The organism is Neorhizobium fuzhouense, from assembly GCF_042611105.1.
GTDB classification, from domain to species: Bacteria; Pseudomonadota; Alphaproteobacteria; order Rhizobiales; family Rhizobiaceae; genus Neorhizobium; species Neorhizobium galegae_A.
Window position 1 is genome coordinate 171,379 of sequence record NZ_JBHFFP010000011.1, and the last position, 44,293, is coordinate 215,671.

Sequence of the window (44,293 nt, forward strand, 5' to 3'; positions counted from 1 at the left end):
CTGGTTCCTGGCGGCGATCGGAGCGGAAATAGCCTGCTTTTGCATCTGGATGACGGTGCTTTCACATGTGGACCTGGCCAAGGCCTTTCCGCTGTCGGCCGTCAGCTATGTCCTTATCATGGCCACCGCCTGGTTTGCCTTTGGGGAACCGATACAGCCCCTTCAAGGGATGGGCAGCCTGCTCATCCTTGCCGGCACCTGGCTTATTGCAACGGCAAGCCGCCCTTCGGCCTGAACCGTTTTACGACAAGGCTTCAGAAGCGAACCGCAAAAGCCTTGGAGATGGAAATGCCGAAGACATTCTGGTTGCGGCTGCCGAAGGACGCGGTGATGGGACTGTCGGCAGCATCGCCCGTCAGCCGATCGAAGCGGTTGTAGAACTCGACGGTCATATCCGGCGTCACGGCATAGGAGGCCGAGACGACGAAGCCCACGGATTGCAGCCCGCCTTCTGCCTGAAAGGACGGCAGGACGCCATTGGCCGCCGATTCCGCATCGGTCACCCCGAAATACTTGCGCATATAGGTCCGGTTGCCGAACGTGGCGCGCGGGCCTGCCGAAAGCAACCATTTGTCATTCAGCGGCTGGAACCAGTCGGCGCCCAGAGCAACCACCAGTCCGGTATCATTGTTGAGCGCCTGCCGGAGTTCGCTGCGCACCCGCAACCGATCCGCAATCAGCCAGCCCTGCGCAAAGAGACCGCCATCCACGCCCCAGTTGAGGGTACGCAGCCCCCTGAGGCGGCTGTCATCGCTGCTGGAGCGGCTATCGCGAAAGCCAAGGACCGGGCCGATCTCGATGCCCGCAATATCGAAAAGACCGTAATCGATATTGTCGTCGGCCGCGGAATTTTCAGCCGGTTCGCCAAAGCGGCGGATATCGAAGGAGGGCATGACGCTTGCGCCATAATGGGCAGCGCCTGGAAATTTCGGCCCGAGTTCACCGCTCGCGCCGAGCGTGACAATCCACCCGCCCTGATCCTGATCAGTCTCGTTCGCGGCATCCGACGCATCTGTCGCGCCGGACGCACGATCCAAAGGAGCGGCAAGGACGGAGAAGGGCGACATCAGGGTCAAGAGGGCCAGGATGGCGCAAGGCGTAGTCCTGATCATTGCGAAACTCTTGACGCTGAACCTTCAAAAACCTTGTCTCATCCTGCGTCCAAGGTCAAGGCAGCACGCGCCGCCCTCCCGCCGACCTGACGCAGACCCGGGGCCTTCCATCCAATCCTGCCGCAGAGCCGCGCGCGTGGGCGGACGCGGTTATCGCTCCGTGACCCGGATCGCGCCGGCCTCTGCAAGGCTGCGAGTCACGGTGTCCAGCGCGCGTTCGGCAATGTCGGCAGAGACTTCGATTTCTCCGGAAAGCGGCGCATCGTCGCGCGGCCCGTTCTGATGGGACGCATCCCCGCCCGAGGGCCTCGATCCCGTCGTATTGTCGGCGCCCACCGCCTGGACGAAGATGTCCGGCCTTGCAATACCGTGCTGCTGCACCAGGTGCTCGACCGCCAGGTCCGCCTGCGCCCGCGTCTGGAATGTCGCCGTAACCGTCAGCGTCGTATCGTCTGCCATCGCCTCGTCTCCTCAATCGTTTGCGTATGGGACGAAACGCGCGACCGACATAAGGGTTTCCGGGAGACTGGGGAGACCCATGTGCATCGTTCCTCACGGCACCGGTCGGAGCACATGGTGCTGGCGACGTCGCCGACGGAAAGCTCGCCTGCGGATCTGCGGCACCCAGCGTTCGGTTGAACGAATGGGGCGGTACCGACGGTCCGGTGAAGCTTTTCTCCTGTATTGCCTGTGACGGGAAGCAGGCTATTCTCAACTATTGATCGATGGGTGGCGACACGGCCAGGTTGGGTGGTCCGGAGGAGGCTAGGCGTGGAAGACGAGGTCCGTTTCGGCCCCTTCCTCTTGCACACAGGGAGGCGCGCCCTGTTGCGGGATGGCAGTTCCGTGGCTCTCGGCAGCAGAGCCATGGATATTCTCGCCTGCCTTGCACTGAACGCCGGAAAGCTTCTGACCAACGCGGAAATCATCCGTTACGCCTGGCCGGATACGTTTGTCGACGAGACCAATCTTCGCGTCCACATATCCGCCATCCGCCGGGCGCTCGGGGATACGAAGCGCGAGTCGGTCTATATCTCCAATGTGCCCGGCCGCGGCTACATCTTCATTGCGGATGTGACGACGAAGAAGAATGGTGCGCCCGAGATGCGCCGACCGGCTGCAGCGCATGCTGCGCCCTTCGAGCGCCATCCCGGCGCCAAGATCTTCGGACGGTCTGAAATTGTCGGAACGCTCTATGACCAGTTGAACCAGTCCCGTCTTCTGACGATTGTCGGGCCGGGTGGCATTGGCAAATCGACCGTGGCGCGTGCCGTGCTTGCGCAGCTCGATACGGAAGTTGTCTGGGTCGATCTGGCGGAGCTGAGCTCCGGCGAACTCATTTCGACCGAGGTGGCCTCGAAGCTCGATATCCTGTCGCGGACCGATGATATCGATGGTGAGATCGCTGCTGCGCTGATGAGCCGCGAGATCGTGATCGTCCTCGACAGCTGTGAGCATGTCGTCGAGGAGGCGGCGATCTTCGTGGAATCGATTCTGTCGCGAACGTCTTCGCCGCGGTTTCTCACGACCAGCCGCGAGCCACTTCGTGCCGAAGGAGAATGGGTGCACCGCCTGACCCCGCTCGACCTGCCGCACGCAGGTACGACGATGGCCGATGCGATGAACTCACCCGCCGTACAACTCTTTGTGGAGCGTGCTGCGGCCTGCCGCGGTGGCTATATCCTCAGCGAAACGGATCTCCCCGACGTCGTGGAGCTTTGCCGGCAGCTTGACGGGATCGCACTCGCAATCGAACTGGCAGCGGCACGAATGGACACGATGTCGGCAAAAGCGCTGTCATTGTCGTTGAAGGATAGTTTCCGGGCTCTCAGCCGCGGACGGCGGACGGCGCTGCTGCGTCACCAGACGCTTCGCACCACGCTCGACTGGAGCTACTACGTCCTGACGCCAGAGGAGCAAGCGGCGCTGCAGCAGCTGTCGATCTTCAGGGGTTGGTTCACGGCGGACGCCGCGTCGGCCGTTCTCGACGAACCCGAAGAGGCGGTGGAAAACCTCGTCGCGAAATCGCTGGTCGTTGCCGAACCTCTATCCGAGAACACGCGCTATCGTCTTCTTGATACGACGCGCTTTTACGCCACCGAGAAGCTTCTGGAGAGCGGGCAGTACCGGACTGTGATGGCACGACTGGCGGAGTATCTTTCCGAACTGCTCGAGGCCAGCGAACAGGAGCTTTACACGGCCTTCACCAATAATTGGCCTGAAGAACTCAGCCAACATGTTGCGAGCTTGCGGCTTGCGCTTGAATGGGCCTTCGAGGCGGGCGGCGACGAGATGCTGGGCGTGAAGCTGACCGTTGCTGCCCTGCCTCTGTTTTTCCGGCTTTCGCTGCTCGACGAGTGCTTCGCCTCGGTCACCAAGGCGATCGCTTACCTCGACGCCAATCCGGATCTCGACGAGCGGCGGCGCATGAAGCTGTACACGGCGCTGGGGTGGCCGCAGATGCGATCAACCGATGCGCCGGAGGAAGGCGTCAACGCCTGGGCTGCGGCATTGCGAATTGCCGAGCGTCTCGACGATGTCGATTACCAGCTTCGGGCAATCTGGGCGATGTGGGTCGACGCGATCAACCGGGCGGCCCCCAGTGCCGGGCTGGAGATGGCGCACAAATTCGGCTCTGTTGCCGCTCGATCGACCGATCCCGTCGACGAGGTCGTCGCGCGCCGCATCCTGGGGGCCACCCTGCATTGGTTGGGCCGCCACGAGGAATCCCGGATCCTCCTTGAACAGATGATCCTCCAGTATGACGCCTTGCCCTCCGCGCACACGACGCGGTTTCAGTTCGACCAGCGGATCACGGCCAGAATTATCCTTGCCCGTGATATCTGGATGCTCGGCGATGGCGCGCGCGCTTTGACTGAGGCGCAATCGTGCATCGAGCATGCAATCTTGCTCGGGCATGAGCTGTCATTGGCGAATGTCCTTGCTGAAGCGGCATGCCCGCTTGCCCTTTTGGAAGGGCGGCTGGATCTTGCGCGGGATTACATCGCACTCCTCAAGGAACACACGAAATCGCTGTCCCTCGACGTGTGGAATTCCTATGCGAAATGCTTCGAGGCCGAGATCAAGCTTCGGGAGGGGCAAGCCGATCATTGTCTTGCCGAACTCCGGTTGAGCATGTCCGTTCTCGACAAGGCGGGGTTCAACTTGTTCAGAACCTATTTCCAGTCGATTGAAGCGGAAGCCCTCTCCAGAAAAGGGCGTTTTGCCGAAGCAGCCTGCATCATCGAGACAGCGCTCGCACACTGCGATTCCTCCGGCGAACGATGGTGCAAACCGGAACTGCTCCGGATGAAGGGGCAGTTGGCCTATGAGGAAAATGGGCCGGACAGGCTGACGATCGCCGAGCGGTGGATCACGATGGCCTGCGAAGAGGCACGTTCTCAGGGCGCCGTCGCCTGGGAGGTGCGTGCCCTGGCCAGCCTCTCCCGCATGCACGAAGACAGCGGGCCGAATGCCGGCGCCATGGCCGTCTAAACAATCCGTTCGGCATCGGCTCTACGGGTCTCTGTGGGATAGCTGCGCTTTCGCCAATCGGCGCATTTACATTGATTTACAACGCCTCACTGGTTCACGGCACCACGGCCCCATACTCTTTTCGCAACAGAGGCAGAGACTATGGCGACCGTTCCACTGTGTGTGCTGATCGTCCTCGACGGGGAAGAGCATCCAGACCTACCCGACAGGGAACTCGCGATGAGTGTCGCGGCAGTCTATCTGAAGCTCAAGGGATCGGATGCGGACGCGGTGTTCACCTGTCATGGGGGCGGATTTCCGCCTGTGGCATGCTCCATGCGAAAATTCTCCGATGAGGGGATCATCGGACGCTTTCTCGATGATTATCTTGCAAGAAGCGATATCGCCGACGCGCTCGCCCTTGAGCAGATTGTCGTCGATGACTTCGAGGCTGCGGTCTTCTTTCCGACGAACCCGCCCGATCTTGGACCCGCCGCGGCGTTGAAGCAGGCCTTTCTGGATCAAGGCCGGACAGTTGTGCTTCCCGCGGGCTGGCAGGCCGAACAGACGACAAAGGGAAAAATCGTCGTTCGCAGTTCAGCCACCGACTTGGATTGGCTGGAGCATTTGCTGCGCTAAGGCCAGACGGCTTCCCGGACTTGACGAGCATCCAACCGGTCCGCCGGGTGCAGAGCGCCGGCGGACTTTTGCCTTCTCAAACCTGATGGAGACAGGTCGATGACCAATTTTCCGCCCCTTTCGATCAACCGAAGAGAGTTGCTTTCCCTCAGCGCCGGTGCGGCGCTCGCAAGCCTTGCAGGCCCACCTGCATTTGCGGCAAAACCCCACCGCTTTGTTCATGGAGACTTCGACATCTCCGTGCTGAGCGACGGGTTCCTGACGCTCTCCGCAGACATTCTGCTGCCGGACGCATCACCGGAGGTGCGCGCTCCCATCTTGGCCTCCATGGGTGGCGACCTCAGTGGAGCACAGGTCCGCGCCAATGTCCCGCTCATCCGCCACGGGAATGATCTGGTCCTCATCGATACCGGGGCCGGCGGCAACTTTCAGGCCAGTGCCGGCCGTCTCGCGGACAATTTAAAAGAGATCGGCATAGAGCCGACGTCCATCACGAAGATCGTCTTCACCCATGCTCATCCCGACCATTCCGGTGCAACCACCCTGGCCGACGGACACCTTCTCTACCCGAATGCGCAGTATTATGTGGGAGAGGCCGAATGGGACTTCTGGACCGACAAGAATTTCGAAACCCGGCGGCCCGCCGCCCTTCATGAATTCGCCAAGGGGGCGCAGCGAGACCTGCTTGCCGTGGAAGACCGCATCACCCGCGTCAGGCACGGCGACGAAATCCTGCCCGGCATGTCCGTCATCAACACCCCCGGCCATACGCCCGGCCACATATCATTGGAGCTTGCGGGCCGCGACAACCTCGTCATCACCGGTGACGCCTGCACCAGCGAAGTGATCTTCTTTCAGCATCCGGAATGGCATTTCGGCTTCGACACCGATGCCGATCTTGCCCTTAAGAACCGCCGCACGCTTCTTGATCGCGCCGCACATGAAAAGCTGAAGCTTCTCGGCTACCATTGGAGCTACCCCGGTGTGGGTTACGCGGAACGCGCCGGAGGCGCCTATCGGTTCGTGGCGGGCTGATACACGCATGATGAAGATCTCCAAGGACCCGGTCGAAAGCCGGGTCCTTTTCTTTATGAGCCAGCCTGTTCTTTGAAGATCATCTTGGCCTGAACTTCGATTATCACCGATTTACGACCCTTTACTCGCAGTCTGCGGCTCCTTCCGCCAGATTTCATCTCGTACAACAGAGGCATTTCAGCAGCCGAGGCGACGAGCATGAACGCCACCGCAATCGCACAGCTTTCGATCACTGCAACCCGGCGGGATCTGCTTCTTGGAGGAAGCGCGGCCCTCGCTGCCGCGGCTCTCCCGAAGACGGCTCCGGCCGCCGCCACCGCAAACGCAACCGAACAGGGGAACTTCATCATGTCTTACATCACGACCCATGACGGAACCGAAATCTTCTACAAGGACTGGGGCCCGCGCGATGCGCAGCCGGTCGTCTTTCATCACGGCTGGCCGCTCTCGGCCGACGACTGGGACAACCAGATGATGTTCTTTCTCGATAAGGGCTTTCGGGTCATCGCCCATGATCGGCGCGGGCATGGCCGCTCGACCCAGACGGACACGGGCAACGAGATGGACACCTATGCCGCAGACGTTGCGGCTTTGGCGGAGAAGCTCGACCTGAAGCGGGCCATCCATGTCGGTCATTCCACCGGTGGCGGCGAAGTCGTGCATTATGTCGCCCGCGCCAAGCCGGGCCGCGTCTCCAAGGCCGTCATCATCGGTGCGGTGCCGCCGATCATGGTGAAGTCGGAAAAGAACCCGGGTGGGCTTCCGATCGAAGTCTTCGACGGCTTCCGCGCCGCACTGATCGCCAACCGCGCCCAGTTCTTCCGCGACGTGCCCGCAGGTCCGTTCTACGGTTTCAATCGCCCGGGTGCCCAGGTCTCCGAAGGGGTCATCCAGAATTGGTGGCGCCAGGGAATGATGGGGGGAGCCAAGGCGCATTATGATTGCATCAAGGCCTTCTCGGAAACCGACTTCACCGAGGATCTCAAGAAGATCGATCTTCCGGTGCTGGTCATGCACGGCGACGACGATCAGATCGTCCCCTATTCCGACTCGGCGCCGCTGTCGGCAAAGCTGCTCAAGAACGGCACGCTCAAGACCTATTCGGGCCTGCCGCACGGCATGTGCACGACCCATCCGGACGTGATCAACGCCGATCTCCTGTCCTTCTTCAAAACGTCGGCCTGAGCGTCTCCCACAACAGCTTTGCAAGGATAGATCCGATGACGAAAACCATCATGCTCATCCACGGGGCCTGGCTGAACGCCAGAAGCTGGGACGGTTTCAAGGCCCGGTACGAGGCCCAAGGCTATACCGTGGTCGCGCCGAACTGGCCTTACGATGACGGCGAACCGGCCGCTCTGCGCGCCAATCCGCACCCCATGCTCAAGACGGTCGGCGTGCAGGGCATCGTCGACCATTTCGAGGCCGAGATCCGCAAGCTGCCGGAGCCGCCGATCCTGATCGGCCATTCGGCAGGCGGGGTCTGGACGCAGATCTTGCTGGACCGCGGCCTCGGCGCTGCCGGCGTCGCCATCGATCCAGCTCCGACGACGGGCGTTGGGCTCGGCGCCCACGCGATCGTCTCCGCCTTGCCGGTCCTCTGTGCATGGGGAAGCTGGAAGCGGACCATGCACATGTCGCGCGCTTTCTTCGGCAAGCGCTTTGCCAACACGCTGCCGAAGGACAAGGTGGACGATTACTATGACCGCTACATCGTGCCGACCGCAGGCAAGGTGTACTGGGACGGCATTCTGAGTTCGGTCGGCAAGATCCGGTGGGACAATCCCGATCGGGCCCCACTCCTCCTGACCGGGGGAGGCCTCGACCTCATCGCCGACGCCAGCATGACACGGGCAATCTTTGACAAGCAGAAGCGCGCGCGGTCCGTCACGGCGCTCAAGATCTTTGACGACCGCTCACACTTCACATGCATTGACGTCGGCTGGGAGCAGGTCGCCGATTTTGCCCTGGACTGGGCGGTGCGACACGTACGCTCCGTCCCCACGAGTTTGCCCGGAAATCCTATCGGAAACGCCGCCTGAACCCTGAGGTGGCCCCAACCAATCCCAAGTTTCCCAGATCAAGGAGATGATCATGACAAAGCCAATCGCCATCGTCACCGGAGCGTCCTCCGGTATCGGTTCCGTCTACGCTGACCGGCTTGCCGCTCGGGGTTACGACCTCGTTCTGGTCGCCCGGGACCTCGAAAGACTTCGCCGCTCGGCAAATGACCTCACCGGCAAATATGCCATCGCGGCCACGCCGCTCGCCCTCGATTTGAGCCAGCAGAGCGACCTCGACCTCCTGCTGACACGTCTCCGCACGGACAGGCTTGTCGAACTCCTCGTCAACAGCGCCGGCATCGGGCCGAGCAGCGGCGTCTTGAGCTCCGACGAGGGCACGCTCGATCGCATGGTCCATCTCAACGTCAATGTCCTGCATGCCCTCACCGTTGCCGCTGCGAAGACATTTGCCGCAAAGGGCGCCGGCGCGATCATCAACATCGCCTCCGTCGTCGCACTGATGCCGGAGCGCTTCAACGGGAGCTATGCGGCGGGAAAATCATTCGTGCTCTCGCTGACCCAGGCACTCAATGTCGAGCTGGAACCCAAAGGGGTCCGTATCCAGGCGGTCCTGCCCGGTTTCACCAGAACCGAAATCTTCGAACGGGCCGGCTATGACAGCTCCGCCATTCCCGCAAGCATGATGATGGATGCGGGCCAGATGGTCGATGCGGCACTGACCGGCTTCGATGCGGGTGAGACCGTCACCATCCCGTCTCTTGGCAACGAGGGGCTCTGGAAGGCGCTGGACGATGCAAGGCATCAGCTCGGCCCGCACCTCTCATTGGACAGGCCCGCCGCGCGCTATCTGAGCACGCTGCCGCATTAACTCTGATTTTGGAGGCTCACTGTAAGGCGTCCCGCAATCGGCGGGACGTCAGCCTTTCTCCTAAGCGACCGATCGATTGCAGACGCGCAAAAATAAACCATCGTATAATTCCGAAGTTTGTCGGGATGGCGCATGCTGGTCGTCAGCGCACGTGGATAGGATAGCTCCGTGACAGACATCTCGATTGCCATCGTCGATGACGACAGATCTCTGCGCAATGCATTGGTCGCCCTGCTCCAGGCGTCGGATTATCTTGCCACCGGTTTCGAGAACGCCGAAGCCTTCTTGAGATCGACCGAGGTGGACACGGTCGATTGCCTGGTCACCGACATCCATATGCCGGGAATGAACGGCCTTGAGCTCAAGCAGGCCATGGCCGTGCGACGAAGCTCGCTGCCCGTCATCATGATGACGGCATTGCAAGAGCGATCCACGATCCGCGACGCCCTTGCGGCTGACCCGATCTGTCTCCTGTCGAAACCCTTCGAGAGCGAGCGGCTGCTCGAATGTCTCGATCAGGTTTTCGCCGAGCGTTGACGGAGGAACAGGGGATGCGGACCAACACGCTGATGACGTCGGTGACCGGGTCTTCCCATCTGCGGACGCTCGCCTCCGTGCTGGACACCTTGCCGGACTCCGTGATCATCTTTGACCTCCAGGGCCCAATCCAGTTTTTCAACAAGGCAGCGCTTTCGCTTTACGGGCATTCAATCTCGGCCATGGAGGGGCGCAATGTTGACGATCTCCTGCTGACGCGGCATCCCCACGGCCTCAACACGATCAAACGACTGCTTCTGGACGCCGGCCAGTGGTCCGGCGAAGTTTACAGACGTTCGGCGACCGGGGCGGAATTGAAGATCGGTGTCGACTGGACACTGCAATTTGACGATGCCGACCACAGCTTTCCTGCCTTTGTTGTCGAACGAAGCCGTGACCTCAGCCGCATCGAGGAGATCGCCGAACAGGTTCGCATCGCGTCACACCGATACGAGAATATATTCCAGGCCATGGCCGCCTCGTTCTGGGAGCTGGATTTCTCCGGTGTCCGCCGCATGATCGGGGAACTGATGCAGGCGGGCGTCACCGACTTCGCGGAGCATTTCCATAAAGATGAGGCGTGGCTCGAATTGGCGCTACGCAATACGATCGTGCTCGATGTCAATGACAAGACCGTGGAGATGTTCGGCGCGGAGAGCCGCCAGGCCATGATCGGCGGCAACGTGGAATCGGCCTGGCCCAAGGAGAGCAGGCACGTGTTTGCGGATGCTCTCCTTCATGCCGTCCGACGGGAGCCGCGCCTGTCCGCGGAGACGATCCTGACGCGCGTCGACGGGACACCGTTCAACGCGCTTTTTACCGTGTGCTGGCCGCCCGGTCATGAAGGCAAAGGTTCGGTGCTGGTCGGCGTGATCGATATCTCCGACCGCAAGCGCTCGGAGGCCCGGCTCATCGCAAGCGAGGCCCGTTACCGCGAGCTTTTCCAGGCCATGAGCATGGGCCTGGTGCATTTGGACACCCGGCGGCTCTGGCAGATCTTCAATCGCCTCAAGCAGGAAGGGGTTCTGGACCTGCGCGCGCATCTTGAAACCCATCCGCACATCATCGATGAGGCGATGGAGGCGACCGTCATTGCCGAGGTCAACAGCGCGGCAGTGACGCTCTATGGCGCAAGATCGGCAAGCGACCTCGTTGGGACGACGGTCAAGGCCCTCTGGTCGCCGAAGGGAATGCGGACCTTCCTGCGAGCGCTGGAAGCCGGCTATTATCTCCAACCGGGTTTCGAGGAAGAGACGGAGCAGCTGCGTCTGGATGGGACGCCGATTGCCGTTCACTTGTCGTTCAATCCGTCCCCGGCGCTCCGAGCCGAAGGGCGCCTCCTGATCGGCATGATCGATATCAGCGAGCGCGTGGCGGCTGAAGCTGCGTTGGCGGAGTTGAAGCAGTCCTTCGCACACCACACGCGACTTGCCCTTCTCGGCGAAATGACGGCATCCATATCCCACGAGATCAATCAGCCGCTCAGCGCGATCATGACCTACGGGGCTGCCGGGCGCCGCATGCTGGAACGTCCCACCATAGACCGGGACAAGCTCCGCACGATCCAGGACAATATCATCTCGGATGCACGCCGGGCAGCCGACGTGATCATCCGGACCCGAAACATGGCAACGGGCAGGCAGGCTGACACGTCGGTCAGGCCGATTGCCCTGCTGATCGAGGAATCATTGAAGTTCGTGGAGCACGATCTGAAGACCAACTCGGTTCGCCTGGAAAAGACCTTGGCTGACGGTGGCGCAGAGGTGTCGGTTGATCCGGTACAGTTTCAGCAGGTGATCGTGAACCTGTGTGTGAACGCAATCCAGGAAATGCAGAAGGTTCCGCATGCTCGCCGTGCCCTGATCGTGCAGACCCGCCCGGATGGAGATCAGGTCATGGTCGGGATCGAAGACAGAGGCTTGGGCGTGCCCGCCGAGAACATGCCGCGTCTGTTCGACACATTCTTTACAACCAAGACGACCGGCCTCGGCATGGGACTTGCGATCTGCAGACAGATCGTCGACGCCCATGGCGGCACGCTGACGGTGACAAACACAGGCTCCGGCGCACTCTTTACCATCAAGCTGCCACGGGCACGACAAAAGTAAACTGCAGGTTGGCGAGGACGCAGATCTTATCAGTCGTCAGATTTTACAACTTTTAATTCGCCTCGCGGCTGCGGCTATGGAATATTGTCTTTGATCCAAAAGCGACCGGAAAGGTCGTTGGACCCGAGGGATACGGCAATGTCTGAGACAGCATCAACCGTATATGTCATCGATGACGACCAGTCGCTTGCTCAGTCGTTGTCGCTTCTCTTTGAATCCGTCGGCATTGGCTGCTCGACATTTGCCAATGCGGAGGAGTTTCTCGCCGCAAGGCGAGGACCGGAACCGGCATGTCTGCTCCTCGACGTCCGGCTTCCGGGGATAAACGGCCTCGACTTTCAGCCAAGGCTTGCCCAGTACGGGATCGATCTTCCCGTCGTCATGATGACCGGGCACGCCGATGTCCCGATGACGGTCAGAGCGATGAAGGCAGGAGCAATCGACTTTCTGCCAAAGCCTTTCCAGGAACAGGAGCTTCTCGATGCCGTCGGCGCAGCCATCGAAAAGGACCAGGCCCGCCGGCAAAATGCATCCAACGCATCCAGAGTGGCCAAGGCATTCCAGTCGTTATCGCTTCGCGAGCAACAGGTCATGACGATGGTGACCGCAGGCCTTCTCAACAAGCAGGTGGCCGGCCAGTTGGGCCTCAGCGAAATTACGGTGAAGATCCATCGCGGTACTGCCATGCGCAAAATGGGCGCAAAGACGCTGCCGGAGCTGGTGCGCATGGCCGAGATGCTGAAGCAGGCTGCCCCCTCCCCGTCAAAGGAAGCAGTCGCGTAATGGAACCGCTGTCGCGATCAAGCGGTCATCTGTTTCGCAATGGTTGCGGTTCAGCCCCGTATTGTCAGCCTCAGTCAGCCACCAGACCGCCGCGCATCGCAGCCAGTTGCGCACTGTCATGCGAGGCGAATATCTGGATCTGCGAACCGAAATCCCGTTTCAGGTCCCGAAGCCTCTCGATATTAGACAGTCGCGCGTTTCGGTCCATGCTCATGATGGCTTGATAGATGCGCAGTCCGACCGGGCAGTTCGGCTCGGTGCCGTCAAGCTGGCCGTGATGCATGAAGCTGTCTCCCGCGTTCAACAGCCATCCGCCCTCCGACTGGATCGCGACGCCAGCATGTCCCGTCGTGTGACCGGGCAGCGGCACCAGGAGGATCTCGGGAGGAAGCCCGCCAGATCCCGAACGGCCTGAAAGCCGAACCACGGCTCCCTTGCGTCCTCGTACATCCGCCATTGCGCGACGTCACGCCACATCGCGCGCCTGTAGCGCTGGGTCGGCACGAAGCCGGCGGGATGGTCGGCTGCTTGCCGCTCTTTGGCCATGACATGGACCGTCGCCTCGGGAAAATCTGAAATCCCACCTGCATGGTCGAAATCAAGATGCGTGAGGACGATATGGCGCACATCACGCGGCGAAAAGCCCATTGCCTTGATCTGGTAGATCGCGGTGTCTTCCGCGCGAAGGCGCGTGTTGAGAATGAACGGCCAGGTTCGGGGCAGTCTCCGGGGAGACGTCTGCGGCAGGTCCTTCATGCCATATCCGGTATCGACCAACACCAGGGCGTTGCGGGTTTCGACGAGCAGGCAATGCGTGCAGATATCCGCAAACAGACCTTTGCTTGATCCATCGAACAGGAAGCCGCCAAGAGGACAATGCGAGCCGCAGTTGAGATGGTGGATGCGCATCTTTGTTCCCCTCTACGCTGCCAAAGCAACTTCGGCAGAGGATCACATCCACATTTTCGGATCAATTATACGGGTAGATGATGCCGAAGGGTGGGAGGCGTGCGCTGCACTGATCGACGGCGAGACTTGCCGGCCGCTGACGTCACGACAGGTCAGTCGCGCTATTCAGCGCTGAACGGACTTGCCGGAACCACCCTCGTCAGTTCCACCACGGGGCACGACACGGTCTTCGATCCCCTAGTCGATTTTTGCGACCGGCGTCGTCACCTGAAAATCCGCCCCTCAGCACACAATCAGACGGTGCATATTTGCACCCAATACACCGCTCTCCATCCTCAACAAGAACCAACTACGCCATAATATTCTACAAATTTAGTAGATAAAGAATGACCTGTCTTTCTAAAGGGCGCCACGATCCCTAGCCTGACTTTTGTCAAGCATCGCCGTGCCCAGCGCTGTCGGTGATCGAAGCAACCGGATCAAGAGGAAGAGAGCCGCCATGCCTGAAGAACAAACGAGATCGTCGCGCCCCGCGCGCTGTGCAGCTGCCATTCTGGCGTCTGCTCTGCTTCTATCCGGGTTGCCCCTGTCGAGCGGGTTGCAGCGCTCCGTCGCCCGTGCCGAGACGGACACCCGCAAGACCGTGACGATCACCGATGAACTCGGGCGCGACGTCACGGTGAAGGTCCCGGTGAAGGCCGTTTACCCCGACCTCTGGTACCAGACCGAAATCGTCAGGGCGATCGGTGCCGGCAAGACGATCGTCGCCGTCGATCAGACCGCCGACCCCAGGAAGAACGCAGCCAACAAGGATTATTTTGCCGAATTCGCCAAGGTTCCGGATGCAGGGAACTACAACGGCCCCAACTGGGAAACGATTGCCACGTCCGGGGCGGAAGTCTTTTTTGCGCGTCGCAACTCGCCCTGGCAGGACGCCGTCGAAAAGCTGAAACCCTTCGGCATCCAGGTCGTCGTCGTCAGCACCTGGGACCCGAAGGTGCTGCGCGCGCAATTGCCCAATATCGGCACGATATTCGGTGCGGAAAAGGGCGCGGCGGATCTCGCAAGGCTCTATGACGACATCGACAAGGTTCTTGACGAGCGCCTGAAGGGCGTTCAGCCCAAGACCGTCTATTTCGAAAACAATGCCGACTTCGTGACCTCGGTGCCAGGATCCGGCTGGCATGACACCATCGTGCTGGGCGGCGGCAAGAACATCTTTGCCGATGTTGCGATTGCCAACAATGGCAGCGCCTCCGTTCACACCTATACCGTCGATCCGGTCGAAATCATCGCGCGCAATCCCGACGTGATCATTCACAACGGTATCGATGGACAGGCCTCGGGCTACGAACCGTGGGATCAGAGCCAGCTGGAGAACCAGGCCAAGCGCATTGCCAGCCGCCCGGGCTGGAACGCCATCAAGGCGGTGCAGGACGGCAATGTCTTCGTCTTCAGCAATTTCTTCTTTTCTGCGCTGGGAAAGCAGGTCGGTGCGCTCGCGGTCGCCAAATGGCTCTATCCGGAACAACTGGCGGATGTGGACCTCGATGTCTATCTCGCCCGCTGGCTAGATGCGCAAGGCGTGAAGCCCCGCCCGGCCTCCGACTACATCCACAAGCTCGACAAGGTGAACGGCTGACCGCCGTCGTCCGTCCGCGAACTCTCAGTCGGAGACCAATATGAGCACGATCGAAACGGAGCCCGGCGTGGCGCTTGCCAACAGAAAGGAGGTCGCCCGGCGGCGGCGGCCCCATGACAGGTATTTCTTCCAGAAGACGGCGATCGCGCTCGGTCTCGTCGTGGTGCTCCTTGCCGCGGTGATCGGCATCAGGATCGGCACGTCGGGGGCGACGCTGACAGATGTGGTGCAGACCTTCTGGGCGAAGATCACAGGCACCGCCGCCCCGGACCGCGCCACCCTGCAGATCCAGAACATCATCTGGGAACTGAGGGTGCCGCGCGTCGCACTGGCGATCCTCGGTGGCGGCGCTCTGGCCGTTGCCGGGACGCTGTTTCAGGGACTGCTGCGCAACCCGCTGGTCAGCCCCTACACGCTCGGCATCGCCCCCGCCGCCGCCTTCGGGGCCTCGCTGGCCATCGTCCTGTTCGGTGCGACCGGCGGCGGCGCCTCCATTCCGCTCGTCCTCGGCGCGCTGCTCTTTTCCTTCCTCAATACCGCGCTGGTGCTGACGCTCGCCTCCACACGGCACCTCAACGCCACCACTCTCATCCTGGTCGGCATTGCGCTGTCGCAACTCTTCGGCGCGCTGACGGCCTGCATCCAGTATTTCGCGGAGGACGAGATCCTCGCCGCCATCGTCCGCTGGACCTGGGGCTCGGTCAACAATTCCGCCTGGTATCAGGTGTTGGTGATGTTCGGTCTGCTGGTGCTGGCCTTCCCCTATATCCGGTTTCGCAGCGGCGCCCTCAACGCCATCGCGTTTGCCGGAGACGATGCCGCCAAGAGCCTGGGCGTCGCCGTGCAGAGGGTCCGACTGGAATCCATTGCGATCGCCGCGACCCTGACGGCGGTGACCATTGCCTTCACCGGCATCATCGGCTTCGTCGGTCTCGTCGCCCCGCATATTGCAAGGCTCGTGGTCGGCGCAAATCACCGCTTCCTGATCACCTTCTCGGCGATCATCGGCGCCCTGCTGCTCGTGGTTTCCGATGCGGTCGGCAGGCTCGTCATCAATCCGGGCGTCATTCCTGTCGGCATCATCGATGCCTTGGTCGGTGCCCCGATCTTCCTCTATCTCATCCTTACCAGGCAAAAGGCGATCGAATGACCCTCAACATCAGTTCCCTCGTCGTGGGCTATGGCAAGAGACATGTCGTCAAGGGCGCCAATCTCGAAATCAGGAAGGGCGAGCTGGTCGGGCTGCTCGGTTCCAACGGATCGGGAAAATCCACGCTGATCAAGGCAATCGCCGGCATCAACCGCCATAGCGGCGGTTCCATCACCTGGAACGGCACGATCGACCTCGCCGGACTGCCGCGGCGCGAGCTGGCAAAGATCGTGGCCTACGTGCCGCAGTCGATCGGGCTGTCCTTCGGTCTCGACATCAAGGAAGCAGTCCTGCTGGGCCGCACGCCCTATTTCGGCACGCGTCCGCGCGAAGAGGACTGGCACCATGTCGAGGGCGCCATGCAGATGCTGGGGCTCGACGAACTCGGCGACAGGTCGGTGACGGAATTGTCCGGCGGGCAGGCGCAACGCGTCCTGATCGCTCGCGCACTTGCCCAGGATCCGGAAATCCTGCTGCTCGACGAGCCCACCAGCGCGCTCGATATCCGCTATCAGTGGCAGACGCTTTCGGTCGCGCGCGAGATCACCCGCAAGAAGAACGTCGCGGCCGTCATCGCCATCCACGACCTGAACCAGGCGGCACGTTTCACCGACCGCGTCGTCTTCCTGCACCATGGCAATGTCATCGCACAGGGGCCGCCCGCGGACGTCTACTCGCCGGCGCTGATCAAGGAGGTCTACGGCGTGGATGTCGAACTGTCCTCCTACAAGGGCTTCGTTCAGGTCCATCCGCTTTCCGGACCGAGCGCATCCCATCATCGGCCGCCGGAAGACATCTCCGCCCGGATCGGCGACGGGGCAGATGCAAACCGCCTGGCGCTTCAAGGCCGCTCCATAGCCTGACACTTATCCTGCGAGGATCACCATCATGACGAACACCTGGGGAAACAGAAAAAGCGAGCGTGGCGAAGGGCTGGTGCTCGGCCTGCTGCTTGGCGGCACGGGGCAGACCAAGAAGCCGGGCACCAACGGTCCGACCGACAACCTGCTCGACATCGACGCCTATATCGAACAGGCGCAGCAGGCCGAGCGCGGCAAGATCCACACGATCTTCCTGGCCGATGCACTCGTGACCAGCGAGACGGCACCGAAACCGGGGCTGGAACCGGTGACGCTGCTCAGCGCACTCGCGACCCGGACCTCCAAGATCGGCCTCATCGCCTCGATCTCGACCTCTTTCACCGAGCCCTACAATCTCGCGCGGCAGATGCTGTCACTCGACCATATCTCGCGCGGCCGCGCAGGCTGGAACCTGGTGACCTCCTCCGCCGGCGAAAAGAATTTCGGCAAGCCTTTGCCCGACCATGACGATCGCTACGCCGTCGCCGAGGAATTCGTCGGCGTGGTGCAGGCACTCTGGGAGAGCTGGGAGCCGGATGCGGTCAGCTACGATGACAACGGTCGCCAGAAGGTCAACCCGCGAAAGGTCCACCGCATCGACTGGGCGGGTCGGCATTTCTCGGTCCAGGGACCACTCAATGTCTCCCGCAGCCCGCAGGACCGGCCGATCCTGGCGCAGGCGGGCTCTTCAACCGAAGGGCGCCAGCTCGGCGCGCGGATCGCCGATGTGATCTTCACGACCGGCTTGACGGAGATCGAACCCTCGGTGGAGATCTATAACGACTTCAAGCGGCGCGCCTCGGCCTTCGGGCGTGCGCCCGACAAGATCAAGATCCTGCCGGGCGTCGCCCCTGTCATCGGTTCATCGGACGAGGAAGCGCATCGCTTCTGGCGGGACGTGATGGACGAGATCGACTTCGAGGAAGGTCGCAAGTCGCTGGCCGGCCAGTTCGGCGGCATCGATTTCGAAGGGCTTCCTCTCGATGCACCGATTCCGCTCGACGAACTGCCGCAGACGGCCGAGGTCCAGGGGCGCCGCTCCCGCTTCGGCGTTTTCCGCAATCTCATCGAAAGCGGCAAGGTGCGCACGGTGCGCGACCTGATCATCTATCACTCGAGCGGCGCGGGCCACTGGTTCCCCATCGGATCGGTCGAAAACGTGGCCGACCAGTTGCAGGAGCGCTACGAGCGTGGGGCAACCGACGGCTTCAATTTCCTGGCCTTCTCGCTAAAATATGCACCGGGTCTCAGCGCCATCACCGACCACTTGATCCCCGAGCTGCAGCGGCGCGGCATCTTCCACCACGACTACCAGCACGAAACGCTGCGGAGCAATCTCGGCGTGGCCTGAGCCGCATGCGGGACCAGCCGTCCAAAGATCGGTCGACAGGCCGGATTGCCTCGGAGCCGCGGGGATCCGGCGACGAAGACGGGCATCCCACGCTCCATCATCGTTGGCGCCGGGGCAGTCGGCGCCGACCCTGGCGCGCAATTGCTATTCGCCGGCATCGACAACGCTGAACAGCGGCGCCCGATCACCGGCTTTCGCGCCACGTGCGACGACAGCCCTGAAGCTGCAATCCGCTGCGATGCAAAAGCATCCATTCCGCTTTGCACCGAAAAACAGCAACTGCCTTTTCCCGATGTCGCGATTTTAGGCAATCCATCTCTGTCGAATAATTTCGATAGACTTACTATACAATTTAGCTCGCACGGACCGGGGGACGTTTTCGGCAGCGGGGCGAGCTCGATCGCACTCAGGAGTTCTTTTATGTCAACCCATGGATTTATTGGCGGAATTGCCAAGCTCGCCGCCGCGTCGCTGGTCGCATCGGCCCTGATTTCGGGCACCGCATTCGCGGGACCAACGCTCGACAAGATCAAGCAGCGCGGCACGATCAAGGTCGGTGTGGGCACCACCCCCGGCTTCTTCTCGCCGGACAGCAACGGCCGCTGGCAGGGGTTCTTCATCGATTACGGCCGCGCGCTGTCGATCGCCGTCTTCGGCAATCCGGACAAGGTGGAGTTCACCAATTCCTCTCCCCAGCAACGCCTTCCGGCCCTGCAGAGCGGCGAATATGACATTCTGCTCTCCGGCGTCACAGTGACGGCCACCCGCGCCTTCAAGCTGGGCTTCCATTTCGGGCCGACGCTGTTCTACGACGGCCAGGGCATTCTCGTGCGCAAGGATCTCGGCGTGACGAAGGCAGCCGATCTCGACGGCGCCACCATCGGCGCCCAGAGCGGCACGACGGGCGAGTTGAACGTCGCCGACTTCTTCCGCAAGACCGGCAAGACCTTCAAGCCGGTGACGATCGAAGATACGGGCCAGTTCATCGCTGCACTTGAAAGCGGCCGTGTGGACGCGATCACGCAGGATTCGTCCGATCTCGTCGGCAAGCGCACCCAGCTCAAGAAGCCGGACGACTACATCATTCTGCCGGAGCGCCTGTCCAAGGAACCTCTGGCCCCCGCCATCGCCGGCGGCGACGATCGCTGGCTCGAAATCGTCAACTGGACGGTGAACGCCACCATCCAGGCGGAAGAATGGGGCATCACATCGGCCAATGTCGATCAGTTCCTGAAGTCGGAAGACCCCGCCATCCAGCGCTTCCTCGGCGTCGATCCGGCCTTCAACCAGGCGCTCGATCTCGATCCCAAATGGGCATACAATGTTATCAAGACGGTCGGCAACTATGGCGAAATCTTCGATCGCCACCTGAAACCGCTGGGCTGGGATCGCGGCTACAACCGCCTGTGGACCAATGGCGGCCTGCTCTATTCCCCGCCGTTCCGCTGAGCGATCAGAGCCTGTTCTGATGCGAACTCCCCTGTCGCCGGGCCGCCAACGGCCCGGCATTTTCCGGCGAATTTCCATGTGGTGGGGCGGTTACGCCCTCACCCAGGCCCTGGCGATCGCCGCACTGGTCGCGCTCCTCGTCTTTCTCGGTCATAATACCGCAGTGACGATGGCGCGCATCGGCGTGACGCCGGGCTTCGATTTTCTGTGGCGCCCCACCAATTTCGAGATCGGGGAAAGCGTCTTCCCCTTTTCGGCAAGCGACCCCTATCTTACGGCGATCCTCGTCGGGCTCATCAACACGCTGAAGGTCGCGCTCTTAGGCTGCCTGCTTGCGACCCTGCTGGGTGTGGCGGTCGGCGTGGCCGGCCTGACGCAAAACCTGCTGCTGGCCTCACTGGTACGCGCCTATATCGAGCTCATTCGTAACACGCCGCTCTTGCTCCAGCTCTTCTTCTGGATCTCGCTGGCCAAGGCGTTTCCCGCGCCGCGGCAGGCCAGCGCAGTGCTCGGATCCGTTTTTCTCACCAATCGCGGCGTCTATATCCCGACCTTCTCCCTTGAGGGCGCAGCACTTGGTACGCTGCCGTTGCTCCTGCTTCTCGCCGTCCTGTTCGGCCTGCTTCTCGTCGTGCTCGCGCGGACCGGCCATCTTCGCCTTTGGACCGGATCGATCGCCGCCACCCTCCTCCTTGCGGCCGCCTTCGCGGGACTTCACCTGCTCGGCGCCCGGATGATCATCGAGGTGCCGGCGCTTGCCGGTTTCAACATCCGCGGCGGCGCCAACCTGACGCCTGAATTCGCCGCCCTGCTGACAGGGCTCACGATCAAGTTTTCCGCAGCCATCGCCGAGATCGTCAGGGCCGGCATACAGTCTGTTCATCGCGGTCAATGGGAGGCGGCGCGCGCGCTCGGCCTGCATGCAGGGCAGATCATGCGCCTCATCGTCCTGCCGCAGGCGCTGCGGGTGATTACGCCGCTTACGACCTCCAGCTATCTCGACCTGTTGAAGGATTCGAGCCTGGCGGTGGCGATCGGCTATCCCGATCTCGTCAGCATCATCAACACCACGGCAAACACCACCGGACAATCTCTGGAAGCGCTGCTCATCCTGATCGGCACCTATCTCAGCATCAACCTGCTGATCTCCGCCCTGATGAACGACTATAACCGGCGCGTGGCGCTGAAAGGGACGAGGCGATGAGCAACACGGCACAGCATCGGCTCGGCCGCAGCTTCGGGGCACTTGTCGCCGATGTCTGGCATGGCCTGTTCGGGTCGGCTGCGAACACCGCCATCACCCTCGTCACCCTGCTGGCGCTCGCATGGGCGCTGCCGCCCCTCATCGAATGGACGATCCTCGACGCCACCTGGACCGGGACCGCCGCCGACTGCGCCACCCGGGACGGGGCCTGCTGGGCATTCGTCGCGGCGAAATTGCGCTTCGTCTTCTTCGCATTCTATCCGGCGGATCTGCAATGGCGCCCCGGCCTGGTCATGGTCATTCTTCTCGCCCTTCTTGCCGCCAGCGCATTGCCGCGTTTCTGGCGCCGGGAACTGATGTTCGCCTGGCCGCTGGCGATCATCGCCTGCTGGCTTCTGCTGTCCGGCGGCGGCGGGCTCGTACCGGTCTCCTCCAACCAATGGGGCGGCCTGCCGGTCACGCTCTTCGTCTGGGCCACCTGCTTCGGCGCAGCGACACCGATTGCCATCCTGCTCGCGCTGGCGCGCCGCTCGAAGCTTGCAGGACTGCGAACGCTTTCCGTCATCTATATCGAGATCATGCGCGGCACGCCCATGGTCGCGATCCTCTACGTGGCCGTGCTCATCCTGCCGATGGCGTTACCGGACGCGGCCTTCGACAAGATGATCCGGGCGATGATCATGATCACGCTGTTCTGGGCGGCGTATCTCGCAGAGGTGGTGAGGGCTGGCCTGCAAACGATTCCCGACGGGCAGCAGGAAGCCGCCTCGGCGCTCGGCATCGGATACTGGCGCAGCATGCAACTGATCGTCCTGCCGCAGGCGCTGCGGGTCGTCATTCCGGGCATGGTCAATCTGGCGATTGGCTTCCTGCTCGCCACCTCGCTGCTCGCCGTTATCGGCATCTTCGACCTTCTCAACGCGGCCCGCGCATCGGCAACCGATCCCGCCTGGCTCGGCTTCTACAACGAAGCCTATTTCCTGGTGGCGATCGTCTATTTCGTCATCTGTTTCAGCGGGTCGAGATACAGTATCTGGCTCGAGCGCCTGTTGCGCCGGGCGCCGCGCGCAACGGCGACATGATACGGCTGCGCCGGGGCTGGACAGGCCAACCCCGGCGCCAACAATATACCTGCCCATCGATCAGGGTCGTTCTGTGGGCTCAGACTGCCCTGTCGTGGGACGGCTTTTCCCAGAGATTGACGCCACCCTCGACGGCATGAATGTCGATTTCCGCCAGCTCCTCGGGAGAGAAAGCGAGATTTTCAAGCGCTGCGACATTTTCCGCCACCTGCGCCGCGGAACTCGCGCCGATCAGGGCCGAGGTCACACGCGGATCCCGCAGCACCCAGGCAAGCGCCAGTTGTGCCAGCGACTGGCCACGCCGCTCGGCGATTTTCGCAAGTGCCCGTGCGCGCTCGATATTGTCTTCCTTCAGGTGTTCGGGCCGCAAGAAGCCACCGCCGGGACGGTTGACGCGGGCATCGGCAGGAACGCCGTTCAGATATTTGCTGGTCAGAAGGCCCTGGGCGAGCGGCGTGAACGCAATGACACCCGAGCCCACTTCATCGGCCGCGGCAAGCAGGTCCTGCTCGATCCAGCGATTGAACAGATTGTAGGACGGCTGGTTGATCAGCAGCGGAACCCGCCGCTCCTCAAGCAGCCTGGCGATCTCGCGCGTCTTGTTGCCGGAATAGGAGGAGATGCCGACGTAAAGCGCCTTGCCCTGATGAACGGCAGAGGCAAGCGCATCGGCGGTTTCCTCGAGCGGCGTCTCGGTGTCGTAGCGATGCGAATAGAAGATATCGACGTAATCCAGCCCGAGCCGACCAAGGCTCTGGTCGAGGCTGGACAGCAGCGCCTTGCGCGAACCGCCGCCACGGCCATAGGGACCGGGCCACATATCCCAGCCGGCCTTGGTCGAGATGATCAACTCGTCGCGATAGGCCTTGAGATCTTCACGCAGGATCTTGCCGAAATTGATTTCGGCACTGCCGGCGGGAGGACCGTAATTATTCGCAAGATCGAAATGGGTGATGCCCAGATCGAAAGCCTTGAACAGGATCGAGCGCTGGACATCAAGCGTCGTCGTGTCGCCGAAATTGTGCCAAAGGCCGAGCGAGACGCCGGGAGCTTGAGGCCGCTGCGGCCGACGCGGCGGAACACGGCCCGATCGTAACGCTCGGGATTTGCGATGTAGGTCATTGAGCTTTCCGTGGAAGAACAGGAGACGGTTTATAGAAAGGAGGGATCAGATCGCGCCATGGCGCGGCGGCAACTGCTTGTTGAGGTAGAAATTGCCGATGTGATGATATTTCCAGCGAACCGGATCATGCAAGGCATGGGTTTTCGCATTTCGCCAGAACCGATCCAAGCCATAGCCTTCGAGCGTGGAGCGCGCACCGCCGAGTTCGATCAGCTTGTTGGCGGCGAACTGGGCGGCTTCCGTTCCGTAGGCCTTGACCTCCGCGACCGCAATGGAGGCTTCTGCCACGGTGCGCTCGTCCGGATGGGCTCTTGCTATGTCCAGGAGCCGACCGGACCGCTCCAGCAAGGCATCCGCCGCATGGACGCGGATGGAAACATCGCCCACCGCATGGATGCTGTGCGGATCCTCATAACCGTGTTCGATGCTGAGCTCGAAGAACGGCCGGGCGTGGGTGCGAACATAGGAAATGGTCTCGGCCAGCGCGCCACGGGCAATACCTACCTGGACCGCGGCGTGGATGATCTGCGCGAAGGGGCCCATCGCGGTGGCAAGCTCGAAAACGACATCGTGATCCACCGCCTGAAAGGGCGTGATCTCCAGGTCGTCGAAGGTGACGGTTCCGCTGCCGGTCGAGCGCTGCCCGAAGGAAGTCCAGTCATCGACGATGGCAAGGCCGGGCGTATCGCGATCGATGAAGACGATATGCACGCGCCCGGCTTCATCCTTGGCCACGGCGACGATGACATGGGCGAACAGCGAACCCGTCGAATAGAACTTCTGCCCGTTCAGCAGCAGCCTGCCGTCTCGCTCGCGAAAGCTCGTCCTGTAATCAACCGGCGTGCGCGTGCCGATCTCGGTAAAGGCATTGCCGAGCCGTTCGCCGTTCAGCACGCGCTCGAAATAATGGTGCTTCTGCGCTTCGGATCCGGCGAGCCGCAGGGCTTCCACCATGTAGAAATGGTTCTGCGGGATCTGCCCGAGGGAGGAATCGGCAGCCGAGATGATCGCGGTGACTTCCGCCAGAGTGACCGACGAGACGTCGGCGCCGCCATAGGCTGCCGGCACCGTGATGGCCCAGAGCCCCGATTGCGAAAAGCGCTCGACTTCCTGAAGCGGAAGGAGGCGATCGCGGTCGCGAATGGCGGCCTCCCTGGCGAAGTCGCGCGCGAGCTCCCGCGCGACCGTCAGCGCCTCGGCATCGGTGCGGATGCGATGCGCGCGCGTCAGCAGCCGCGCGATGGCGGGCGCCGGTCGTCCCGGCGTCAAGGCTGCCTGGCGGTGCCGGTTGCGATCGTCTTGCGTCATGGCAGGCCTCAGTTCCAGGCGTGGCGCGGCGGATGCGCACCGTTCAGATAGTAGTTGCCGACATGGTAGAATTTCCAGCGGACGGGATCATGCAGCGTATGGACGCGCGCATTGCGCCAGTGCCGGTCGAGATTGTGTTCGGCAAGGGTTGAACGGGTGCCGGCCAGCTCAAACAGCTTGTTAGTGGCGAGAATGGCAATCTCGGTGGTCAGGACCTTGGATTCCCCGGTCTTGATCGTGGCTTCCGAAACCCGTTCCAATGTCGGCTCGATCCGGGCGGAGTCGATGGCGCGCCCGGCAATGTCGAGCAGGGCTTCGGCCGCATGCAGCCGGATCTTGAGGTCGCCGATGGCGGCGATGGTGAAAAGATCCTCGCCGGCGGTCTCCTTGCCGCTGTCGATCCACGGGCGGCTATAGGTCCTCACGAAAGCGATGGTATCTTCGATCGCCCCGCGGGCAATGCCGGCATCGATGGCAGACTGGATGATCTGGGAGACCGGCCCGCCGACCGTCGGATGGTCGAAGGAGGTTACCTTCACCGCGCGGCTCGCCGGAAGCCGGACATTGTCGATCCGCACCGAACCCGAGGCCGTCGTGCGCTGGCCGAAGCTCGACCAGTTGTTGGTGACGGTAAGACCAGGCGCAGTCCGATCGGCAAAGACCAGATAGCCCTGTCCGGTTTCATCCACGCCGACGATCGGCACCACATGGGCCAACAATGCCCCGGTCGTATAGAATTTCTCGCCGCTGACCACGACCTCATCGCCCTCGAAACGCACCTTCGTCTCGAAGGAGGCGACGTTTTTGCTCTTCAGTTCCGAGAAGGCGTTGCCATAGCGCAGGCCCTGCAGCGCCCAGGCGAAGAAGAGCTGCTTCTGCTCCGGCGTCCCGTCCAGTTCGACGGTGGCAACGATGGCGAGATGGTTCTGCGTGATCTGGGCGATTGCGGGATCGGCCGCGGCGATGATCGAGATCACCCGCGCCAAGGTGGCATAGGAGACTTCCGGCCCGCCATAGGCGCGGGGAACGTTGATGCTCCACAGACCGCTCTGGGAATAGTCGTCCAGTTCTACAAGCGGAAGCAGGCCCTCGCGATCACGCAGTGCCGCCCCTGCCTTGAACCGTTCCGCCAGCTGTTCGGCGATCGCGATCGCCTCCTCGTCGCTGCTGATCACGTGAGCGGGCACCGCCGGCCGCGGGCGAGGTTCGACGGGATCTGAGGAATTGACGCGCGGATGAATATCATAGTCGATGACGGCGTCCGTATGGCTGCCCATGATGCCCTGCCTTTCCTTCCGGTGAGGTTGCTCAGCTGCCGGTGGCCAGCAGCGCCTGGTGTCTCTTGACGGCTTCGATGTCGCGGTAGCCTGCTGCGGGATGGGGTGCCTGCAGATGCGCGCCCTTGCCGAACAGTTTTTCGCGCAGCGTGCCGGGCTGGTAGGATGTCGGATAGGCGCCACGCCGCTGCAGCTCCGGCACCAGATAGCCGACGACGTTTTCGAAGGTTTCGGGCGTGACGGCGTAGGCGAGGTTGAACCCATCGACGCCGGTTTCCTCGACCCAATGCTGCAACTCGTCGGCCACCGTTGCGGCCGAGCCGACGATCACCGGCCCCATGCCGCCGATCCCGCCCCATTCCGCCAGTTCTCGAATGGTCCAGCGCTTGTTCGGATCGCCTTCCGAGAGGCTTTCGATGGCGGAATGGATGGCGTTGGTCTCCACCTTGCGGATGAGATCGTCCGGCTGGTAGCGCGAGAAATCGACCCCCGTCCAACCCGACATGAAGACCAGCGCGCCGTCATAGGAAACATAGTCGAGATAGTCGCGAAACCTGGCGCGCGCCTTCTCGTCCGTCTCGTCGACGATGACGGTCAGCAGATTGTAGATCCGGACATCTCCAGGCGCCCGGCCCGCGGCGGTCAACCGGGCGTGGATGTCGCGCACGTAGTTGCGCAGGATCGTCTTGGTTTGCGCCGCCACGAAGACGCATTCTGCATTTTCGGCAGCAAATTTCTTGCCGGGGCCGGATGCACCTGCCTGGTAGAGGACGGGGGTGCGCTGGGGCGAGGGTTCCGTCAGCGCATAGCCGGGAACCTGGAAGTGTTTGCCGTGGTGGCCGATCTCATGGACCTTGTCGGGAATGGTGAAGACGCGCTTCTCCCGATCCCGAACGACGGCGCCCTCCTCCCAGGAGCCTTCCAGCAGCTTGTAGATCACCTCGAGATATTCCGCGGCGATCTCGTAACGGTTGTCGTGCTGCTGCAAGCCCGTCTGCCCGACATTCTTCGCACCGCTTTCGAGATAGGAGGTGACGATATTCCAGCCGAGCCGCCCCTTGGTGTGATGATCTGCCGTCGCGAGCCGCCGGGCGAAGGTGTAGGGATGCTCGAAGGACGTGGAGGCCGTGATACCGATGCCCAGATGCTCTGTCGCCAGTGCAATCGGCGCGGCAAGCTGGATCGGATCATTGACCGGGATCTGCGCCGCCTGATGGATGGCGTGATAATTGTTGCCCTTGTAGACATCGTAATAGCCGATCACATCGGCGATGAAGATGCCGTCGAACACGCCGCTCTCCAGCGTGCGCGCCAGATCCTGCCAGTAATCCAGATCCTTGTATTTCCAAGACCTGTCGCGGGGATGCGCCCAGAGGCCCGGTGACTGATGGCCGACACAATTCATGTCGAAGGCATTGAAATGGATGATCTTGCTCATCGAGCACGCGGTCCCATCTGGCTATGCTCGAGAGCATGGCAGAAGCGGACCATTAATCTAGTAATTCTATGTTATTAATTTATAATTTCCGGGAAAATTTTTGCTGGCCTTCCGCAGGCCGAGCGGCACGCGCATGCCCACACACGGACTTACCCACGCCGGCCTCCGAAAGAGAAAATTCTTCCCAAAGCTGCAGCTGGTCTGCAAGACTATACTTTGTCTATTCTTTTTGTGGATTTTAAGTTCTCGAAAACCCCAGGAGTATCAATGACCAATCCGATATTTGCCCAGGCCGGCACGTCCATATTCGAATCCATGTCGAGACTGGCAGCAGACGTCGGGTCGATCAATCTGGGCCAGGGCTTCCCGGAGGGCTTCGAGCCGGAAGAGGTGATCGAGGCGGCGGTCAAGGCGCTGCGGGATGGTCCACACCAGTATCCCCCGATGATGGGACTGCCCGCACTGCGCCAGGCCGTTGCCGACAATGCCAGGCGGTTTGCCGGGCTCGATATCGATTGGGAAAAGGAGGTGCTTGTCACATCCGGCGCGACCGAAGCGCTGACGGATACGTTCCTTGCCCTGCTGCAGGCGGGTGACGAAGTCATCGTCTTCGAACCCGTCTACGACGCCTATGCAACACTGATCCGCCGCGCCGGTGGTACGGTTGTTCCCGTCCGCCTTGCACCGCCCACCTGGGACCTGCCGCGGGAGGCGCTTGCGGCCGCCGTCACGCCCCGGACGCGATTGATCGTCGTCAACACGCCGATGAACCCGATCGGCAAGATCTTCGACGCGGACGAACTTGCCTTTCTCGCCGACCTTGCAATCCGGCATGATCTCATCATCGTTTCGGACGAAGTCTACGAGCATCTCGTCTTTGACGGACGGCCCTTCCTCTCCCTGATGTCGGTCGAGGGCGTCCGCGACCGCGTGGTGCGCATCGGCTCGGCCGGCAAGAGCTTCTCGCTGACCGGCTGGAAGGTCGGCTATGTGACGGCATCGGCCGATCTGCTGCGACCGATCGCGCGTGCCCACCAGTTCGTCACATTCACCACGCCGCCGGCGTTGCAGGCAGCGGTCGCCACGGGGCTCTCGTTGCCCGACAACTATTTCAGCGACCTGAAGTTGAGGCTCGCCGCCCGGCGCGACCTGCTTGTGGCAGGCCTGCGGGATGCAGGCTTCCGCGTCGATGAGGTTGCTGCGACCTATTTCGCCATCGCCGCCATCGATGACCTCGATCTGGCCGGTGACGACCTTGAATTTTCCCGCCGGTTGACTACCGAGGCCAAGGTGACCCCGGTTCCAATCTCTTCCTTCTATGGCGCCCGCGACATCAGGAGCCATGTGCGCTTTTGCTTTGCCAAGACCACCGAAACGCTTGAGGAGGCGGTGGAAAGGCTGCGGCGCTGGCGCGCCAATCTCAGCCTGAGGGCCGCGTCATGACCCAGCCGGTCAGACCCATCGGGATCGAGTTCGCCACCGCCGAACTCGTCTCCCTTCTCGGTTCGCGTGCGCTGACGGGTGCTTCGGCAACCGGCCTGCGGGCGGGAGACGAAAGCCACCATGCGCGCCATGCGCCGAACATCGTCGTGCTGCCCCAATCCACGGAAGAGGTTGCCGCCATCGTCGCGATCGCGGCGCGCCATCGCGTGCCGATCACCCCCTTTGGCGCCGGGTCGGGGCTGGAGGGTGGGGCGATCCCGGTTCAGGGCGGCATCTCGCTCGACACGTCGCGACTGAACGAGATCATCGAGATCCGCCGCGACGACATGATCGCAAGGGTCGGCGCGGGCGTGCGAAGGCTCGATCTCAATCATGCCCTGCGCGAAACCGGACTGTTCTTCCCCATCGATCCCGGCGCCAACGCCTCGCTCGGTGGCATGGCCTCGACCGGCGCCAGCGGCACCAATGCAGTGCGCTACGGCGTGATGCGCGAGAACGTTCTGGGATTGACCGTCGTGACCGCCGATGGCGCGATCGTCAGGACCGGTTCGCTCGCGCGCAAATCCTCGTCGGGCTATGACCTGACAAGGCTTTTCGTCGGCTCCGAAGGCACGCTCGGGATCATCACGGAAATCGCCTTGAGGCTTCATCCGATCCCCGATGCGGTCTCTGCCCATGCCGGCTTCGCCACGCTTGCAGGCGCCGTGCAGGCCGTCATCGAGATCAAGCGCACCGGCCTTGCCATCGGCCGCGTCGAACTACTCGACGCCCCGCTCGTCGATGTCGTGATCCGGCGCGGCAGCATGGCCCTTGCCGCCCTGCCGACGCTGTTCTTCGAGTTTCACGGCCAGGCCGCCGAAATCGCGGCCGTATCGGAGGTTATTGCCGAGATCGTCGCCGATCATGGCGGCACGCCGCTGCAATGGGTGGCGCCGGGAGCGGCCACGACGGCGCTCTGGGAGACCCGGCGCGACTGCCTCGCCTGGGCGAAGGCCGAACGGCCGGGCGCCGTGTCCTGGCCGAGCGATGTCTGCGTGCCGATCTCGCGCCTGTCCGAGGTGATCCTGGAAACCCGCGAAGACGTCGCGGGCTCGGGTATCCCGGCCTATATCGTCGGCCATGTCGGCGACGGCAATTTCCACTGCGTCTTCATGCATCTGCATGAGGAGGACGAAGCGGTCCGCACATTATCCGACCGTATCATCGAGCGCGCACTCAATGCCGGCGGCACGGTGACCGGCGAGCACGGCGTCGGACTCGGCAAGCGGCACGTCCTTGAAGCGGAACACGGCGCCGCGGCCGTTGCTCTGATGCGCAGCCTCAAGATCACCCTCGATCCCGACGGAATCCTCAATCCTGGAAAGGTCCTGCCGGACCTTGCCGCATAATACTGACACCCATAACACTCAAAAAGGAACACTTGGAATGCGTTATTCGAAGTTCATCGCAGGCACGGTTTCGGCGGTCGCCCTGTTCGTGGCGACCCATGGCGCGGCACTGGCCGAAACCATCAAGTTCGGCGTCACGGCAGGGCCGCATGCCCAGATCGCCGAAGCGCTGGTGCCGGTTGCCAAGGCCAAGGGCCTCGACATCAAGGTCGTTGAATTCTCCGACGGCGCCCTGATCGACCCGGCGACCAATGACGGCGACCTTGATGCCAACGGCTTTCAGCATACGCCTTACCTGAACCAGCAAAACAAGGATCGTGGCCTCCATCTCGTTGCTGTCGGCGGCAAGACGGTGCTCCTGCCGATGGCTGGCTATTCCAAGAAGTACAAGTCGCTGGCCGACCTGCCCAAGGGCGCGCAGGTGACGATCCCGAACGATCCCAGCAATGCTGGACGCGCGCTGAAGCTTCTGGAGGCCGGCGGCGTGATCAAGCTGAAGGCCGGCCTCACCTATAATGCAACGGAACTCGACATCATCGAGAACCCGAAGAACATCAAGATCATTCCGATGGAAACCGCGCAATTGCCGCGCTCGCTGGAAGATGTCGACTTCTCGGTCATCACCTCCCATTTCGCCCTGTCGGCCGGCTTGAACCCGAAGAAAGACGGCATCCTGATCGAGGACCAGCTGTCGGACTACTTCTGCCTGATCGCGGTCGCGGACAAGAACAAAGATGCGCCCTGGGTCGCGACCCTCGTCGAAGCCTACAAGTCCCCCGAAGTGAAGGCCGTCATCGACAGGACCTTCCAGGGCAATGTGATCGCGGGCTGGTGATATGACGCTCCTGGCACGCACGAACGAGGCTCCGCCGCTGAGCGGTCCGACGCCGGAGGACCCCGCCGTGGTGGCGGCGTCCCGCCCCGAGACCATCATCGAGGTCAGCTCCCTGACCAAGACCTACGACCGCAAGGTCGGGCCGGTGCTGGACGATGTCTCGCTGACGATCGCGAAGGGATCGATCCACGGCATTATCGGCCGGTCCGGCGCGGGCAAGAGCACGTTGGTTCGCTGCCTGAACGGGCTTGTCGCCCCCACATCCGGCCGGGTCGCAGTATCCGGCCGGGAAATCTCGTCCCTGCGCGGCCCTGCCCTGCGCAAGGCGCGACGGGACATCGCCATGATCTTCCAGCATTTCAGCCTGCTGTCCTCGCGCACGGCCGCCGGGAACGTGGCACTGCCGCTGGAGATCGCCGGCGTGCCGAAGGATGTCGTCCGCCAGAAGGTCGCCGCGCTGCTCGATCTCGTCGGCCTTGCCGGCAAGGCCGATGCCTATCCCTCCGAGCTCTCGGGCGGACAGAAGCAGCGCGTTGGCATCGCCCGTGCGCTTGCACTGGACCCGGCCGTGTTGCTCTCGGACGAGGCGACATCCGCGCTTGATCCCGAGACGACGGTGCAGATCCTCGATCTTCTGCGGGAGATCAACCGCCGCACCGGCATCACCGTCGTGCTGATCACCCACGAGATGGAGGTGGTGCGCCGCATCGCCGATCACGTCACGGTGCTGGAAGGCGGCAAGGTGATCGAAACAGGTCCGACCTTCGACGTCTTTGCCTTCCCGAAATCGCGGATCGCCCGCTCGTTCCTGTCGAGCATCGTCGCCCACGATCTGCCTGAAGAGGTGACCCGCCAGCTGATCGCAGCGCCGATCGAAGGCAGCGACCCCGTGCTGCGCATCACCTTTACCGGAGATGCGGCGCACGACCCCGTGGTCACGACGCTCGTTGAGAAATTCGGCATCCGGCCGAACATCCTGCACGGACGCATCGATTACATCGCCGGCAAGCCTCTCGGCATCATCACGGTCATCGCCGAAGGCGGCAGGCCGGATCTTGCCGACGTGCTCGCCCATCTTACGTCCCTCAATCTTCACGCAGAGGTCATCGGCCATGTTGTCCGATCTGTTCCCGCCGGCGCTCGTCGCGCTGCTCGTTGATTCCCTGCAGCAGACGCTGACGATGGTCGCGGTCTCGGCTCTCCTCTCGACCGTGATCGGCCTGCCGCTCGGTGTTTTGCTGGTCGTCACGTCGCGCGGCCAGTTCCTGGAGCGGCCCTGGTTCAACAAGGTGATCGGCACGGCGGTCAACCTCGTCCGCTCCACGCCGTTCATCATTCTGATGGTGGCGATCATTCCCTTCACCCGACTGGTTGTCGGCACGACGGTCGGCACCTTCGCCGCCGTGGTGCCGCTGACGGTCGCAATCACGCCGCTCTATGCGCGGCTTGCAGAAGCGGCGATGCGCGAGGTCGACCAGAGCCTGATCGAGGCTGCCGAAAGCATGGGGGCAAGCCCGCTGCAGATCATCTTCAAGGTGCTGCTGCCGGAGGCGTTGCCCGGCATCGTCGCCGGCCAGACGGTCACGCTGGTAAGCCTCATCGGCTATTCCGCCATGGCCGGCACGGTCGGCGGCGGCGGCCTGGGCGATCTCGGCATCCGCTTCGGCTATCAGCGCTTCATGCCGGAGGTGATGATTGCCGTCGTCGTCGTGTTGGTGGCCATCGTCCAGACCGTACAGGTGACAGGCGATATCGCCGCCCGCGCCGTCAACCACCGCATCGCCCGCAGCAGGCGCGCCGCCTGACCGTGATGACGCCGTCAAATTCGTCACCGCGGCCCATCCGCTGTCCCATTCACCTGAGGAAGACATCATGACCATTCATGCCCAGACCAGTCACCTGCCCTTTGTCGACATCTCCCGCTTCAGCAAGGGGCCGGAGGAACGCGCCCGCTTCGTGGCCGAGCTGCGCGCCATCCTTCACGACCACGGCTTCTTCTACCTCACCGGCCACGGCGTCGATCCCAAGCTGATCGCCGACGTGGTCGCCACCTCAAAGCGGTTCTTCGCCCTGCCGGAGAAGGACAAGCTGGAGATCGAGATGGTAAAGTCGCCGCATTTCCGCGGCTACAATCGCGCAGGGCTTGAGCGCACGCGCGGCGAACAGGACTGGCGCGAGCAGGTCGACGTCAACAACGAAAGCGATCCGCTGCCGATCGGTCCCGATACGCCTGCATGGGCCCGGCTGGTGGGACCGAACCAGTGGCCGTCGGCCCTGCCGGAACTGAAGCCGATCCTGCTCGCCTATCAGGCGGAAGTGACGCGTATCGGCATCGAGGTGCTGAAGGCGATCTCGGTGGCGCTCGGCCAGGATGAGGACGTGTTTTCCGACATCTACGAGCCGGAGCCCACCAAGCTCCTCAAAATCATCCGCTATCCGGGCCGCGATGTTGCGCAGAGCGACCAGGGCGTCGGCGCCCACAAGGATGGCGGCTTCGTCACGGTGCTCCTCCAGGACGTGACACCCGGGTTGCGCGTGCGCACCGAAGAGGGCGTCTGGCTCGATGCTCCGCCGATCCCGGGCACCTTCATCATCAACACGGGCGAACTGCTGGAGCTTGCGACAAACGGCTTCGTGCGCGCCGACGTTCATGACGTGATCGCCCCGCCGGCGGGTGTCGAGCGCTTCTCGGTCGCCTTCTTCATGGGTGCCCGCTATGATGCCAGCATCCCGGTCATCGACCTGCCGCCGGAACTCCACAGTGCGGAACGCGGCATCACCGTGGACCCGCTCAATCCGATCTTCCGCGAGGTCGGCAGCAATGTCCTGAAGAGCCGGCTACGCTCGCATCCCGATGTGGCCCGCGCCCATTACGCCGACCTTCTGCCGCCGGAACCGCAGGCAGCACGTGCCTGAACCTGAGGCGCCCGCCCCTCCCGAACGCAGCGGGAGGGGCAAAACCGTCCAGCGGGCCCTCACGCGAGAAAACAGATTTCTCCAAGATCCGCGGAAAATAATCCATTAAATCTGTAGAAAATTAATCGATCCGGTAGCCTGTCGTCATCAATCATGATGGGGACAGGATCATGCCAGAAAACTCCAGCCTATCAAACGGTCAGGCGTCTGGGGTCAGCCGCCGGACCTTGCTGCGGACCGCTGGCGCGGCCGGCGCGGCGGCCGTCGTTGGCACCTTTGCCGCACGCACCACCAATTATGCCATCGCAGGCAACCTCATTCCTATCAAGCTCGAATGGACCGAGGTGGCGGCGTGCCATTCGCCTGTCGGCTTCGGTCTTGCCAAGGGGATCTATGCCAAGCATGGTCTCGATGTCGAATTGTTCTATCAGGGCGCCAGCGGACAGACGCTGATCCAGTCCCTCGCCACCCGCAAGGCGGAAGCCGGTCCGGGACTGCTTTACGACTGGCTGAAGCCGATCGAGCAGGGTTTCGACGTCAAGCTGTTCGTGGGTTCCCATGGCGGCTGCCAGCGCGTTCTCGTCAAGCCGGATTCGGGCATCAAGACGCTGGTCGACCTGAAGGGCAAGACCATCGGCACCTTCGACGTGATGTCGCCCTCGCGCGTTGCTTTCTCGGTTGCGCTTGTCAAGGCGGGCCTCAACCCGGAAACCGACGTGACCTGGAAGGTCTTTCCCTTCGATCTCGTGGCGGAAGGTGTGCTGAAGGGCGAGGCCGATGCGGTGGCTCATATGGACCCCTGGGCCTATTCCTACGAGAAGCAGCATGGCTTCGTGAAGATCGCGGACACCCAGACCGACACCTTCAAGGATCGTGTCTGCTGCGTGCTCGGCGTCAACGGCGACTATTACGCGGCCAACAAGGACGCCATCAAGCGTGTGGCAGCCGCCAATCTGGAGATTCACCAGTTCACCGCACAGCACCCCGACGAAGTGGCAAAATGGTATTTTGACACGCTGAAGCCGGGACTGCCGCTTCAGGATCTGACAGAGGTGCTGTCGTCCCTCACCTATCACGACCACTGGTTCGGCAAGGCCCTGCGGAACGAAGTCAAAACCGGCTACCAGGATCTGAAGCTGACGGGCGTGATTGATGCCTCGACGGATCCCGAGGAAATTGCTGATCGCATCACCATCGATATCTTCGCGTGAGCCGGGCATGAGCGACGCTGTCCAGGGTGGGATCTCGCCGGAACGGGAGCATGTCGCACGCGGCCCCGCGGCCTTGCGCTACCTTCCGTCCATATGGCGTGACGGGCTCCTGGCCGCCGGCACCTGGGCGGCCGCGGCAGCCATCACCGCCGCGCTCCCCGACAAGATCACCTGGGGCGCGACCGAACTCTTTGCAATCGCGACCGGCGTCATCGCCTTGGTCTTTCTCGGCCTGGCGCTCGTTCAGCCGCACCTCGGCCGATCAGCGGCAACACTCAGGCATTACGGCCCCTGGTTCATCGTTCTGGGCCTATGGATCGCGCTCTGGGAACTGACCACGGCCAAGCTGGGCTGGCTCCCGAAGCCGTTCTTCTCGCCGCCCCAGGGCCTCCTCCATGTCTACGTGACGGATTGGCAGCGGCTGCTGGTTTGCGTGGGCTATACTGCGCGGCTCTGGGGGCTGGGCTTCTTTTCCGGTGTTGCCGTGGGTTTTATCGCCGGGGTCGGCCTCGGCTGGTCGAAACGCTTCGCCTATTGGGGCATGCCGGTCCTGAAACTGATCGGTCCTGTTCCGGCCAGCGCCTGGATCCCCTGCACCTTCTTCATCTTCCCGAGCACCTTCCACGCCTCGATTTTTCTCGTGGCGCTCGCCTCGGGCATTCCCGTCGCGATCCTGACGGCGGCGGGGGTCGGCCAGGTCAACCGCGCCTATTACGACGTCGCCCGCACGCTGGGAGCCGATAACCGCTATCTCATTTTCAACATCGCCATCCCGGCCTCTCTGCCGAATGTCTTCGTCGGTTTGTTCATGGGCCTCTATTATTCCTTCGCCGTTCTGGTGGTTGCCGAAATGCTCGGCGCCAAGTTCGGCCTGGGCTGGTATCTGCAGTTCAACACCGCCTATTCCGCCTATGCCAATGTCTATGCGGCCCTGATCATCATGGCTCTGATCTGCGCCGGCCTCGTGCGACTGCAGTTCATCGTCCGCGACCGTCTTCTCGACTGGCAGAAGGGGATCCTTTGATGGCGATTGCCCTTGAAACCAATGCGGCCGACCGGCCCAACCTGGCGCTCGCGATCGAACATGTTTCGCATGGTTATACGATCGGCGACCGTCCCCTGCCGGTGCTGGATGATGTTTCGATTTCGGTGAAGCCCGGCGAATTCGTGGCGCTGCTGGGGCCATCGGGCTGCGGGAAATCGACGCTGCTGCGGCTCGCGGCCGGCCTCGACTTGCCCCTTGCCGGCAGGCTGACGGAGGATGGCCGGACAATCGAAAAGCCCCATCCTGACCGCATCCTGGTCTTCCAGGAAGCCACTCTGTTTCCCTGGATGACGGTGCGCAAGAACGTCGCGGCAGGGCTCGACGCCCGCGGGCTCCTGAAGAGCGAGGGCTACCGGGTCGATGAGATCTTGCGGCGGGTCGGGCTCGAAGCCTTTGCCCATGTCTATCCGCACCAGCTCTCCGGCGGCATGGCGCAGCGCGTCGCGATCGCGCGCGCCCTCGTCAACGAACCGAAACTGCTGCTGCTCGACGAGCCTTTCGGCAAGCTCGATTCGCTGACGCGCCTCAGCATGCAACAGGAACTGGTCCAACTGTGGCGGGATGTGCGTTTCACCGCAGTGCTGGTCACGCATGACGTGGAGGAAGCGCTGCTTCTCGCCGATCGCGTCATTGTGTTTTCCAACAGGCCGGCGCGGATCCTGTCGGAAGTGGCGGTGCCCAGGCCCCATCCGCGGCGCCGCGACGACGGCGATCTTATCCGGCTGCGGCAGGTTCTGCTGCAGGAGCTCGGAGTGACGGCCGATGTCTGAGACGCGCCTGCCCATCGTTCTGTCGGCACTTGCAAGCCTCGTCCTTGCGGTCAGTGTCGCCTGGTGGTGGCTGGTTTTCTCCACCGTCATCTCCAACGGCTATGTTACGCATCGCCAGGCCATTGTCTGCATGGCGGCAGAGACGGATCTTTGCCGGCTCGCCCAGGCACTCTGCACCCAGACCCATGTCTTCGAACTCCGGTGGTACGCGCCGGAATCCCTTTGGATTGCCGCGGCACTGCTTGTCAGCGCGGCCGTTCAATCCATGCTCGGCACGCGTCCGCGCTGAAGTGCCTGATGAGGAGAGAAACCATGACCCTGCAGCAATCCGCCGAAACGATCGTAAACGCCAAGGAGGTCACGACGCCCGGCGCATCGTCCTTCCGCAGCCGCCACCCGGAAACCCAGGCCCTCCATGGCGGCAGCTTCCGCTATGATCCGGCCACGGGCGCCGTTGCAGTCCCGATCTACCAGACCACGTCTTTCCAGCTGCCCGGAACCGAGGGCGCCGACAAACTATTCGCGCTGGAGGCGGCCGGCCATCTCTACACCCGCGTCTCCAACCCGACGCAGGATGCGTTCGAGCAGCGGCTTGCAGAACTGGAGGGCGGCGCCGCGGCACTTGCTGTCTCTTCGGGCCAGGCGGCATCCGCCTTCGCAATCCTCAATCTTGCGCGCGCCGGCGACAACATCGTCTCGTCCGCCGGCCTTTATGGCGGCACATGGGCGCTGTTTGCTGCGACCCTGAAGAGCTTCGGCATCGAGACCCGCTTCGTCGATGCGGCCGACCCGGAAGCCTTTGCCCGCGCCACGGATGACCGAACGCGCGCCTATTACGCAGAATCCCTGCCCAATCCCAAGCTCGAGGTCTTCCCGATCGGCGAGGTGGCTGCGATCGGACGCCGCTTCGGCATTCCGCTGATCGTGGACAACACCGCAGCACCGCTGATCATCCGCCCGTTGGAGCATGGTGCGGCTGTCGTCGTCTATTCCGCAACGAAATATATCGGTGGCCACGGCACCTCGATTGGCGGTGCGATCGTCGACAGCGGTACCTTCCCCTGGCGCGATCTCGCCGAGCGCCAGCCGGCCCTCAACGAACCCGATCCGAGCTACCAGGGCAAGACCTGGATCGAGAAAGCGGATGCCATCGGCTTTCACCCGTATATCCTGCGGGCCCGCGCCGTGCTGCTGCGCGACATCGGTGCGGCCATCAGCCCGCAGAACGCTTTCCAGCTGATCCAGGGCATCGAGACGCTTCCGCTCAGGCTTCGCCAGCACACAGAAAATGCAATCAAGGTCGCAGACTATCTCAACAACCACCCCAAGGTCGCAAACGTCATCTTTCCAAAATTCCAGGAAGGGGAAGCCAGGCGCCGGGCCGACACCTATTTCAAGCCCGGCACTTACGGCGCGCTGGTGGGCTTCGAACTGAAGGGCGGCCGCGAAGCTGGCAGGCGCTTCATCGATGCGCTGAAGTTGTTCTACCACCTCGCCAATATCGGTGACGCACGTTCGCTGGCGATCCATCCCTCGACCACCACGCATTCCCAGCTGTCGATCGAGGACCAGTTGGCGACCGGCGTCACCCCCGGCTACGTCCGCCTCTCCATCGGCATCGAACATCCGGACGACCTGATTTCCGATCTCTCCCAGGCCATCGAAACGGCCTGATCCATTGCAGAAGATGAGGCATGAGGGGCCGGGCGGCAAACCGTCCGGCCCGCCAAGTCATCTCGACGAACGAAAGCCCGGATCTTATCCGGCGAATTCGCTACGGAGGCCAAACGCGAAAAGCTCCTCAGCGATTATGCTGAGGAGCTTTTGACGTGTTTTTCCTGAGTGGGAGAATTTACAAGTTTTTTGGTTGCGGGCTTGGGCGGCCGGTTCAACACAGCTGTTTCGTCAAGTGCAAAACTTTTCGCCCTGAGATCATTCGCTCCAATCCGCAAGCAGTTCGCCTGTGTCCAAGCGCGAGCGATAACCGACGGCTAAAGAAGAGCTGTATACTCCGCTATAGTACCAGCCGGAACCGCCCATGTCACTGCCCGCCCCATCGACCATAGATCACGACGCACCTGCCGAAGCGGCAGGATCCGTACCACAAGGCGGCATGACCCGGCTTTATGCCGTGCTGGCCGGTCTCTATCTCGCCCAGGGCATCCCGACCTATCTGCTGCTTGTGGCACTTCCGCCGCTGATGCGCGAGGCCGGTGCCTCGCGCACCGCCATCGGCCTGTTTTCGCTGCTGATGCTGCCGCTGGTCCTCAAATTTGCCGTTGCGCCGTTTGTTGATCGCCATAGGCTCTTGCCCCGCTTCGGCCATCGCCGGGGCTGGATCGTTCCGACCCAGGCGCTGGTGTCGCTTTGCATTGCCGCCATGGCCTTGTTCGATCCATCCCAGGCATTGCCGCTCTTCGGCCTCGGCCTCTTCATCACGCTTCTGTCGTCGCTGCAGGATATCGCCACCGATGGATATGCCGTGCGCAATCTCAAGGGAGGCGCCCGTGCCGTCGGCAATGCCGTGCAGGCAGGGGCCGTCGCACTCGGCGTCATCATCGGCGGCACGCTGGTTCTGGTGCTCGTGCAAAAGATCGGCTGGACGCCGACCATTCTCCTCGTCGCATTCCTGTCACTCCTGCCGCTCGTCGCCACGCTCTACATGGCGGAAAACGATGCGTTTGCGCACATCGATCCCACGCAGGCGAAGCCCAGCCTCAAAACCTTTTTCCGCCGTCCCCACGCCTGGCTGATCCTCGGCTTTGCGCTCACCTACCGCGCAAGCGAAGGCCTCGTGCGTGGCATGGAGGGCGCCTATCTCGTCGACATCCAGGTTCCGACGGCCTGGATCGGTTATCTCTCAGGCACGGCGGCTGCGACGGCGGGACTTGCCGGTGCGCTGCTTGCCGCCATTATCATCCGAAGGCTTGGCCTCGGCACGACGCTGCTTTTGCTCGGCGGCTTGCGCAGCCTGTGCTTCCTCGCCTTTTCCCTCAATGCCTTCGGTTTGGCGCCCGGCATGGCCGTGGCGCTCGCCGCCTCCGGCTTCCAGACGCTGATCCGCTACATGGAACTGGTCGCGATCTATTCCTTCTTCATGAAATCCGCCTCCGACGACCAGCCGGGCACCGATTTCACGCTCCTCGCCTGCGCGGAACTGGTGGTTTACATCATCGGGACGTCGCTCGCCGGCATCATCGCCGATCGTGTCGGCTATGCCTGGCTCTTCTCGCTGGCAACGGTGATCTCGGTCCTCGGCATCGCGCTGTCGCTCTCGATGCTGCGACGGCTCAAGCCGCCGGCCGAACCTGCCGTTTGAGGTCCGACGGCCGGATTTGGTAGCGGCTGCGAAACGAACGGTTGAAATAGGACAGGTCGTTGAAGCCGCATTGATAGGCGACGTCAGCGATCGACAGGCGCTCGCCCGAGGCCATCATCAATGCCTTCGCCCGCTCAAGCCGCCGCTCCAGCACATGGCGGGAAAAGGTCGTGCCCTCGCGCGAAAACAGCTTCTGGATTGCCCGCGGCGTGACGCCCTCGGCCAAGGCCACGTCGTTGATCGAAAAGCCTCCATTGCCCAGGCGCGCGTCGATCATCGCGCGGATGCGGGCCAGCCGATTATCCGGCATCGTCGCTTTGGCCCCGCCTCCCAAAGCTTGCGAGAGAAGCGGCAGGAAATCATAGAAATGGCTGACCATCATGGCCACATCTTCGGCTGTCTGCTGCTCGCTTTGCAGCAGATAGCCGGCATAGCTGGTCATCATGTGCAGCGGCAGAGTGGCGGCGGACACTGTCTTCAACATCAGCGGCTCGATCGTCGCGCGGTGGCGCTCGATGGCCTGTTCGGGCAGATGCGCGCAGTCCAGGCGCCCTCCGTCTGCCAAGGTGATGCGCAATCCGCTGAGCGCCGGCAGGAAGACCACATCGCCGCTTTCCGCTTCGATCCACACCTGCGCCTGCTCCACCACAATAGGCTGGCCAACCGAGCGCAGCAGCAACACGCCGCGGTCCCGGCTTCCCTCACAGGTGAGCGTCACCGGTGTCTTCGGAAAGTAGACGGTCGCCAGGGACAGCAGCGGGCCTTGCCAGTGCAGACCGTTGAGGCCGCTCAAGTCATCTGCATCGAAGCTGACGCTCGTTCCTCTCGTCATGTCGATAAGAATGCTGCCGCACAGCGCTCGGGCATCCGTGTCGGAGAGCGCTGAAGAGCCGAACTTCAAGGGGCGGATCAAGCTCATGCGAATGGTCAACTTTCCTCCGGGAACTTCGCGCTGGTCCAACCCAGGTTCGCCTCCATCCAAGCGCGAGCTGCGGCCATGTCCTAAAGATGACAGAAGCAGTAATGTTTTATCTCGCGCCGCTCAAGTCTCGAGCGTCGCGAAAATGTGAGTGATGAGGGGATCTATGACTTTCAGTGGGGAACAAAGGCGTGAACTGGTAAGGACCCGCCCCTTGGCACGTTCGAGCACAGCGTTGACGGCGCTTGCGGTGGTGGCGTTTCTGGCGGCCGCGGATGCAGGCCTTGCGCAGGATGCGGCCGGCGAAGACGCCGTAACGGCGACCGAACCATCCGGCGAAACCGTTCTTGACCGCATCGTCCTCACCGGCAGCCGCGCCCCGGAAAAGATCTCCGAGATCGCGCGCACCATCAAGGTTGTCGACGAAGCCGAGATCAAGGCCGCCGCGCTGCAGGGCAAGAGCCTGCAGCAGATCCTCGCCGAAACCGTGCCGAGCTTCGATGCGGCGAGTGAGGGGTCCCGGACCAATTACGGCCAGAACCTGCGTGGTCGCACGGCACTTGTGCTGATCGACGGTGTCTCGCTCAATTCCGCCCGTGGCCTCAGCCGCCAGTTCGATTCGATCGACCCGTTCAATATTGCCCGCGTGGAGGTGCTATCCGGCGCCACCGCAATTTATGGCGGCAATGCCACCGGCGGCATCATCAACATCATCACCAAGAAGGGCCGGGACGCGGGCGACGGCCTGCATGCCGAAACCCAGGCCGGCATTGTCGGCGGCTTCCAGGGGAGCCAGGATCTCGACCGCAACGCGGCCGGCGCCGTCACCTACAACAGCGCCAACTGGGACGCCCGCCTGTCGGTCTCCGGCAACCGAACCGGTGCCTACTACGATGGCTCTGGCGAAATGGTGACGCCCGACATCACCCAATCCTCGACCGCTTTCAACAAGCGCATAGACGTGATGGGCTCGGTCGGGGTGCAGATCGACGAGGATCGCCGCCTCGACGCGACCATGCAGTATTTCGATAGTGCCCAACACAACGATTACGGCCTCTATTACGGCCCCTACCTCTCCGGTCTCACCAATCCGAGCCTGTTCGAAGCCCGCTCCGGCTATTCCTCCGATGTCGAGCCCCAGACCCGCCGCAAGATGCTGGCGCTGAGCTACACCGATGCCGATTTCCTCGGCCAGCAACTGTTGCTGCAGGGGGCGATACGATCAGAGGATATCGTCTTCAACCCCTTCCCCTCGACGGGGACACAGGCCGGCACCTATTTCGGCGCGAGCCAGCAGACGACGGATTACTATAGCTTCAAGGCGGCCATGGTGTCGGAACTCACGGACACCTTGACATTGACCTACGGCGTCGATGCCGATCGTGACAGTTTCTCGGCCGACCAGTCGATTTTCAATCTGACGACGGCGGTTGTGTCCGGCGGTCTGGATTTCGACACGATCGGCGTCACCGGCCTCTATCCGGATATCGATGTTTCGACGATTGCCGGCTTTGCCGAAGCCTCCTGGGAGGCGACGGACCGGCTGACGGTCAGCGGCGGCTTGCGCTACCAGTTTGCCAAGACCGAAGTCGGCGATTTCGTTGGTGCTGCCCAGCAGGTAGCGATCCTCAATGGCGCGGCGACTTCGGCTGATGCCATTCCCGGTGGGGAAGTCGACTACGACGCAATGCTGCTGAATGCCGGCGCGACGTATGACCTCACTCCAGACCAGCAGGTCTATGCGAACTTCTCGCAAGGGTTCGAACTGCCGGACCCGGCCAAATATTATGGGGTCGGCACGTACACACTGTCCAACGGACATTACGTTCTCAACAATAGCGTCAACGTCTCCACCTCGGCACTCGAGGCGATCAAGACCGACAGTTTCGAAGTCGGATTCCGCCATGACGACGGCAGCTTCAACATCGCGACAGCCGCCTATTACTCCACCTCCGACCGCTCGATCAGCCTCAATCGCACGACGCTGACCATCGAGATGAACGACGAGAAGCGTCGGGTCTACGGTATCGAGGCAGAGGCCGGTTACAAGTTCGACAACGGTTTCGATATCGGTCTGCTCGGCCACTGGGTGAAATCGGAAAAGAAGGGGGACGATGGCTGGTACAAGGAATCGGTCGGCACAGCGAGCACGTCGAAGGCCGGCGGCCACATCGGCTGGGGCAACGAAGCTCTTTCCGTCCGGCTGACCGGCGAGCATGTCTTCAGTCTGAAGGATGATGCCGGCTACGAGATCGAGGGCTACAATCTCTTCAATCTCGGCGGGCGCTATACCTTCGCCGAACAGGCAACGACGATCAATTTCGGCATTCAGAACCTGTTCGATACGGATTACACCACGGTCTGGGGCTCTCGTGCCAAGGCGCTCTATGGCGGACTGGTGGATGAATCGGTCTTCGACTATCACGGCCGCGGCCGCACCTTCGCAATTTCCATTACCAAGGTCTTCTGATCAAACACGAGATGGCGCGGAAAGGTTCTGCGCCATCTCGGCGGCAGTGGGGCGGAGCCCAGCCGAAGAATGAATAGCCCAAAGATTTGTAGACGGCTTCTTTCTTGAATTGGACGAGGAAGAGCATCATGAGCAAATCGAATTCACCGAAGAATTTAAGCGTGATGCTGTGCGTCAGATCGCGGAGCGAGGCCATCCAGTTGCAGAGGTTTCGCAGCGGCTGAGCGTGAGTCAGCATTTTGCCTGACCTTGCATTCTGCAGGTGCACGGCGACATCGCGATGATCATGGCGTCGATGGATGTGATCGACGTGATGCAGCAGCAGTTCGCGGCCGCCGCCCAAAACGATCTCCTGAGCCGGATTGCGTCTGGCGAGTTCGCCCTTTGTCCAAACGCAAAAAGCTCCTCGAGGCTTACGCCGAGGAGCTTCTGAGAAAGTCTCCCGAGTGGGAGAATTTGCAAGTTTCGTTGGTTGCGGGGGCAGGATTTGAACCTGCGGCCTTCAGGTTATGAGCCTGACGAGCTACCGGGCTGCTCCACCCCGCGTTATTTTTTCCGGGTTAGTTCCCGGGAGGGATGTCAGGCTTGGCCTGAGTTTGTCGGT

39 protein-coding genes, 1 tRNA gene and 2 pseudogenes (1 of these 42 cut by a window edge) are annotated in these 44,293 nt (G+C 62.2%); 31 read left to right on the plus strand and 11 right to left on the minus strand.

What is annotated here, in order from left to right; translation table 11 throughout:
* On the plus strand, positions 1 to 235 hold the 3' portion of the coding sequence (locus ACEXP3_RS19025) for an EamA family transporter (protein ID WP_377298674.1). The gene continues 137 nt to the left of window position 1, outside the view; only the last 235 of its 372 coding nucleotides appear in the window; its start codon lies beyond the left edge, outside the window; the stop codon is at positions 233 to 235.
* 19 nt (positions 236 to 254) lie between these two features.
* Here the strand turns inward: ACEXP3_RS19025 and ACEXP3_RS19030 are convergent, their stop codons facing one another.
* A complete protein-coding gene (locus tag ACEXP3_RS19030) occupies positions 255 to 1,112 on the minus strand; it encodes a MipA/OmpV family protein (protein WP_377298636.1) in 858 nt (285 codons plus the stop codon).
* A 150-nt stretch (positions 1,113 to 1,262) separates the two neighbouring features.
* Entirely contained in the window at positions 1,263 to 1,571 is a 309-nt protein-coding gene (locus ACEXP3_RS19035) for a hypothetical protein (protein WP_377298637.1), read from the minus strand.
* A gap of 312 nt (positions 1,572 to 1,883) precedes the next feature.
* Here ACEXP3_RS19035 and ACEXP3_RS19040 point away from each other — a divergent pair, with 312 nt between their 5' ends.
* The 10 genes and pseudogenes from ACEXP3_RS19040 to ACEXP3_RS19085 all read left to right on the plus strand — a co-directional run bounded on the left by ACEXP3_RS19040 (position 1,884) and on the right by ACEXP3_RS19085 (position 12,580).
* Entirely contained in the window at positions 1,884 to 4,607 is a 2,724-nt protein-coding gene (locus ACEXP3_RS19040; RefSeq protein WP_508436199.1) for an ATP-binding protein, read from the plus strand.
* 141 nt (positions 4,608 to 4,748) lie between these two features.
* Positions 4,749 to 5,225, plus strand: a complete 477-nt coding sequence (locus ACEXP3_RS19045; protein WP_377298638.1) for a hypothetical protein — start codon at positions 4,749 to 4,751, stop codon at positions 5,223 to 5,225.
* Positions 5,226 to 5,324: 99 nt separating this feature from the next.
* Positions 5,325 to 6,260 (plus strand): MBL fold metallo-hydrolase, encoded by a 936-nt coding sequence (locus tag ACEXP3_RS19050; protein WP_377298639.1) that lies wholly within the window; start codon positions 5,325 to 5,327, stop codon positions 6,258 to 6,260.
* Positions 6,261 to 6,608: 348 nt separating this feature from the next.
* On the plus strand, positions 6,609 to 7,445 hold the full coding sequence (locus tag ACEXP3_RS19055) for an alpha/beta fold hydrolase (RefSeq protein WP_377298676.1): 837 nt from the start codon (positions 6,609 to 6,611) through the stop codon (positions 7,443 to 7,445).
* 35 nt (positions 7,446 to 7,480) lie between these two features.
* Complete coding sequence (locus tag ACEXP3_RS19060) at positions 7,481 to 8,302, plus strand: alpha/beta hydrolase (protein WP_377298640.1); 822 nt, start codon at positions 7,481 to 7,483, stop codon at positions 8,300 to 8,302.
* A gap of 52 nt (positions 8,303 to 8,354) precedes the next feature.
* The gene (locus ACEXP3_RS19065) at positions 8,355 to 9,152 is read left to right on the plus strand and encodes an SDR family NAD(P)-dependent oxidoreductase (protein WP_377298641.1); all 798 of its coding nucleotides are present in this window, start codon (positions 8,355 to 8,357) and stop codon (positions 9,150 to 9,152) included.
* 168 nt (positions 9,153 to 9,320) lie between these two features.
* Complete coding sequence (locus tag ACEXP3_RS19070; protein ID WP_377298642.1) at positions 9,321 to 9,689, plus strand: response regulator transcription factor; 369 nt, start codon at positions 9,321 to 9,323, stop codon at positions 9,687 to 9,689.
* Between the two features lie 32 nt (positions 9,690 to 9,721).
* A pseudogene (locus ACEXP3_RS19075) lies at positions 9,722 to 9,997 on the plus strand (PAS domain-containing protein); the annotation flags it as partial.
* A gap of 6 nt (positions 9,998 to 10,003) precedes the next feature.
* The gene (locus ACEXP3_RS19080) at positions 10,004 to 11,797 is read left to right on the plus strand and encodes a PAS domain-containing sensor histidine kinase (protein WP_377298677.1); all 1,794 of its coding nucleotides are present in this window, start codon (positions 10,004 to 10,006) and stop codon (positions 11,795 to 11,797) included.
* Positions 11,798 to 11,935: 138 nt separating this feature from the next.
* Positions 11,936 to 12,580, plus strand: a complete 645-nt coding sequence (locus ACEXP3_RS19085) for a response regulator transcription factor (RefSeq protein WP_377298643.1) — start codon at positions 11,936 to 11,938, stop codon at positions 12,578 to 12,580.
* Between the two features lie 70 nt (positions 12,581 to 12,650).
* Here the strand turns inward: ACEXP3_RS19085 and ACEXP3_RS19090 are convergent, their stop codons facing one another.
* A complete protein-coding gene (locus tag ACEXP3_RS19090) occupies positions 12,651 to 12,863 on the minus strand; it encodes a hypothetical protein (protein ID WP_377298644.1) in 213 nt (70 codons plus the stop codon).
* A 17-nt stretch (positions 12,864 to 12,880) separates the two neighbouring features.
* Entirely contained in the window at positions 12,881 to 13,489 is a 609-nt protein-coding gene (locus tag ACEXP3_RS19095; protein WP_377298645.1) for an MBL fold metallo-hydrolase, read from the minus strand.
* A 499-nt stretch (positions 13,490 to 13,988) separates the two neighbouring features.
* On the opposite strand from ACEXP3_RS19095, the gene ACEXP3_RS19100 reads away from it, so the two are divergent.
* From ACEXP3_RS19100 to ACEXP3_RS19130, 7 genes are all read left to right on the plus strand, one after another.
* Entirely contained in the window at positions 13,989 to 15,131 is a 1,143-nt protein-coding gene (locus tag ACEXP3_RS19100; protein WP_377298646.1) for an ABC transporter substrate-binding protein, read from the plus strand.
* Positions 15,132 to 15,171: 40 nt separating this feature from the next.
* Complete coding sequence (locus tag ACEXP3_RS19105) at positions 15,172 to 16,281, plus strand: FecCD family ABC transporter permease (protein WP_377298647.1); 1,110 nt, start codon at positions 15,172 to 15,174, stop codon at positions 16,279 to 16,281.
* Entirely contained in the window at positions 16,278 to 17,144 is an 867-nt protein-coding gene (locus tag ACEXP3_RS19110; RefSeq protein WP_377298648.1) for an ABC transporter ATP-binding protein, read from the plus strand. The genes ACEXP3_RS19105 and ACEXP3_RS19110 overlap by 4 nt, the downstream gene beginning before the upstream one ends.
* Positions 17,145 to 17,169: 25 nt before the next feature.
* Positions 17,170 to 18,492, plus strand: a complete 1,323-nt coding sequence (locus ACEXP3_RS19115) for an NtaA/DmoA family FMN-dependent monooxygenase (protein WP_377298649.1) — start codon at positions 17,170 to 17,172, stop codon at positions 18,490 to 18,492.
* Between the two features lie 420 nt (positions 18,493 to 18,912).
* Positions 18,913 to 19,941 carry an amino acid ABC transporter substrate-binding protein gene (locus tag ACEXP3_RS19120; RefSeq protein ID WP_377298650.1) on the plus strand — a complete coding sequence of 343 codons (1,029 nt, stop codon included), beginning with the start codon at positions 18,913 to 18,915 and terminating at the stop codon, positions 19,939 to 19,941.
* 19 nt (positions 19,942 to 19,960) lie between these two features.
* Positions 19,961 to 21,145 carry an amino acid ABC transporter permease gene (locus tag ACEXP3_RS19125; RefSeq protein ID WP_377298651.1) on the plus strand — a complete coding sequence of 395 codons (1,185 nt, stop codon included), beginning with the start codon at positions 19,961 to 19,963 and terminating at the stop codon, positions 21,143 to 21,145.
* Positions 21,142 to 22,227, plus strand: a complete 1,086-nt coding sequence (locus tag ACEXP3_RS19130) for an amino acid ABC transporter permease (RefSeq protein WP_377298652.1) — start codon at positions 21,142 to 21,144, stop codon at positions 22,225 to 22,227. Before ACEXP3_RS19125 ends, ACEXP3_RS19130 begins: the two co-directional genes overlap by 4 nt.
* Before the next feature lie 79 nt (positions 22,228 to 22,306).
* Here the strand turns inward: ACEXP3_RS19130 and mgrA are convergent.
* From mgrA to ACEXP3_RS19150, 4 genes and pseudogenes are all read right to left on the minus strand, one after another.
* Positions 22,307 to 23,349: pseudogene (gene mgrA, locus ACEXP3_RS19135) on the minus strand (L-glyceraldehyde 3-phosphate reductase).
* Positions 23,350 to 23,395: 46 nt separating this feature from the next.
* The gene (locus ACEXP3_RS19140) at positions 23,396 to 24,658 is read right to left on the minus strand and encodes an SfnB family sulfur acquisition oxidoreductase (protein WP_377298653.1); all 1,263 of its coding nucleotides are present in this window, start codon (positions 24,656 to 24,658) and stop codon (positions 23,396 to 23,398) included.
* Positions 24,659 to 24,666: 8 nt separating this feature from the next.
* Positions 24,667 to 25,935 (minus strand): SfnB family sulfur acquisition oxidoreductase, encoded by a 1,269-nt coding sequence (locus ACEXP3_RS19145; protein ID WP_377298654.1) that lies wholly within the window; start codon positions 25,933 to 25,935, stop codon positions 24,667 to 24,669.
* Positions 25,936 to 25,966: 31 nt separating this feature from the next.
* On the minus strand, positions 25,967 to 27,373 hold the full coding sequence (locus tag ACEXP3_RS19150; RefSeq protein WP_377298655.1) for an LLM class flavin-dependent oxidoreductase: 1,407 nt from the start codon (positions 27,371 to 27,373) through the stop codon (positions 25,967 to 25,969).
* A 267-nt stretch (positions 27,374 to 27,640) separates the two neighbouring features.
* Between ACEXP3_RS19150 and ACEXP3_RS19155 the strand changes: the two genes are divergently transcribed.
* The 12 genes from ACEXP3_RS19155 (at position 27,641) to ACEXP3_RS19210 (ending at position 40,300) form a co-directional block, all read left to right on the plus strand.
* On the plus strand, positions 27,641 to 28,816 hold the full coding sequence (locus ACEXP3_RS19155; RefSeq protein WP_377298656.1) for an aminotransferase: 1,176 nt from the start codon (positions 27,641 to 27,643) through the stop codon (positions 28,814 to 28,816).
* Positions 28,813 to 30,204 (plus strand): FAD-binding oxidoreductase, encoded by a 1,392-nt coding sequence (locus tag ACEXP3_RS19160; RefSeq protein ID WP_377298657.1) that lies wholly within the window; start codon positions 28,813 to 28,815, stop codon positions 30,202 to 30,204. Before ACEXP3_RS19155 ends, ACEXP3_RS19160 begins: the two co-directional genes overlap by 4 nt.
* Before the next feature lie 37 nt (positions 30,205 to 30,241).
* Positions 30,242 to 31,039 carry a MetQ/NlpA family ABC transporter substrate-binding protein gene (locus tag ACEXP3_RS19165; protein WP_377298658.1) on the plus strand — a complete coding sequence of 266 codons (798 nt, stop codon included), beginning with the start codon at positions 30,242 to 30,244 and terminating at the stop codon, positions 31,037 to 31,039.
* A 1-nt stretch (position 31,040) separates the two neighbouring features.
* Entirely contained in the window at positions 31,041 to 32,198 is a 1,158-nt protein-coding gene (locus ACEXP3_RS19170; protein ID WP_377298659.1) for a methionine ABC transporter ATP-binding protein, read from the plus strand.
* Complete coding sequence (locus ACEXP3_RS19175) at positions 32,152 to 32,844, plus strand: methionine ABC transporter permease (protein WP_377298660.1); 693 nt, start codon at positions 32,152 to 32,154, stop codon at positions 32,842 to 32,844. Before ACEXP3_RS19170 ends, ACEXP3_RS19175 begins: the two co-directional genes overlap by 47 nt.
* Positions 32,845 to 32,911: 67 nt before the next feature.
* Complete coding sequence (locus ACEXP3_RS19180; protein WP_377298661.1) at positions 32,912 to 33,955, plus strand: isopenicillin N synthase family dioxygenase; 1,044 nt, start codon at positions 32,912 to 32,914, stop codon at positions 33,953 to 33,955.
* Positions 33,956 to 34,182: 227 nt separating this feature from the next.
* Positions 34,183 to 35,166 carry an ABC transporter substrate-binding protein gene (locus ACEXP3_RS19185; RefSeq protein WP_377298662.1) on the plus strand — a complete coding sequence of 328 codons (984 nt, stop codon included), beginning with the start codon at positions 34,183 to 34,185 and terminating at the stop codon, positions 35,164 to 35,166.
* 7 nt (positions 35,167 to 35,173) lie between these two features.
* The gene (locus tag ACEXP3_RS19190; RefSeq protein WP_377298663.1) at positions 35,174 to 36,190 is read left to right on the plus strand and encodes an ABC transporter permease; all 1,017 of its coding nucleotides are present in this window, start codon (positions 35,174 to 35,176) and stop codon (positions 36,188 to 36,190) included.
* Entirely contained in the window at positions 36,190 to 36,981 is a 792-nt protein-coding gene (locus tag ACEXP3_RS19195; RefSeq protein WP_377298664.1) for an ABC transporter ATP-binding protein, read from the plus strand. Before ACEXP3_RS19190 ends, ACEXP3_RS19195 begins: the two co-directional genes overlap by 1 nt.
* The gene (locus ACEXP3_RS19200; RefSeq protein ID WP_377298665.1) at positions 36,974 to 37,270 is read left to right on the plus strand and encodes a hypothetical protein; all 297 of its coding nucleotides are present in this window, start codon (positions 36,974 to 36,976) and stop codon (positions 37,268 to 37,270) included. Before ACEXP3_RS19195 ends, ACEXP3_RS19200 begins: the two co-directional genes overlap by 8 nt.
* Positions 37,271 to 37,293: 23 nt before the next feature.
* Positions 37,294 to 38,655 (plus strand): O-acetylhomoserine aminocarboxypropyltransferase/cysteine synthase family protein, encoded by a 1,362-nt coding sequence (locus tag ACEXP3_RS19205; RefSeq protein ID WP_377298666.1) that lies wholly within the window; start codon positions 37,294 to 37,296, stop codon positions 38,653 to 38,655.
* Positions 38,656 to 39,019: 364 nt separating this feature from the next.
* Positions 39,020 to 40,300 carry a RhtX/FptX family siderophore transporter gene (locus ACEXP3_RS19210; protein WP_377298667.1) on the plus strand — a complete coding sequence of 427 codons (1,281 nt, stop codon included), beginning with the start codon at positions 39,020 to 39,022 and terminating at the stop codon, positions 40,298 to 40,300.
* On the opposite strand, the gene ACEXP3_RS19215 is transcribed toward ACEXP3_RS19210, so the two are convergent.
* Entirely contained in the window at positions 40,272 to 41,219 is a 948-nt protein-coding gene (locus ACEXP3_RS19215; protein ID WP_377298668.1) for a helix-turn-helix transcriptional regulator, read from the minus strand. The genes ACEXP3_RS19210 and ACEXP3_RS19215 overlap by 29 nt on opposite strands.
* A 214-nt stretch (positions 41,220 to 41,433) precedes the next feature.
* Here ACEXP3_RS19215 and rhtA point away from each other — a divergent pair, with 214 nt between their 5' ends.
* Positions 41,434 to 43,689, plus strand: a complete 2,256-nt coding sequence (rhtA, locus tag ACEXP3_RS19220; RefSeq protein WP_377298669.1) for a TonB-dependent siderophore receptor RhtA — start codon at positions 41,434 to 41,436, stop codon at positions 43,687 to 43,689.
* Here the strand turns inward: rhtA and ACEXP3_RS24725 are convergent.
* Complete coding sequence (locus tag ACEXP3_RS24725) at positions 43,673 to 44,032, minus strand: hypothetical protein (RefSeq protein WP_508436200.1); 360 nt, start codon at positions 44,030 to 44,032, stop codon at positions 43,673 to 43,675. The genes rhtA and ACEXP3_RS24725 overlap by 17 nt on opposite strands.
* A 126-nt stretch (positions 44,033 to 44,158) precedes the next feature.
* Positions 44,159 to 44,235 (minus strand) — tRNA-Met (locus ACEXP3_RS19230).
* Positions 44,236 to 44,293 lie beyond the last annotated feature (58 nt).

Excerpts from the sequence above, each read along its gene's own strand:
- ACEXP3_RS19115 (WP_377298649.1), top strand. The coding sequence starts at position 17,170 with ATGACGAACACCTGGGGAAACAGAAAAAGCGAGCGTGGCGAAGGGCTG.
- ACEXP3_RS19065 (WP_377298641.1), top strand. The coding sequence starts at position 8,355 with ATGACAAAGCCAATCGCCATCGTCACCGGAGCGTCCTCCGGTATCGGT.
- ACEXP3_RS19190 (WP_377298663.1), top strand. The coding sequence starts at position 35,174 with ATGAGCGACGCTGTCCAGGGTGGGATCTCGCCGGAACGGGAGCATGTC.
- ACEXP3_RS19200 (WP_377298665.1), top strand. The coding sequence starts at position 36,974 with ATGTCTGAGACGCGCCTGCCCATCGTTCTGTCGGCACTTGCAAGCCTC.
- ACEXP3_RS19120 (WP_377298650.1), top strand. The coding sequence starts at position 18,913 with ATGTCAACCCATGGATTTATTGGCGGAATTGCCAAGCTCGCCGCCGCG.
- ACEXP3_RS19045 (WP_377298638.1), top strand. The coding sequence starts at position 4,749 with ATGGCGACCGTTCCACTGTGTGTGCTGATCGTCCTCGACGGGGAAGAG.
- ACEXP3_RS19150 (WP_377298655.1), bottom strand. The coding sequence starts at position 27,373 with ATGAGCAAGATCATCCATTTCAATGCCTTCGACATGAATTGTGTCGGC.
- ACEXP3_RS19050 (WP_377298639.1), top strand. The coding sequence starts at position 5,325 with ATGACCAATTTTCCGCCCCTTTCGATCAACCGAAGAGAGTTGCTTTCC.
- ACEXP3_RS19060 (WP_377298640.1), top strand. The coding sequence starts at position 7,481 with ATGACGAAAACCATCATGCTCATCCACGGGGCCTGGCTGAACGCCAGA.
- ACEXP3_RS19085 (WP_377298643.1), top strand. The coding sequence starts at position 11,936 with ATGTCTGAGACAGCATCAACCGTATATGTCATCGATGACGACCAGTCG.
- ACEXP3_RS19030 (WP_377298636.1), bottom strand. The coding sequence starts at position 1,112 with ATGATCAGGACTACGCCTTGCGCCATCCTGGCCCTCTTGACCCTGATG.
- ACEXP3_RS19155 (WP_377298656.1), top strand. The coding sequence starts at position 27,641 with ATGACCAATCCGATATTTGCCCAGGCCGGCACGTCCATATTCGAATCC.
- ACEXP3_RS19105 (WP_377298647.1), top strand. The coding sequence starts at position 15,172 with ATGAGCACGATCGAAACGGAGCCCGGCGTGGCGCTTGCCAACAGAAAG.
- ACEXP3_RS19140 (WP_377298653.1), bottom strand. The coding sequence starts at position 24,658 with ATGACGCAAGACGATCGCAACCGGCACCGCCAGGCAGCCTTGACGCCG.
- ACEXP3_RS19095 (WP_377298645.1), bottom strand. The coding sequence starts at position 13,489 with ATGCGCATCCACCATCTCAACTGCGGCTCGCATTGTCCTCTTGGCGGC.
- ACEXP3_RS19035 (WP_377298637.1), bottom strand. The coding sequence starts at position 1,571 with ATGGCAGACGATACGACGCTGACGGTTACGGCGACATTCCAGACGCGG.
- ACEXP3_RS19130 (WP_377298652.1), top strand. The coding sequence starts at position 21,142 with ATGAGCAACACGGCACAGCATCGGCTCGGCCGCAGCTTCGGGGCACTT.
- ACEXP3_RS19210 (WP_377298667.1), top strand. The coding sequence starts at position 39,020 with ATGTCACTGCCCGCCCCATCGACCATAGATCACGACGCACCTGCCGAA.
- ACEXP3_RS19175 (WP_377298660.1), top strand. The coding sequence starts at position 32,152 with ATGTTGTCCGATCTGTTCCCGCCGGCGCTCGTCGCGCTGCTCGTTGAT.
- ACEXP3_RS19195 (WP_377298664.1), top strand. The coding sequence starts at position 36,190 with ATGGCGATTGCCCTTGAAACCAATGCGGCCGACCGGCCCAACCTGGCG.
- ACEXP3_RS19160 (WP_377298657.1), top strand. The coding sequence starts at position 28,813 with ATGACCCAGCCGGTCAGACCCATCGGGATCGAGTTCGCCACCGCCGAA.
- ACEXP3_RS19165 (WP_377298658.1), top strand. The coding sequence starts at position 30,242 with ATGCGTTATTCGAAGTTCATCGCAGGCACGGTTTCGGCGGTCGCCCTG.
- ACEXP3_RS19125 (WP_377298651.1), top strand. The coding sequence starts at position 19,961 with ATGCGAACTCCCCTGTCGCCGGGCCGCCAACGGCCCGGCATTTTCCGG.
- ACEXP3_RS19090 (WP_377298644.1), bottom strand. The coding sequence starts at position 12,863 with ATGCATCACGGCCAGCTTGACGGCACCGAGCCGAACTGCCCGGTCGGA.
- ACEXP3_RS19180 (WP_377298661.1), top strand. The coding sequence starts at position 32,912 with ATGACCATTCATGCCCAGACCAGTCACCTGCCCTTTGTCGACATCTCC.
- ACEXP3_RS19215 (WP_377298668.1), bottom strand. The coding sequence starts at position 41,219 with ATGAGCTTGATCCGCCCCTTGAAGTTCGGCTCTTCAGCGCTCTCCGAC.
- ACEXP3_RS19055 (WP_377298676.1), top strand. The coding sequence starts at position 6,609 with ATGTCTTACATCACGACCCATGACGGAACCGAAATCTTCTACAAGGAC.
- ACEXP3_RS19205 (WP_377298666.1), top strand. The coding sequence starts at position 37,294 with ATGACCCTGCAGCAATCCGCCGAAACGATCGTAAACGCCAAGGAGGTC.
- ACEXP3_RS19145 (WP_377298654.1), bottom strand. The coding sequence starts at position 25,935 with ATGGGCAGCCATACGGACGCCGTCATCGACTATGATATTCATCCGCGC.
- ACEXP3_RS19170 (WP_377298659.1), top strand. The coding sequence starts at position 31,041 with ATGACGCTCCTGGCACGCACGAACGAGGCTCCGCCGCTGAGCGGTCCG.
- ACEXP3_RS19110 (WP_377298648.1), top strand. The coding sequence starts at position 16,278 with ATGACCCTCAACATCAGTTCCCTCGTCGTGGGCTATGGCAAGAGACAT.
- ACEXP3_RS19100 (WP_377298646.1), top strand. The coding sequence starts at position 13,989 with ATGCCTGAAGAACAAACGAGATCGTCGCGCCCCGCGCGCTGTGCAGCT.